Here is a 54,050-nt window from a genome sequence, read left to right on the forward strand (position 1 = left end):
GCGCCGCCGGAATATGCCCGGCGACCTGGAGGGCTTCGTTCAGGTCACGGGCCTCGATCAGGTAGAAACCGGCCAGTTGCTCCTTGGTTTCAGCGAATGGGCCATCGGTGATCGACAGCTTGCCGGCGCGCATGCGCACCGTGGTTGCGCTCTGCACCGACGCCAGCGCCTCGGCGGCGAGCATGCGGCCACTGCCCTGCACCGCTTCGGCGTAAGCCATGCATTCGGTGTCCGCCGGGCTGTCGGGCAAGCTGTGCAGCAACTGTTCGTCGCTGTAGACCAGGCATAGGTATTTCATGGGGGCTCTCCATGATCGGGCTGATCAACTATGGCCGCTGTTGGGCGCTTTGCCGAAAAACCCGACGATCAGGGTTGCAGGTCGAACTGGGTGCTGCCGCTTTGCATGTCGAACGGTGCCGACCAGTGCTCATGCCGCACCCGCCACTGTCCGTCGATACGCTGGTAACCGGCACTGACCCGCATCCAGCAGGCCTTGGTCTGCCCCTGCTCATCAGTACCGCCGCAATGGGCCAGCCAGTGGGCGAAGGCGATGTCGTCGGCGGCCACGATCTGCAATTGCTCGAAATCGAAAATCCCCGGCCCGGGGCAGAACTCCATGCACGCCTGCCAATGATCGCGGTAGGCCTGCTTGCCCTTGAATTGCAGGGCGCCCACCGCGTCGAAGGCGGTGATGTCATCGGCGTAGTAACTGACGATGCGCTCGATATCCTTGGCCATCACCGCCTGGCGCCAGGCGTCGATCAGGCTGCGGATCTGGGTTTCACTGGGGTGCATGCTCATGGGGGTACTCCTTGCCATTGAGTGAAGACACCCTTAGTCGTCTGCGCGCCCCGCCAATCGACATGCCCAAGAAAAAAAATGCGCACGCACCGCAAATCGCTAAAATCGACGCCCCTCCAAAAACAACATGGACAGTGCCTTGACTACCCGACTGGTGCCTTACGAACAGCTCGACGCCACCCAGCGCGAGCTACTCGACGGACTTGAAGTACACCCGGAACAAAAGGCTTTTTCCGGCGACATCTACACCGCCCTGCATACCCTGCTCAAGGCGCCGGAGCCGGGCATCAAGGGCTTCGCCCTGCTCGCCGATGAACGGCCGGTGGCCTTTCTGCTGCTCAAGCACGGGCCATTCCTGCCGCACTGGGCCAGTGCTGGCACCGCCACCCTGCATGCCCTGCAAGTCGACCATCGGGTCCAGGGCCGGGGTTACGGCCAGGCCTGTCTGCAAGCGTTGCCCGAGGCGGCGCGCCTGGCCTGGCCGGAACTCAAGGGCTTGATGCTGTCGGTGGATGCCGATAACCAGGCCGCGCTCAAGCTCTACCTGAAACAGGGCTGGGTCGACAGCGGCGAGGCCTACAAGGGCCGCATCGGCTACGAACGCAGGATGACCCTGAACTTCTAAGGCCGCAGGCCTACAGCTCAAGCACCATTTCGTGCCAGGCCATGCCGCCGTGGTCCGACGCCGAGGCTTTGCAGTAGACAAAGCCGAAGCGCTGGTACAACGGCACATGCCGCTCCTTGCACATCAGGTGGATGCTGGCCTTGCCCAGTTCGCGCATGTTGCCGATAAACGCCTGCAGCAGTTGCCGCGCCACGCCCTGGCCCTGGTAGTCCGGGTGCACCACCACTGACATGATCACCACATGGGGCCCGGCCGGGTCGTGGCCGATCAGTTCCTTGAACGCCTCATCGGCCATTTCCACCTCAAAGGCCGCACCGGAGTTGATAAAGCCGGCGATCACCCCGTCCACTTCAGCAACGATAAAGCCGGTGGGCCAGGTGGCGATACGGGTTGCGATCTTTTCCCGGGTGGCGGCTTCGTCGCCCTCATAGGCCAGGGTTTCGATGGCGAAACAACGGTCCAGGTCGGCGGGCAGGACCTGGCGAATTTCAAGACTGGAAGCATTCATGGCGGGCAACGGGGACCTCGGGCGGGTGAAGGGGCAGGCGCGGATTCTACCAACGCCGGGGCGTTGCCAACTGCCTGCCGGACAAAAACGTATCAGTTGCATATGGATCCTTCGCCAGGCCGTAAAACCTCCATATACACCCTGGCCAAGGCACGGCGACGGGGCTATTTATCTGTGCCCGGCGTGCTCTCGGCCTTTAACTGGCTGGGCGCCCGCCTCCTCTATCGGAGCCCTGTCCATGAGCAACACCCAAATCGGCCTGCTTCTGTTGTTTGGCATCAGCACCTTCGGTTTCATCACGCTGTACATCGACTTCCTGCATGAACGACGGGATAAAAAACAGCGCTGAGCGCCCCTGGCCGCTGCCCGTTGCAGCACTCGTCAGGGCGCCTTCGAAAACGCCTCAGTCGGCCTTGAGCGGCAGCCAGATTTCCAGCACACCGTCACCGGTGGCCGGGTTGAAGTCGGCGCTGTAACGCTCGAACTCCGGCGCATCCGCCGCCTCGCGCCCGGACTGCGGCAGCCAGGTTTTCCAGATGTAGTGAAAGGTCTGGGGCAAGGACTGCAACGGCCCCTGATGCTCGAATACCGCATAGTGCTGCGGCTGCACTTCAACCCAGCGATATCGCTCGGGCAAGTCGTCGAGCTTGCTGATCTCGACACCTGCCACGTAGTCGAAAGCACCCTGGCCATCGGCGTTGCAGCAAATGCCGTAGGTCACGTCATCCACCTGGCCCGGCACCTGGCCGATATGGGGCGCAAATTGCTCCCAGAGCTGGGGAATAGTTGCGGCGCTGGCCTGGTCGTAACGTCCGCCCAAACCGGCAAGCAGCAGAAACCGCCCTCTTTCGAAGCGCGGTTGCGAGGCAATGCCCTGTTTTTGCTCATCCATGAAAAGCCACTCCTGCCGGTAAGAAACGGGTTCGGCTGCAAGTATAGAGGCCAAACCCGAATTGCTTCGTCAGAGTGCTGGAAGTTCTGCCAGGGCGCCGCCGCCGATAAACTCCTGGTAACCGGATAGGATCACGTAGACCGCGAAATAGCAGAAGATCGCCGCAGATGCCAGATAGGAGTAACGCAGAAGTTTGTCGCCGAGCAACTTGCCTCCCTGGGTCGCCGCCAGGCACAAGCTCATGGTCCAGACCAGCCCGGCGCAGAAGAACCCGGCCAGGAACAACCCGGAACTGGCGATGCCGCCGCCCCCGGATCGGGCAATCAGGGTGCCGCCCACCGCGGCGAACCAGAGGATCGCGCTGGGGGATGACATGGCCAGGAAGATTCCGCGAAAGAACTCCTTGCGCGGCGAGCCGTTGTTCCCCTCACTCGCCTGCGCCAGCACCGAACTGTGGTGGATCGCCGAATAGATCATTTTCGCCGCGAAGTACACCAGCAGCGCCGAGCCCCCGACCCACAATACCCAGCGCACGCTCTCGTACTGCAACAGCACGGTCATCCCGGCCAGGGCCAGTACGGCATAGATCAGGTCGCCGACACAGGTCCCCAGGCCCAGGCAGAAACCTTGAAAATAGCCGCGCTGCATGGCCAGGGTAATCATCGCGATATTGGCCACGCCGATGTCCAGGCACAGCGAAAGGCTCAGCAGAAAGCCGCTGGTAAACTCCATCATTCATCCCGTTCAAGGCAGTTGCACACAGGGCCCCATCATGGGGCGCCACTTGCTAAGGCAAAAAGCGTGCACGTTATAGCGGCAAACCACCGCGCCTCACAAATGCCCCGACCGCCGCCGTAAAAATAATCTCCGCCCTCTGGACAAACAGCCAGCCACGCCCTTATCGTCAGCGCCGCAGGCCACCGCAGTGGCCAACGTCGCTCGGACGGTTCCGGGCGCTTACGTATTTCGAGGCAACAATGGCCGACCAAGGTTCGCCGCGCCGCTTTGCGCGCATAGATCGACTCCCCCCCTATGTTTTCAATATCACTGCCGAGCTGAAGATGGCTGCGCGTCGGCGCGGCGAAGACATCATCGACTTGAGCATGGGTAACCCCGATGGCCCCACGCCGCCGCATATCGTGGAAAAACTGGTCACCGTCGCCCAGCGCGAAGACACCCACGGCTACTCCACGTCCCGCGGCATTCCACGCCTGCGCCGGGCGATTTCCCGCTGGTACAAGGATCGCTACGAGGTCGATATCGACCCCGAAGAAGAAGCCATCGTCACCATCGGTTCCAAGGAAGGCCTGGCGCACCTGATGCTGGCGACCCTGGACCAGGGCGACACGGTCCTGGTGCCCAACCCGAGCTACCCGATCCATATCTACGGCGCGGTGATTGCCGGGGCCCAGGTGCGTTCGGTGCCGCTGATTCCGGGGGTGGACTTTTTCGCCGAGCTGGAGCGGGCGATTCGCGGCTCCATCCCCAAGCCGAAAATGATGATCCTGGGCTTTCCGTCCAACCCCACCGCGCAGTGCGTGGAGCTCGACTTTTTCGAGCGGGTGATCGCCCTCGCCAAGCAGTACGACGTACTGGTGGTGCATGACCTGGCCTACGCCGACATTGTCTACGACGGCTGGAAAGCCCCGTCGATCATGCAGGTGCCGGGGGCCAAGGACATCGCGGTGGAGTTTTTCACCCTGTCCAAGAGCTACAACATGGCCGGCTGGCGTATCGGTTTCATGGTCGGCAACCCGGAGCTGGTCAACGCCCTGGCGCGGATCAAGAGCTACCACGACTACGGCACCTTCACCCCGTTGCAGGTGGCGGCGATTGCCGCGTTGGAAGGCGATCAACAGTGCGTCAAGGACATTGCCGAGCAGTATCGGCAGCGGCGCAATGTACTGGTCAAGGGCCTGCACGAACTGGGCTGGATGGTCGAAAACCCGAAAGCCTCGATGTATGTCTGGGCCAAGATCCCTGAGGCCTATGCCCACCTGGGCTCCCTGGAATTCGCCAAGAAACTGCTGGCCGAGGCCAAGGTCTGTGTCTCGCCGGGAGTAGGTTTCGGCGAATACGGCGATGACCATGTGCGCTTTGCCCTGATCGAGAACCAGGACCGTATCCGCCAGGCGGTACGGGGTATTCGCGGCATGTTCCGCGCCGATGGCCTGGTCGGTAAAAGTACCTGAGGCCTGAACCCCAGCCACAAAAAAACCGCAGCGATGCGGTTTTTTTATGCCGGTGCAGCCACCACCCGGGGCAGTGGCCACCAGTGTGGTTTAGACCACCAGCGACAGCAGCAGGATAAAGATCAGGCCCACGACCGAGAGGATGGTTTCCATCGCGGTCCAGGTCTTGAAGGTTTCGGCCACGGTCATGTTGAAGTACTGCTTGACCAACCAGAACCCGGCGTCATTGACGTGGGACAGGATCAACGAACCGGCACCGGTGGCCAGCACCAGCAGCTCACGGTTGACGCCCGGGATCATCCCCACCACCGGCACCACGATGCCCGCGCCAGTAATGGTGGCCACGGTCGCCGAACCGGTCGCAATGCGGATCACCGCGGCCACCAGCCAGGCCAGGAGGATCGGCGAAATCTGAGCGTTGACCGCCATATGCCCGATCACATCACCCACGCCGCTGGTCACCAGCATCTGCTTGAAGCCGCCACCGGCACCGATGATCAAAATGATCGCGGCGGTGGGTGCAAGGCTCGCATCCAGCAACTTGAGAATGCGCTTGGAATCGATGCCCTGGCGCGCACCAAAGGTGTACAGCGACAGGAGCAAGGCCAGCAGCAGCGCCGAGATCGGGTGACCGATCATGTCCATCCAGGTACGGAAGAAGTTGCCATCCGGCAGGGCGACGTCGGCGAAGGTTTTCAGCAGCATCAGGAACACCGGCAACAGCACGGTCACCAGGGTGATGGCGAAGCTCGGCAGCTCGGCCGAATCCGGCTCGCGGGCCAGTTGGTCGACCAGTTCCTGGTTGGCGTGGCCCGGAATGTACTTGGCAATAAAGGTGCCGTAGATCGGACCGGCAATGATCGCCGTCGGCAACGCCACGATCAGGCCGTAGAGAATGGTTTTACCGATGTCGGCACCAAACACCCCGATCGCCAGCAACGGGCCAGGGTGCGGCGGCACCAGGCCGTGCACCGCGGACAGGCCGGCCAGCAGCGGGATGCCGATCTTGATGATCGATACACCGGTGCGCCGGGCCACGATAAACACCAGGGGAATCAGCAGCACAAAACCGATTTCAAAGAACAGCGGGATGCCCACCAGGAACGCGGCGAACATCATGGCCCACTGCACCTTGTCCTTGCCGAACGCCCGGATCAGGGTCTGGGCGATCTGATCCGCCCCGCCCGATTCGGCCATCATTTTGCCGAGCATGGTGCCCAGGGCAAGGATGATGCCGACAAACCCGAGCACGCCACCGAAGCCGTCCTGAAACGCCTTGATGATGGTGCCGATGGGCATGCCGGAGGTCAGGCCGAGAAAGGCCGAGGCGATGATCAGGGCAATGAACGGGTGCAGCTTGAACTGGGTAATCAGGACGATAAGCCCGATCACCGTGACCACTGCATCGAGCAGCAGGAACGTCTCGTGGGACATGCCAAACATTAGGGGTGTCTCCTGATTGTTGTTGTTATTAAAGCGGGTAATTCGCCAGCCATCAGGACAGCGCTATCTATTGAGATCGAATTCATACCGCAAGTTTCAAACCGTGTTCCAGCCACCAGTGGTGGGCTTGATCGGCCAGCTCGTCGACGCTGTGGTTCGACGCATCCAGGGCCAGGGTCAGGGCCTCGCCTACCGGCGATTCGAGGGTGGCGAACTGGCTGTCGATCAGGGTCGAGGGCATGAAGTGGCCAGGGCGATGGGATACCCGGTCAGCCGCCACTTCGGGCGTCAGCTCGAGGAATACAAACCCCAGGCCCGGCGTGGCGCTGCGCAGGCGATCGCGGTATTTGCGTTTGAGCGCCGAACAGGTCAGCACCGGTATCTGACCGGCGGCCAGGGCGCGGCGCAACTCATCGCACAGGCTGTCGAGCCAGCCGGCACGGTCGTCGTCGTCCAGGGGAATGCCGGCGCTCATCTTGGCGATGTTGGCGGCCGGGTGGAACGTATCGCCTTCAATGGCCGTGGCGCCGCTGTGCCGGCACAAGGCCTCACTGACACTGGACTTGCCGCAGCCGGCAACGCCCATGATGACCAGGGCGGTGATGGGTTGACTCATGTAACACCTCAACACGCAGACAGCGCTACCTTCGCTCTTGGAAACTCTAGTGCAAAAATAGTTTCTGCCGACGCCTTCTTGTCATTTTTGTGGGTTGCCGCGTATATAGGCCCCGAAACCAAAGAGCGCAGGTCAGGCAACCCGCGCTCACACATTTGCAGCTGTTTCGAGACAGCGCTACCTTAGTGACTTGAATTTTGTTTGGCAAGCCGTCTGATGACCACTCACAAGAACGATAAAAATACCCGTACCACGGGACGCCCGACCCTCAATGAAGTGGCGCGCCTGGCCGGGGTCAGCCCGATCACCGCGTCGCGCGCCCTGCGTGGCATCAGCAGCGTGGCCGCTGAGCTGGTGGAAAAAGTCCAGCAGGCCGCCCTGGAACTCAACTATGTGGTCAACTCCGCCGCCCGCGCCCTGGCCTCGGCCCAGGGCCATTCGGTGGTGGTGCTGGTGCCCTCGTTGTCCAACCTGCTGTTTATCGAAACCCTGGAAGCCATCCATCAGGTGCTGCGTCCCAAGGGCTTCGAAGTGCTGATCGGCAACTACCACTATTCCCGCGACGAAGAAGAAAATCTGCTGCGCAACTACCTGGCCTATCAGCCTCGGGGCCTGTTGCTGACCGGCTTCGACCGCACCGAGAGTGCTCGCCGGATGATCGAGGCGAACAATATTCCGTGCGTGTACATGATGGAACTGGACCCCGGCGCCGGCCTGAACTGCGTCGGCTTCTCGCAATTGAACGCAGGCGAAACCGCTGCCGAACACCTGCTGTCCCGTGGTCGCAAGCGCCTGGCCTATATCGGCGCCCAGCTGGATCAACGCACCCTGCTGCGCGGCGAAGGCTTTCGTCGGGCCCTGCAAAAAGCCGGCTTGTATGACCCGGACCTCGAACTGCTGACCCCGCGCCCGTCCTCCGTGGGCCTGGGCGGCGAGCTGTTTATGCAGATGATGCACAGCCACCCCCAGGTGGACGCGATCTTCTTCGGCAACGACGACCTGGCCCAGGGCGCGCTGCTCGAAGCCCTGCGTCACGGGATCAAGGTGCCGCAACAGGTGGCGATCCTGGGGTTCAACGACCTGCCCTCCTCGGAGCACATGGTGCCGCGCCTGAGCAGCATCAGCACCCCGCGCGAAGCCATCGGCCGCCGCGCCGCGGAGCAGATGCTGACCCTGATGGCCGGCAATACCGTGGCCAAGCCGGTGGTGGACATGGGGTTCGAGTTGCGGGTGCGGGAAAGTACCTAAGCGCTGTCATCCCTCAGTGTGGCGAGTGGTCGAGCGCCGGATCCTCACCACTCATCAATTGCACAAACGCCAGAGCCGCCTTTTGCAGCGGCTGGTTTTTCAGCCATACCGCGTGCACCGGCAGCAGCAAGCCGTTCTCGATGTTCTTGAACCTCAGGCGCTTGAGCCGGCCGGACGCCAGCAGGGGTTCGATCACCGACAGCGCAAAATTGCCCCAGCCCAGGCCGGACTCGACCATATCCAGGGCCATGGCCAGGCTGTCGGTGCGCCAGAACGACTCGCCCACCAGTGCCCGACCATCGCTGATCGGCAAGTCCCGGCTGGCCACCACCACCTGCCGTGACTTGATCAGTTCTTCCAGGTACAGCGGCTCGTCCGGGCCGGCGAAGGGTGAATGCCGGGCCGAGACGCAGGCCGTCATGTGCTCGCTGCCGACGAACTGGAAAAACTGCCGCGCACTCACTCCCAGCTCGGCGAACGCCACCCCGACGCTGACCCTCCCGCTGTGCAAAAGCTGCAGCACGTCATCCTGGGGCGCGGTCAGCACTTCGACATCCAGCAACGGGTAGCGCTCGGCAATCAGCTTGATCGCCGCCAGCACCCGGCGCTTGTCCAGGTCATCCACCACAGCGATGGACAGACGGCTTTCCAACCCCAGGGACAGCTCGATGGCATGCACCTGCAATTGCCTGAGCTGGTCGGCGATCAACCGCGCATGGGGTGCCAGCGTCAAGGCTTGGGGCGTCGGCACCGGCTCGCGGTGGCTGCGATCGAACAAGGCATAACCGAGCTCGGCCTCAAGGTTGGCGATGCCCATGCTCACGGCCGAAGGCACCTTGCCCAGGGACCGGGCAGCGGCGGAAAACGAGCCGCGCTCAAGCACGGCGAGAAACAACTGGATGCTGTCACTGGAGAAATTCATCGACGCAACCTATCAGAAAAACTGAAAGCTACTGACTTTTTCTGTCAGGCATATTGAAGCTATCTTTTGCGCCCTTCGCCAGCCACCCGTAGCCAACAGGCTGGCCTGATGCATTTGAAACAGAGGAAAAACCATGCAAGGCGTGAAACGCAAACTGGTGTATGTGGCGTTGTTCGAAGTGTTCGGCATGACCTTCTCGGCCCTCGGCCTAGCCCTGCTGTCCGGCACCTCGCCCCACAGCACAGGGCCCCTGGCGGTGGTCATCACCAGCATCGCCGTGACCTGGAACTTCATCTACACCAGCCTGTTCGAGCGCTGGGAAAGTCGCCAGCCATCCCGTACGCGTACGGTCAAACGGCGCATTGCCCACGCCGTGGGGTTCCAATTGACGTTGATCGTGTTCCTGATCCCGTTGATCGCCTGGTGGATGAACATCAGCCTGGCGCAAGCATTCCTGCTCGACCTGGCGTTGATCCTGTTTATCCCGTGCTACGCCTTTGCCTTCAACTGGCTGTTCGATCGGGTGTTTGGCCTGCCCACCTCGGCCCTGCCGGACCCGACACCCCAGCAGGCCAGCTGAAGCGCAACCGTTAGCAACAGACAACAGCGCTCCGACGCTGGTAAATTCCGGGAGCCACGCACTGCCAAGGACGCGTTATGGGTTCCCGCAAGATTCTCGGTAAAGCCTCATCGATCAATGTCAGGAAAGTCCTGTGGACCTGCTCTGAGCTGGATCTTTCATACGAACGTGAAGACTGGGGCAGCGGCTTTCAATCGACCCAAAGCCCGCAGTTTCTTCAGCTCAATCCCAACGCCCAGGTGCCGGTGCTGATCGATGACGCCGGCGCGTTGTGGGAATCCAACACCATTTGCCGCTACCTGGCGCACCACAGCGACCTGCTGCCCGGGGAGCCACGCGCCCGGGCCATGGTCGAGCAATGGATGGACTGGCAAGCCACCGAGCTCAATCCGGCCTGGAGCTACGCCTTCGTCGCCCTGGTGCGGCAGAACCCGGAATACCAGGATCCGCAGCGGATCACTGCCGGCATTCAAGGCTGGAACAGCAAGATGGCGATTCTTGAACAACAACTGGCGGCCACCGGGGCTTATGTCACGGGCGCGCACTTCAGCCTGGCCGATATCGTGCTCGGGCTGTCGGTCAATCGCTGGCTGATGACGCCCATGACCCGCCCCGACTACCCCGCGGTCATGGCGTATTACGAACGTCTCGGGCAACGCCCGGGTTTCCGGCTCCATGGCTGCAACGGCATCCCGTAAAGCGGCGCAGCCCCCTCGCAAAACCACAAAAAGAGACTTTCATGAACGGACTCAACGTACTGCTGACAGGTGCCTGCGGCAGGATTGGCAAAACCTTTTTCCAGGCCTCCCGCGAGCGCTACCGCTTCACCCTCACCGATCGCATCGAAGCGGATTTCGAGGTCGCGGCACCCCACCGCTTCCTGCGCCTGGACCTGACCGATCCCCAGGCCATCGGGTCGCTGCTGGAGGGCATCGACGTGATCGTGCACCTGGCCGGCATCCCCCACGCCACGGCGTCCTTCGACGAGTTGCTGCCCAACAATATCCTGGCCACCACCTACCTCTTCGAAGCGGCGGTGGCCGCCGGCTGCAAGCGCGTGGTGTTCGCCAGCAGTGCACAAACCATCGAAGGCTACCCGGTGGACCGCCAGATCACTCCGGGCATGCCGGTGATGCCGGCCAACCTGTATGGCGTCAGCAAATGCTACGGCGAAGCGCTGTGTGCCTTTTATTCAGCCAAGCGCGGTTTGTCGTGCATTGCCCTGCGCATCGGCGCTTTCGAGTTCCCCGAACACCACGAGCTGACCACCACCCGTGACTTGAGCGCCTGGTTGAGCCCGCGGGACGCGGTGCAGCTGCTGCAACGTTCGGTAGAAACTCCGGGGGTTCAGCACTTGATCGGTCATGGCATCTCCAACAACCGCTTCAAGCGCCTGGACCTCAGCGAGACCACCCGGGTCCTCGGTTATCAGCCGCAGGATGATGCCTTTGCCGAAGACTTCGGAATCGGCATCAGCTACTGACCACCTGCACGCGGCGGCCATTGCCCCTGGCAGCTGCCGCAAAGCGGCAAGGCTTGTCCGCCCTGGCCCTGGCCAGGACCGCGAAAGTCACACAAGCCCTTGATATATAAGGACTGGGTTTATCGGTATGTAAATTGCTTGTTACCCAGCATAGCCATTACCACCAGGTGCCCAATCATGTTGGTCAACGCACAGAAAGATATCGCGGTGCAGCCCACCCAGCGATCCGATATGGACCCGACCACGGCTGCCGCCAGCGCTCTTTACAGCGGCATGATGCAAAACGTGCAGAACGCCGCGACGTTCCAGGCCTCCCAGGCCACGCAACAGGCCAGCAACACCGTGACCGACAATGTCGACGCGGCGTTCGCCAAGACCCGCGTACTGCTGCAGGCCACCCCGCCGACCACCACCACGCCTGAAGCCACCACCGCGACCCAAAGCGCCGCGATGACCGACTTCAAGGACTACATGAGCAAAAGCCCCGAGCAGCGGATGCGCGACAGCATCCTCAAGGAACTGGGCATCACCGAAGACGACATAAAGAGCATGCCACCGGAGCAGCAACTGGCCATCGGCAAGGAAATTGCCCAGCGCATCGAAGACAAGATGAAGCTGGCGCAGACCGAGAAAGCCGAGAGCGTGACCACGCCGCAAGTCGCGGACAAGTTTCTCGCTGCGCTGTAATAGTCGCTGCATTGAAAAAGGGTTCCCTCGGGAACCCTTTTTTTGTATGCCGCCGCTGGCTATTGCAGCTGCAAGGTCGAGTTGAACTGGCTGATGGCATCCACCACATGCCGCGAACCCTGCTGGATTTCCAGGATCACCGAACCGGCCTCGTTCGCCAGCTCCACCCCGAGCCCGGTGCGGCTGAGGCTTGATTGCATGCTGGTCACCGCGCTGAGGGACAGATCGTGGTTCTTGCGCACCACCTCGACAATTTCCAGGGTCGCCTGGCTGGTCCGCGCCGCCAGGCTGCGCACCTCATCCGCCACTACGGCAAAGCCCCGCCCGTGCTCGCCGGCCCGGGCCGCCTCGATCGCCGCGTTGAGCGCCAGCAGGTTGGTCTGGTCGGCAATGCCGCGGATGGTCTGGACAATGGTGCCGATGATGTCGGACTGCTTGCTCACCGCGTCAATGCTGCGCGCAGCTTCGTTGAGGTCCCGGGAGATCTCCTCGATGATCTGCACCGTCTGCTGCACGACCTTCGAGCCCTTTTGCGCGCAGGCATCGTTCTGTACCGAGGTGCTATGGGCGGAGTCGGCAGCCGTCTGCAAGGTGTTCATCTGCTGGGTAATGTCGCTGGCGAACTTGACCACCTTGTACAGGCGGCCCTTGGCATCGAACAGCGGGTTGTAGGACGCCTCCAGGAATACGGTCTGGCCGTATTTGTTTTCCCGCTCGAAGCGGTGGGAGTGGTACTCGCCGCGATTGAGTGAAGCCCAGAACAACTTGTAGGCCTGGGACTCGGCTTCGGCGCGATGGCAGAACATGCTGTGGTGCTGCCCGACGATCTCGTTCAGCGAATAGCCCATGGTCTTCAGGAAGTTCTCGTTGGCGGTGAGGATCTTGCCGTCCGGGGAAAACTCGATAACCGCCATGGACCGGCCGATGGCGTTGAGCAGGCTCTGGTTTTCATGTTCGGTGTGGATTCGTTGCGAGATGTCCGCCGCCACCTTGATCACGCTCTGCACCTGCCGGTCGGGGCCCAGCACCGGCATGTAACTGGCTTCGAGCCAGATCTCGTGGCCGCGCTTGTCGAGGCGCAGAAAGGTTCCGCTGATGGGCTCACCGCGCGCCAGATCGCGCCAGAGCTTGGCGTACTCCTCGCTGCGGTAGAACTCTTCTTCGCAAAAGATCCGATGGTGCTTGCCGCGAATTTCGTCAGCGGTATAGCCCATGGTCTGGCAAAAGTGTTCGTTGGCGTCGAGGACGATGCCATCCGGGGAGAACTCGATCATCGCCATGGAACGGCTGATCGCCGCCAACTTGGCTTTGGCCTCGGTCAGCGCACAGGTAAATCGTTCAATTTCAAGCAGGTCAGACTTGTGATGTAAATTAAACATGTTGTATCACCTTTAACGCTGTCTTTTGATTGACGGAAGTTCCAAGTCTTTCAATTGATCCACCACATTGTTTCCTTGAACATGGCAAGCGTCTCGCTCCACGGGAGAGAGTGTGTCAGGTGATAAATGATGTTTAATCGGAGTGTCCATAGAGCAACGCTCTTATCAAGCCATCCTTTTCTTGATGGCCCGTTTCCGGGCCCAACCCAACATTGCAAATAACTCCATTTAATAAAAACTCCGTCAGATCCCGGTGCCTTAGTTGCGCACTCTTGAGGCTGTTCACGTATTCAGGCGCTTTGTTTCATAACGGTTACATGCCGGCTGATGCCTAAAACAAGCGGTTGATATGGCGATCGACATAAACCATTAGCGCTGAGCATAGACAGGCATGGCAACCGCGCAAGGCCATTAGTCAGCCAGTATTGGCAACTTTCTCCAGGTTCTAAAACCCTTCGCAAACTAACTAAAGGCCAGCCATTAGTGGCGGATCAACCGTCGAGCATGTCCAGCAATGCCTGTACCGCTAACGAAGGTGGCCGCCCCGGCGCCGGCACCAGGGCAAAGCGGCGATCGATCGGTACACTCAAGGGCAACACCCGAAGACCCTGGCGGTTGTCGGGCAAGGTGCTCTGGGGCACCAGGCTGACCCCGACCTGCTCGCGAACCAGGGTGAAGGCGCTGTTCCACTCACGGACCTCGACGCGCACATCCGCCAGCGCAAGCCCGGCGTCCAGCGCCAGGCTCCGGGCGTTCACCGAACAGCCGCCCGTGGCCAGTACAAAGGGTTGTGCCACCAGTTCCGCCAGCGCCAGGCCCTGTTCATTCGAACGCCGGGCCAAAGCATGACCGACCGGCAGCACCGCCACCCAGCTGTCGAGCCCCAGCAATCGCGCCTGGCCTCCAGCAGGCGGATTGAGCACCACGCCCACATCCGTCAGGCCGGCAGCGAGCAGCGCCTCGACCTCATCATCACTGACCTCCAGCGCCAGCACCTGGATGCCCGGGTACAGCTGGTTGAAACGACGCAGCAACGGCGGCAGAAAGGTCGCCAGCACCATGGGAAAGCTGGCCAGACGGATGCTACCGCGCTGAATCGGCCGCGCCTGCTCCGCGGTTTCACGGATGGCCTGCAATGCCGCGAGCATCAGCCGCGCCTGCTCCAGCACCTGGAAGCCGATCGCGGTGGGCAGGGTCTGGCGGTTTTCCCGGGTGAACAGCTGCACCCCGAGCGTATCTTCCACCAGCGCCAGGGCCTGGCTGGCGCCCGATTGAGTCATGCCCACCTGCTCCGCGGCGCGGGTGATATTGCCGCTGTCGGCGATCGCCACCAACAGCCGCCAATGCATCAGGTTCATCATGCCAGTAGCTGACCTTATGGGAGTTTTCTGAAAGATTAATTTTACCCAGAGCACCCAGGACTATGACACTGATTCAAACGCCCCCTCCCCCTGAGTGCACTCGATGAAGCTCTATTACGCTCCGCAAGCCTGCTCCCTCGCCGCCCATATCGTGCTGCGTGAACTGCAGCTGCCGTTTCGCGCCATCCGTGTCGACAACCACAGCAAGCTCACTGCCGATGGCGCGGACTTTCTCGCCATCAACCCCAAGGGCTACGTGGCCGCCCTGCAACTGGACAACGGACAGGTGCTGACCGAAGGGCCGGCGATCTTGCAGTACTTGGCCGACCTCAAGCCCGACGCAGGCCTGGCCCCGGCCAATGGCAGCTGGGAGCGGGTGCGCCTGCAGGAGGACCTGAACTTCATTTCCAGCGAGGTCCACGGTGGCCTGGGCTGGCTGTTCAGCACTCAGCTTGGCGAAGAAGCCAAAACGCTGTTGCGCCACACGTTGTTCAAACGCCTTGACCTGCTGAATCAGCGACTGGAGCAGCAGGACTACTTGCTGGGAAGCCATTTCAGCGTAGCCGATGCCTATTTGTTTACCGTGCTGCGCTGGACCCTGGGCTTTGCCATCGATCTGGGGCAATGGCCAGCACTGGCGCGTTTTCAGGCACGGATCGAGGTGCGCGCCTCAGTCAAGGCCGCGCTGGCGGTGGAACTGGCGTAACAGCGTGCGCAGAAGGTTTTAGCGAAGGGGGGGGGAAACTGGCAGGGCGATAACAGGCAGTGGATAAAAGAGTATGAAGCCCGCCAGGCGGGCTTCATCAAGTGCAATCAATGACCGAAAACATTCACTTCGGTTTTCTTGGTTTTCTTGTCCGCGCGCTTTTCATCCGCTGTTTTAGCCGGTTTTTTCTTCACGCTTTTCTTTGAGTTCATACCTTTGGACATGATGCACACTCCACTGATGCGGGATAGACCTTGAGGTATACCACCTATAGTGCGAGCGAAGTCCTTTATAATTGCGCGCCCTCCTGCAACCCGACCCGAAAAGCCCATGCCCAGCGTTCAAATCAGCCAGTTAAGCGACGACCTGCGGCCGTTGCTGAACAAGTTTTACCGTGACCATGACTCGCCCATGCGCGCCAGCGATGGAGAGCTCTGGGTCGCACGAGACGAAACCATAGTCGGCGGGCTGAGTGTAAAAAAGGTGTCGAAGGGTTATTGGTTGACGGGGCTGTTTGTCGACCCGGATTACCGCGGGCAAGGCATCGCCAGGCAACTGGTGGCCCAGGCCAGGGCACCACTCGACGGGCCGCTTTGGCTGTTCTGTCATCCGGACCTGCAAGGCCTGTATGAAGCCATGGGTTTTGCCTGCACTTCGGTCCTGCCCCAGGCCATGGCCGAGCGCCTGGTTCGCTACCGGCGCAACAAGGCGATGATCGCCATGGGCATAGAACCGTTGGTTAGCAGCACTGAAGATTTGGTCACATAAGGCCGGAGGGACTGCGTGTTAGCCTCGGGGCAAACCGCCCGCTCTCAGGACCCGACATGAAACCCACGCTTCTGGCCTTATCCCTCACTGCCCTGCTGCTCCCCGCCGTCAGCCATGGCGCCGAAAACGCCCCGGTCACCTCGCAACACTATGCCCAGGTCCTGGCCGGCAGTTGGCGCGCGCCGGCCAATTCGGCGCGGGATGTCTATCGGCATCCGCAACAGACCTTGCAGTTCTTCGGCCTGCGCCCGCAACAGACCCTGATCGAAATCACTCCCGGCGGCGGCTGGTACAGCGAGATCCTGGCCCCTTTGCTCAAGCAAAAGGGGCACTACATTGCGGCCCTGCAAGCGCCGGCCAGTGGTGAATACTTCAAGAAGGCGGCGGACAGCCTGCGGCAGAAATTCGCCGCCGACCCCGAGCACTATGCCCAGGCACGCTTCGTCGAATTCGACCCCAAGGCCCCGGTACTGGGCCAACCCGGCTCGGCCGATGCAGTGCTGACCTTTCGCAACGTGCACAACTGGGTCATGGCCGATACCGCACCCAGCATGTTCCAGGCGTTCTTCAAGGTATTGAAACCGGGCGGCGTGCTGGGGGTGGTCGATCATCGGGCTAAAGACGGGGCTTCCCTGGAAGACATCAAGCACAGCGGCTACCTGACCACGGCCTATGTGGTGCAACTGGCCACTGATGCCGGTTTTGTCCTGGATGGCCAGAGCGAGATCAATGCCAACCCCAAGGACACCAAGGATTACCCGGAGGGGGTTTGGACCCTGCCCCCGTCATTCAAGCTGGGTGAACAGGACAAGGCTCGCTACCTGGCGATCGGCGAATCGGATCGCATGACCCTGCGCTTTATCAAACCAGCCAAGTAAGCGACACCGCCGGGGCCGGGAGATCCGGCACCGGCGGCAAGAGGGAGGATTGGTCAGCCAAGGGGCATCCCCTCTTTCAGCTCACTCGTCCGAACCGAGCTCAAGATCGGGGAACATCACCTCGGTGAAGCCGAACTTGCTGAAGTCATCGATCCGCGACGGGTACAACCGCCCGATCAGATGGTCGCACTCATGCTGCACCACCCGTGCATGAAAGCCCGAGGCAATGCGCACCACAGGTTCGCCCTTGGGGTCGAAACCTTCATAACGAATGTGCTGATAACGCTGCACCGCGCCGCGCAAACCGGGTACCGACAGGCACCCTTCCCAGCCCTCTTCCAAGGTCGGACCCAGCGGGGTGATCAACGGGTTGATCAGGATGGTCTGCGGGACCGCCTCGGCGTCCGGGTAGCGCTCGCTGTGCTCGAAACCAAAGATCACCAGTTGCAGGTCGACCCCGATCTGCGGCGCCGCGAGGCCAACCCCGCCAACACTTTCCATGGTCTGGAACATGTCGTCGATCAGTTGCCAGAGCTCGGCGCTGTCGAACATCTCGGGCGGTACCGGTGGGGCGATGCGCAGCAGGCGCTCATCGCCCATTTTCAGAATTTCACGAATCATGGTCAGGCTTCATCAGTGTCCGGCTTGAGCGAGTGGTCCCGGCCCAGTCCCGAAACATGTTGTTTTTGGGAGTCGTGCTCGTCGGGAACCTTTTCTCCAGGGTCTTTACCTTCGGCCGACATGTGTTCGATCACCGCGTTCATTTCCGCGCCCAGCAACAGCACTGCCGAGGAAATATAGAAATACAAAAGAAGGACGATAATCGCGCCGATACTGCCATACATGGCGTTGTAGTTGGCGAAGGTCTTTACGTAGAAGGCAAAGCCCAGCGACGCGACGATCCACACCACCACCGCCAGCACCGAGCCCGGGGTGATGAAGCGAAATTCCTGCTTCACATCCGGCATCACGTAATAGATCAGGGCCACGGCGACCATCATCAGGATCACAATCACCGGCCAGCGCAGGATGGTCCATACGGTGACGATAAAGTCCTCCAGCCCGACTTGCCCAGCAATCCAGGCCATCACCTGCGGCCCCAGCACCATCAGCGCCGCCGCAGCCAGGAGCATGCCGGCAATCCCGATGGTGTAGAAAATCGACAGCGGGAAGCGCTTCCAGATCGGCCGCCCCTCAACCACGTCGTAGGCGGCGTTCATTGCGCTCATCATCAGCCGCACACCCGCCGAGGCGGTCCACAGGGCGATGACGATACCCACCGAGAGCAATCCGCCCTTGGATTGCTGCAGCTGGTCGATCACCGGGTTGACCTGCTCCAGGGCCTGGGGCGGCAGCACCAGTTCCGACTGCAGGCGCAGCCAGCTGAAGAAGTCCGGAAGATGCAGGAAGCCGATCAGCGCGATCAAAAAAAGAATGAAAGGGAACAGTGAAAACAGCATCTGGTAGGCCAGTGCCGAAGCGTAGGTCGACATTTCGTCGTCGACGAACTCTTTCACCGTGCGCACCAGCACACGCTGCAGGGACAGGCCTTTCAAATGGGGGAAAATCATAGCGTCTCCTTTCGCCGCAAAAGGTCGGGGTCGGTGGCGACTCAGAGGCCGTTTTCTACATCAAATTAGCCCAGTTGGCGACTTTGAACCATTTCGATTCATTGGCCCACGCGGCGGCCGACAAAAAAACGGCCATCCTTGGATGGCCGTCTTACTGCATCGAGCCGCCCGAACTGTCAGGCCTTGTCGATGGTTTTCTTGACTGCATCCTTGGCTTTACCCACTGCTTGCTGGGCTTCGCCTTTCTTCTCTTGCACTTTGCCTTCCGTCTGCAGCTTGGTGTTATCGGTCGCTTTGCCGACACCTTGCTTGATGTTGCCGACGGCTTCGTTAGCCAAACCTTTTGCCTTATCCGCTGTGCTGCCCATGGTATTTCTCCGAAGAACAATAGTGGGTTTTGGTCATTACGTAAGGATTGACCCGCCAGCGTTGCGCAGAGTTTCAATTATTTTTTAGCGCCATCGACAGGCGTATTTTTCGCCGCTCGGGCAGGTAGCGCTTTATGTTTGCCGGCCAACCCACGAGAATGCGCAACGTATTCAGGCTGTGCGCTGAAGATCCAATCCCGTAGGAATGTTATGAAACTCGATAAAAAGCTGGCCATTGCGCGCAGAAACCAGGAACTGGGCGGTGCAGTACTGGGCGTCAACAACTGCCACTTCGCGGAGCTGAACCGCAACAAGAACATCTGGTGGTTCGATATCCCGGTCAGCCGCCTGGCCATCGGTCAGTACGAATGGGTGCACCTGCTGCTGCACAACCCAGGCACCGACCAACTGCTGCACCTGAAGGTGCCGACGGTGTTCCTGCGGGAAAAACTCGAAGGCCTGGTGATCCGCAACGAGGGCAAGCGCAAAGCGGCCCTGAGCCTTGAGCTGAGCGCGGACAAGGATTCGTTGCTCAAGGACGTGCGCCCGGCAGGCACCGGCGTGGACTTCGCCCAGTTCCAGCTGTAAACCTGGGCAGCGCCCACAAAAAAGCCCCGCCTCTGCGGGGCTTTTTCATGCAGCCTTCGGCTTACTTTTTCAGGCCGAGCTTCTTCAATTCCTCATCACGCAACTCGCGACGCAGGATCTTGCCCACGTTGGTGGTCGGCAACGCATCGCGGAACTCCACGGCTTTGGGCACCTTATAACCGGTGACGTTGGCGCGCATGTGGGTCATCACCTGCTCTTTGGTCAGGGTCACGCCCGGCTTGGCGACGATGAAAATCTTGATGATTTCCCCGGATTTTTCATCCGGAATACCGATCGCCGCACACTGCAACACGCCTGGCAACGCTGCCAGCACGTCTTCCAGTTCGTTGGGGTAGACGTTGAAACCGGAGACCAGAATCATGTCTTTCTTGCGGTCGACGATACGGATATAGCCGTCTGGCTGGATCAGCGCGATGTCACCGGTTTTCAGCCAGCCTTCGCTGCTCATGACTTCGTCGGTGGCGTCCTGGCGCTGCCAGTAGCCTTTCATCACCTGCGGGCCCTTGACGCACAGCTCGCCGATTTCCCCTAGGGGCAACTCTTCGCCCGCATCGTTGATTACGCAGCACAGGGTCGAAGGCACCGGAATGCCGATGGTACCGACCTGGATATTCTGGCTCGGGTTGACCGTGGCCACCGGGCTGGTTTCGGTCATGCCGTAGCCTTCGCAGATCGGGCAGCCGGTTACCGCTTTCCAACGCTCGCCCGCCGCCAACTGCAAGGCCATGCCGCCGGACAGGGTGACTTTCAAGGCCGAGAAGTCCAGCTTGCGGAACGCTTCGTTGTTGCACAGCGCCACGAACAGGGTGTTGAGGCCGACAAAACCACTGAACTTCCACTTCGACAGCTCCTTGACCATCGCCGGCAGGTCGCGCGGGTTGCTGATCAGGATGTTGTGGCCGCCGATCAGCATCATCGCCATGCAATGAAAGGTGAAGGCATAGATGTGGTACAGCGGCAGCGGAGTGATCAGGATCTCGCAACCTTCATTCAGGTCCGACCCCATCAGCGCCTTGCACTGCAGCATGTTGGCCACCAGGTTGCGGTGGGTCAGCATCGCGCCCTTGGCCACGCCGGTGGTACCGCCGGTGTATTGCAGCACGGCAACGTCGCTGCTGGCCGGGTTGGCTTCCTTCACCGGCTGGCCATGGCCCTTGCTCAGCACGTCATTGAACTTGACGGCCTTGGGCAGGTGATAGGCCGGGACCATCTTCTTCACGTATTTGATGACGCTGTTGATCAGCAGACGCTTGAGCGGCGGCAGCAGGTCCGCCACTTCGGTGACGATCACATGCTTGACGCCGGTCTTGGGCACGACCGCTTCGGCCAGATGCGCCATGTTGGCCAGGCAGACCAGGGCCTTGGCCCCCGAGTCATTGAACTGGTGTTCCATTTCCCGCGTGGTGTACAGCGGGTTGGTGTTGACCACAATCAGCCCAGCGCGGATGGCGCCGAATACCGCGACCGGGTATTGCAGGACATTGGGCAACTGCACGGCAATTCGATCGCCGGGCTGCAAGTCGGTATGCTGCTGCAGGTACGCGGCGAAGGCCCCAGACAATTCGTACAGCTCACCGTAGGTGAGTGTCTTGCCGAGGTTGCTAAAGGCCGGTTTGTTAGCGAAACGTTGGCAGGACTGCTGCAACACCGCTTGAATATTCGGGTACTCGTCTGGATTGATCTCGGCAGCAATTCCAGCTGGGTACTTATCCTTCCAAAAGTCTTCGATCATGGAAGCCCACTCCTCAGCAACGCGAATTCATCACCGCATTTGATGCGATTATTATTTGTCTGGGTTTTTTACAGGTGTCTTTTGTTGGTGAGTCTGGCTTTTACCTAGGCCGAGAAGTCACAAAGCGCGCCGAGAGTAGCAGCTTTGCCAAAGGCCGACTAGAGCCAAGCAAGGCATCACCAGTCACATTAGTGACCAATAAAAACCGAACGGTCATTTTTAGAGCAAAGATTCTATAAGTCGAGAATCCGCTCTGGCCCGCGGCTTTGCGCCTGGCACAACGGACTGCGGGCAAGCCAGCCTCTACCGCAGTGCAGGTAGAAGCGGGCTTGCCCGCAGAGAATGGCGAACGGATGTATCAGGCGATATCGCGCAACTCACGCCGCAGGATCTTGCCTACCGGGGTCATCGGCAGCGAATCGCGCAGCACGATGTGCTTGGGCACCTTGTAGCCGGTGAAGTTTTCCTTGCAGTAAGCCTTGAGCTCTTCAAGGCTGACCCCCTCCTCGCGCGCCACCACGAACAGTTTCACCGCTTCCCCCGAGCGCTCGTCGGGCACCCCGATCACCGCGCAATTGGCGACTTTCGGGTGGGCCATGACCACGTCTTCGATTTCATTGGGGTACACGTTGAAGCCGGAGACGATGATCATGTCCTTCTTGCGATCGACAATGCGTACGAAGCCGTCGGGGTCGATCACCCCGATGTCGCCGGACTTGAACCAGCCCTCGGCGTCCAGCACTTCAGCGGTGGCTTCAGGCTTTTGCCAATAACCCTTCATGACCTGCGGGCCCTTGATGCATAGCTCGCCGCGCTCGCCCAGGGGCTGTTCGACGCCTTCATCGTTGATCACCTTCAAGGTGGTGCCCGGCACGGGCATCCCCACGGTGCCCAGGCGCGACTTGTCGCCGTAGGGGTTGGTGCAGGCCACCGGCGAGGTTTCAGTCAGCCCGTAGCCTTCGGTGATACGGCAGCCGGTCAGGGTCTGCCAGCGCTCGGCCGTGGCCTTGACCAGGGCAGTGCCACCGGAATTGGTGAGTTTGAGGCTGGAGAAATCCAGGGTCTTGAAGTCCGGGTGCTCCATCAGCGCGACAAACAGGGTGTTGAGCCCCAGCAGCGCGGAAAACCGCCAGTTTTTCAGCTCCTTGATAAAGCCGCCGATGTCCCGCGGGTTGGTGATCAGTACGTTGTGGTTGCCGGTCACCATCATGCACATGCAGTTCGCGGTGAAGGCATAGATGTGGTACAGCGGCAGCGGCGCGATCATCACTTCCTGGCCCTCGCGCAGCAGGGGGTGGCCATCGGGCCCGAGCTGGCCGAGGCAGGCGCGGGCCTGCTGCATGTTGGCCACCAGGTTGCCGTGGCTGAGCATCGCGCCCTTGGCCAGGCCGGTGGTGCCGCCGGTGTACTGCAGCACCGCAATATCGTCGAGGCTGACGTGCAGCGGCCGAATCGGCTGGCCACGTCCCAGGCGCAGCGCACTCTTGAAGGAAATGGCCTGGGGCAGGTGATAGGCCGGGACCATCTTTTTCACCTTGTCGACCACGGTATTGATCAACCAGCCCTTGGCGCTGGGCATCAGGTCGCCCATCCGGGCTTCGATCAAGTACTGGATCTCGGTATCGGCCAGCACTTCCTGGACCTTCTGCCCGAACATGTTCAGGTACACCAGGGCCCGGGCGCCGGAATCCTTGAACTGGTGGCGCATCTCGCGCGTGGTGTACAGCGGATTGGTGTTGACCACGATCAGCCCGGCGCGCAAGGCACCGAACACCGCGATCGGGTAATGCAGGACGTTGGGCATCTGCACCGCGATCCGATCGCCGGGAGCCAGGTCGGTATTGGCTTGCAGGTAGCCGGCGAAGGCTGCGCTATAGCGCTCCAGCTCGGCGTAAGTCAGGGTGATCCCCATGTTGCTGAAGGCCGGGCGGTCGGCGAACTTCTTGCAGGAACGTTCGAACACCTCGATCACCGACTTGTAGGCACCCAGATCGATATCCAGGGGAACGCCGGTGGGGCGTTTATCATTCCAGAAATCAGCTTGCATTATTCTTGTCCTCTTTACTCGAGCTGACCGGGCCGCATCTCTGACGCTATCAAAGGCGGAGCTCATCGGACGTTAGCAGCAATGGCGATTCAGGCAAATATGCGCAAAGGCGTCATAGATCCCGTGAATCTTGCGTCCAAGGCGGCCACTGATCAGCCGGCAGCGCGCCGATGAGCTATACAATGCAGCGTCTTCGTGCAAAGGAACCGCCATGACCCACGATACCTTCTGGCTGACCGCAAGCGACCACAGCCGCCTCTTCGTCAACCTGTGGCTGCCCGAAAGGCCGCTCAAGGCCTTGATCCTGCTGGCCCACGGCATGGCCGAACACAGCGCGCGCTACGAGCGACTGGCAACCGCCCTGTGCGCCGAGGGTTATGGCGTGTACGCCCCCGATCTGCGGGGCCATGGCAAGACCGCCGAGCAAGGCGTGCTGGGCCATTACGCGGATCAGGACGGCTGGAACAAAGTGGTCGGCGACCTGGCCAGCCTCCAGCAGCATATCGGCCAGTTGCACCCCGATCTGCCCATCATCCTGCTTGGCCACAGCATGGGCAGCTACATCGCCCAGGCCTATCTGCTGCACCACAGCGCCAGCCTGCACGGGGCGATTCTCAGCGGCTCGAATTTCCAACCGGTGGCGCTGTACCGCGCCGCTCGCCTGATTGCCCGCTTCGAACGCTGGCGCCAGGGCGGCCAAGGTCGCAGCGCGCTGATCGACTGGCTGTCGTTCGGCTCGTTCAATAAAGCCTTCAAACCCAATCGCACCGCGTTCGACTGGCTCAGCCGCGACCCCGCCGAGGTCGATAAATACGTCGCCGACCCGCTGTGCGGCTATCGCTGCAGCAACCAGCTCTGGATCGACCTCCTGGGCGGGTTGCAGCAAATCAGTAAAGCGTCCAATCTCGCCCAGATCGATCCGGGCCTGCCGTTGCTGGTGATGGGCGGCGAATGTGATCCGGTGAGCAATGGCACGCGTCTGACGGATCTGGCCGACGCATTGCGCGCCGCCGGCAACCAGTGCCTGCAACTGACCCTTTACCCCGAGGCTCGTCACGAACTGTTCAATGAAACCAATCGTGACGAGGTGACCGCCGATCTGCTGGCCTGGCTCGACCAGGCCCTGCAAAACCGCAGGCCGGCCAAGACCGAATGACCTTGAAGCCACACGCTAACCCACTTTTTTCCACAGGACTTGATACAGATGACCCAGGTGACCAACACCCCTTACGAAGCCCTCGAAGTCGGCCAGACCGCCAGCTACAGCAAAACCGTGGAAGAGCGTGATATCCAGCTGTTCGCCGCCATGTCCGGCGACCACAACCCGGTGCACCTGGACGCCGAATTCGCTGCCGCCACCATGTTCAAGGAGCGTATCGCCCACGGCATGTTCAGTGGCGCCCTGATCAGCGCCGCCGTGGCCTGCGAGCTGCCTGGGCCGGGCACCATCTATATCGGCCAGCAGATGAGCTTCCAGAAGCCGGTGAAGATTGGCGACACCCTGACCGTGCGCCTGGAAATCCTCGAAAAACTGCCGAAATTCCGCGTGCGCATCGCCACCCGTGTGTTCAACCAGCGCGATGAGCTGGTGGTCGATGGCGAAGCCGAAATCCTCGCCCCGCGCAAACAGCAAACCGTGACCCTGCCCACCCTGCCGGCCATCAGCATCGGCTGAGAACCCGTTGACGATCGGCTGCGCTTGGCTCATGCCGCGCCAGCCGGTTCCGAGGCCGGTTGCAGCGCGCCCCTTCGGGGCCGTGCGCAACTGCGCGATAACAGCTGAAGCAAGCTCCCTGCCCCGCGGTCCTATCGGCCTTCCTGCACCTGCACGCTGGCGGTCATGCCCGCGCTCAGATTGAGGCCTTCGGGAACCTTGTCGAGCTGGATCCGGACCGGGATCCGCTGTGCCAGGCGCACCCAGTTGAAGGTCGGCTGCACCTCGGCCAGCAATTGCCCATCGGGCGTGGTGTTACTGTCGGTGATGCCGCGGCTGATGCTCTGCACATGGCCTTCCAGGGCATCCCCGGCACTCATCAGCCAGACTTTGACCGGGTCCCCGACCTTGATCCGCGGCAGTTTGGTCTCCTCGAAATACGCTTGCACGTAGAAGGTCGAGTCGTCGATCAAGGCCATCACCGGCTGCCCGGCATTGACATAGTTGCCCTCCGCCAGCCGCAGGTTGGTGATGTGCCCGTCGCGCGGCGCATGCACCTGGCTGCGGGCCAGGTTGAGCTCGGCGACCTTGGCTTCAGCCTGGGCCTGGCGCAACTCGCCCCGGGCGATGCCGGCGTTGATCTGCGCGTTTTCCCGCAGCTCGGCGCTGATCGCCTGCGGACCGAGGCTGGCGCGACGGCTGGCTTCGTGTTCACGCAGGCTCAGTTGCTGCTGACGGGTCTGAACCACCGCCTGGGCCTTTTCCAGCGCCGCTTCAAAACGCTCGCGGTCGATGCTCAGCAACAGCTCGCCGGCCTTGACCTGCTGGTTGTCTTGGACCTTGAGCTCGCGCACCCAGCCCGAGACATCGGGGGCGATCACCACCACGTCGGCGCGAATTCGCGCATCCCGGGTCCAGGGGGTCAGCATGTAGTACTGCCACAGGTGAAAGCCGGCGAACAACGCCACAGCCACCAGGGTCAGGGTAAAGGCGACACGTACGGAAGTACGCATGGGCAACTCCTTATAAGGGTCCGAGGACGACGGTGATCAGGGTCAATACACAGACGTACAGGGCACAGTCGAACAGTGCTTCGTGCCAGATCCAGCGTCCCAGCGGCGTGATGCGCAACAGCATGCGCAATGCCCCAGTCAGCAGCAGTGCCAACACGACATAAATCAGAAACGGACTGAGCAGAATCCCGCCCAGCGACCACTCACGCAGCCCCATGGTGTTCCTCCTGCTGCCGGCACCAGGTGCGCCAGCTGTTTTGCAATTGCACCACCGCGCCCTGGGCCAGCTTCAAGGCATCGCTGGGCGGTTGTTGTTGCAGGGCCTGCAACAAGGCCGTACTGGGTTCGACCAGGGCCTCGCTGCGACTGCCGGCCGGCCCTTGCTGCAAGACCTTTTCCAGGTGTTCGAGGTAGGCGCGCTGCTGCGCACCCAGGGGCACCTGGGCCACCGCCAGGCTGAGGCGCAGGTGCAGCAACTCGTCACCGATATCCAGCGCCAGCAAACCATCGTCCCAGCGGCTGCGGGCCTGTTGTGGCAACTCCGGGTAATGCCGCGCCAGTTGCAGCAGGCGGTCGGCCATGCGGCCGCCGAACCAGCTTTCCGCGCCCCGCAGGTTGCGCCGGGTCAAGCGCACCAGATCATGCAGGGTCGCCGCCAGCAGGCGCCGCCCATGCCATACCGGGTTGCGCAAAATCAGCAGGTGGAACGCCAGCACTGCCGCGCCGACGCCGATCACCATGGCCTGGGCACTGTTGAAGAAGGTCGCGACATCGAACTGCATGCGGTTCAAGGGGGAAATCAGCACCACAAAATGCAGGCAGAAGGAGGTCGCCGTGGCGCCGATCTGTGGCTTGGCCATGCCCAGTGCCCCCAGGAACAAAGGCACGCCCATGGCCATGCACAGCATGGGGAAACCGCTCCATTGCGGCAGGAGAATTTCCCCGACCACAAAGGCCACGGGGATCGCCAGGAAGATCCCGCGCATGAAGCTCATGCCGATCTGTGCGCCGTTTTCGCGGCTGGCGAACAGGCTACAGACCACACATGTCAGCAACATCGCACCGGAGGCGGCCGGCCAGGCAGTGGCCAACCAGAACGTGGCCACGGTCAGGAACGCCAGGGCACTGCGCGCACCGAACACCAGGGCCAGGGACAGGTCGCGGTGCGGCGTCAGCGAGGCCGGTTGCTCCACGGGCGCCCGCCCCTGCTCCACCGCTTGCAGGGCGACACCGGCGGCCAGGGCGGTGTCCAGCAACAGCGCGAACCGGGCCAGGCAGTAACTTTGCGCCGAACTGACCTGCGGATCGTGGGAGGCATCCAACAGTTGCGGGCGCAGCGCCTGCAGCGTGGCTGCGTCCGCCGCGGTCAAGGCTGCCTGGACCTGATCCATCCAGGGTTGCAATTGACCGGCCTCGGGCGCGTCGAGCTGCTGCCACTGGCGGCGCACCGACCGCGAAATGCGCAGCAGCATCAGCAATTTCTGGCTCAGGCCACTGATGGCGCGGGCCCGCTGGCGCCCCAGGCGACCTTCGAACCAGGCGTGCTCACGCTGCGAATCCACGGCGACGATACGCCCGAGAATCTCCAGCAGCCCCTTGCGCGCCAGGGCATCCCCGGCCAGGGTCGCGCGGGCCGCGTGCAACCCGCTGTGCCAGGCGGCACGGGCCTGATCGGCCAGTTGCCGTTCGACGCGCATCGGCCACAGCAGCGCACTGCTGGCAGTGGCGCAGATAATCCCCAGGGATATTTCCGTGCACCGCGCCACGGCCTGGTCGAATACCCCCAACGGGTGGCTGAGGGCCGGCAAGGCGATGATCGCCACGGTGTAGCCGGCCAGCACAAAGGAGTAGGACCAGGCGCTGCGCAGCAGGGTCGAACTGGCAGTACACAACCCCAGCCACAGGGCCAGGGCCAGCAGAAAGAGCCAGGGCGTCTGGGCGAACAGCCCCATGAACAGCACCGACATGATCGTCCCCACCAGGGTTCCCAGCAGCCGGGCGAGACCTTTCTGCAGGACCATGCCGGACATCGGCTGGGCCACGATGATAGAGGTCATCAGGGCCCAGGCCGGCTGCTCCAGCCCCCAACGCAACGCCAGCCACAGTGCCATGCCGCCACCGAGCACGGTTTTGATCGCGAACTGCAACGCGGGAAGGTCGGGAGCAAGCAACGCCTGCAGAGTGGTACGCACGCAAGGAACCTCGGGATGGATCGATTAACCATAGACGGGATAAGCCGGAAGTCGGCCGGAAGCAATTATTAGCTAGCTAACTAATAAGGGTCCAGCATTAAATTTCAGGCATAAAAAAACGCCAGACTGGCTGGCGTTTTTGACAGGTTTCGACGCTTACGAGCGAGCGCGAGCCTGGTTGCGCAGAGCTTTTACCTGGTCGTGGTTGCGTTGTACGCCGTGGTACTGGCGTTCTACCAGGTCACGAATACCCACCAGGTTGTGCTTGTTGATTTTTTCCAGGGCTTCTTTGTAAGCCTTGAGGGCATGGTCTTCACCGCGCTCGGCTTCATTGAGCACAGCTTCTTCGTCCTTGCCGGTCACCAGAGCCTTGAGGTCGACCCAACGGCGATGCAGGTCGCCACTGACACTGGTCGAGGTTTCCGGATCGCCGCCCAGGGCGCGCACTGCACTTTGCAGTTCAGCGGCAGCGGTGGCGCAATCGGTGGAGCGTTTGGCGAACAACGCTTTGAGCTCGGGATGCTTGATGTCTTCGGCGCAGGTCTTGAACCCTTCTTGACCGTCCTTGCTGGTCTCGATCAGGTCGTTGAGCACCGAAATGGATTCTTTGTTCAAGTCAGTCATTTTCAATTCCTTCCAGGTTGGGGGAGAGTTGCAATAGATATTGCACCCGCCGTGCCAGACTTGGATCTTGAATTTATTTGTTATTTTTCAATTAGTTAACTTTTTAGCAAAAATCTGTATCCGCGTTATTTGCATGATCTGTCATTTGGCCTGCATGCAGAATGCCTGTATTTTCCAGGGTGTTTGAATCACCCACAGATCCCATCGCCATGAATCCTGAAAAACTCGAGCTGCTGATCACCCGTGAAATGCCCTATGGCAAATACAAGGGCCGCATCCTGGCAGACCTGCCCGGCCAGTACCTGAACTGGTTCGCCCGCGAGGGTTTCCCCCACGGTGAACTCGGTGGCCTGCTGGCCCTGATGCAGGAAATCGATCACAACGGCCTCTCCGATCTGCTGGACCCGCTACGCGCCAAACACGGCAAACCCAAGCCCCGCCACTGACAGAGCGCCCGATGCCGCAGATTGCCGAACTCTTTCGCGATGAACGCCATTGGCAGGCGATCGCCGAACGCTACGAGGTCGAACCCGGACCGATCAATCTGGAAAATGGCTATTTCGGGCGCATGACCCGGCGCGTGCTCGACGATTACCAAGCCAATATCGCCTTCATCAATCGCAGCAATTCGGTGTATGTGCGCCAGCAGTTCGAGCGCACCCAGGCCCAGCAGATCCGCCGCCAACTGGCGCAATTGCTGGGGGTGGACGAACACGCCGTGGCCTTCACCCGTTGCGCCACCGACGCCCTGCAATCGTTGATCCGCAACTACAACCAGCTGCAACCCGGGGATCAACTGCTGCTGTGCGATTTGGAGTACGACACGGTCAAAAGCGCCATGCGCTGGCTGGCCCGTCAGCGGGGCGCAGAAGTGATCGAAATCGAGCACTCGCTGCCAGCCAGCTTCGACGGCCTGCTGGACAGCTACCGCCAGGCCTTCGAGCGCTACCCACGGCTGAAGTTGATGGCACTGACCCACGTCACCCATCGCACGGGACTGGTGATGCCGGTCCAGGCGATTGCGGCGCTGGCCCGGGAGCATGGAATCGACGTGATCCTCGACGGCGCCCACGCCTTGGGGCAGATCGACTTCAACCTTGCTGAACTGGGCATCGCCTTTGCCGGTTTCAACCTGCACAAATGGATCGGCGCGCCGCTGAGCCTGGGCTTCCTTTATATCGACCCCTCGCGCCTGGATGCCATCGATCCGGACATGGACGAGTTTCACTATCCGCCCAGCGATGTGCGTTCGCGCACGCCGTACAGCACGCCGAACATCCCGGCGCTGATGACCCTGCCCGCGGCATTCGATGAACATCGGGCCATGGGCGGTGCAGCGCTCAAGGGTGCGCGCCTGAATTACCTGCGCGACCTGTGGGTACGCGAGGCCCGAGCGCTGCCGGGCATCGAGATCCTGACGCCGGACGATCCGCGGCTTTACTGCGCCATCACCTCCCTGCGCTTCAAGCACACCCAGGACCAGCAACCGCTGGTCGATCGCCTGCTCCGCGATTACAACCTGTTCACCACCCTGCGCCAGGGCGCTGCCTTTGACTCCTGCATCCGCATCACCCCGGGCTTTACCACGCCGCTGGCGCATATCCAGTTGCTGAGCAAAGCCCTGGGCGAGTTGGCGCAACCCTAGCTGCTGGCGCTGACCGGCCCGGACGCCGGAGATCCCAGGGTAGTGCGAGTGGTGTTCAGGAGGCACAGCATCCGAACTCGCCTCCCCCGCCCCAGAAACCGCACCCGCCCCCTCGCACTTTTCTCCGGGCAAAAAAAACGGTGCACCGACCAAGCGCACCGTAAAGCCGTAGAACACCAACGAATCTTTAAAACCAATCAGTCCAGCAGGGCCAGGGCCTCAGCCGTGCACTCCTGAATCCGCGCCCAGTCGCCGTTCTTGATCCACTCGGGATCAAGCATCCAGCTACCGCCGACGCACATCACGTTTTTCAACGCCATGTAGCTCTTGATATTGGCCGGGCTGACGCCACCGGTCGGGCAGAACTTCACTTCACCGAACGGGCCGCCCAAGGCCTTGATCGCCGCCACGCCGCCGCTGACTTCCGCCGGGAACAGCTTGAAGCGGCGATAGCCCAGGCCGTAGCCCTCCATGATGCCCGAGGCATTGCTGATGCCCGGCAGCAGCGGGATATCGCTGTCGACACTGGCTTCCAACAGGTCGCGGGTAATGCCCGGGGTGACGATGAACTGCGAACCCGCGGCTTCGGCCGCCGCCAGCATGCTGCGATCGAGCACGGTACCGGCACCGGTCACCAGCTCCGGACGCTGCTCGCGCAGGATCTGGATCGCCTTGAGGCCGAACTGGGAACGCAGGGTCACTTCCAGTGCGGTCAAGCCGCCAGCGGCCAAGGCGTCGGCCAAAGGCAGGACGTCCTGTTCGCGAGCGATGGTGATCACCGGCAGAATTCGCGCCTGGGCGCAAAGACTGTCGATCAGGGCAACTTTGTCCGCCATGGAAACGGTTGGACGTGGGTTTTTCATAGCGGCTGATCCTTGGCTCATGGGCACCAGTAAATCTCTAACGGAGGTTGCAGGAAGGCGCGAATCGGCATTTCGGCGACCAGGTCGCCGGCCAGTGCGGCACTCAGGGTGGTCAATTTGGATTGACCGGAAATCGACAACACGATGGACCGCGCCGATGCCAGCAACGCGCGACTCATGGTCAGGCGTTGGTGAGGTACGGTCGGCGCCAGCATCGGCCAGCAGCGACGGCTGCCGTCGGCTTGCAGCGCTTCGGTCAGGTTCGGACTGTTGGGAAACAGTGACGCGGTGTGCCCGTCATCGCCCATGCCGAGAATCAGCACGTCGATGGCCGGCAAGTCGGCCAGCACGCGCTCGGCTTGTTCGGCCGCCAGCTCCAGGCTCGGCGCGGGGCTGTACAGGCTGACGAACCTGGCCTCGGCCGCGGCGCCCTGCAACAGGTAGCGCTTGAGCAGCCCGGCATTGCTGTCGGCGTGCTCAACCGGTACCCAGCGCTCGTCCGCCAGGGTCACCACCACCTTCGACCAATCCAGCGCCTGCTTGGCCAGGTGCTGGAAAAACGCCACCGGGCTGCGGCCACCGGACACCACCAGGGTCGCCACACCGCGTGCGGCAATCGCTGTGCGCAACTGTTCGGCCACATTCAGCGCCAGGCCTTCGGCCAGCAGCGTCGGGCTTTGAAACTCGTGGGCGCGCACGCCCTCGGGCAGTTTGAATTCAGATATCGCCATACCACGACCTCCCATCCCGCGTGATCAGTGCAATGGAGCTCATCGGCCCCCATGAACCCGCCGCATACGGCTTGGGCGCATCGCCGGACTTCTTCCAGCCGGCAATCAGCTGGTCGCACCACTTCCACGCGGCTTCGATTTCATCTTTACGGACAAACAGGTTCTGATTGCCGCGCATCACTTCCAGCAACAACCGCTCGTAGGCATCGGGAATCCGCGCGCTGCGATAGGTGTCGGAAAAATTCAGCTGCAACGGGCCGCTGCGCAGTTGCATGCCTTTGTCCAGGCCCTGCTCCTTGGTCATCACGCGCAAGGAGATGCCTTCGTCCGGTTGCAGGCGGATAATCAGCTTGTTACTGATCTGCAGGCGCTGCTCGGGAGCGAAGATGTAATGCGACGGCTCTTTGAAATGGATCACGATCTGCGACAGCTTGTCCGGCATGCGCTTGCCGGTGCGCAGGTAGAACGGCACCCCGGCCCAACGCCAATTGCGGATATCGGCCCGCAGGGCGACGAAGGTTTCGGTGTCGCTCTGGGTGTTGGAATTCTCTTCTTCCAGATAGCCGGGCACCGGCTTGCCAGCGCTGTAGCCGGCGATGTACTGGCCGCGCACCACCTGGGTGGTCAGGCCTTCCGGGCTGATCGGCGCCAGGGCCTTGAGCACTTTGACCTTCTCGTCGCGGATGCTGTCGGCCGAAAGGTCGGCCGGCGGGTCCATGGCGATCAGGCACAGCAGCTGCAGCAGGTGATTCTGGATCATGTCCCGCAGTTGGCCGGCCTTGTCGAAGTAACCCCAGCGGCCTTCGATGCCGACCTTTTCGGCCACGGTGATTTCCACGTGGGAGATGTAGTTCTGGTTCCACTGGGTTTCGAACAGGCTGTTGGCGAAACGCAGGGCGATCAGGTTCTGCACCGTCTCTTTGCCCAGGTAGTGGTCGATCCGATAGATGCGCGTCTCCGGGAAGAACTGCGCCACCGCATCGTTGACCTTGCGCGAGGATTCCAGGTCAGAGCCGATGGGTTTTTCCAGGACCACGCGGGTGTTTTCCGCCAGGCCGGCCTGGGACAGGTTCTCGCAGATCGCGCCGTAGACCGCGGCCGGAGTGGCGAAGTAGGCGATCAGGCGCTGTTCGCGACCGGCCCGCTCGGCCAGGGCCAGGTAATCATCGGCCTTGAGGAAGTCCACATGCAGGTAGCTCAGACGCGCCAGGAAGCGCTCCAGCACCACGGCATCGATGTCCTTGTCGCCCAGGTAGCGGCGCAGCTCGGCCTCAATGAACGCCAGGTGCTGCTGCTCGCTGCCCGGCTCGCGGGCCAGGGCCAGGATGCGCGTGTCGTCATGCAGCAAACCGGCGCCATCGAGCTGGTAAAGGGCAGGAAACAATTTGCGAAGCGCCAGATCACCCAGCGCGCCAAACAAGGCAAAGGTGCACGGTTCAACCGTTATCGAAGGCATGATGTTTGTTCTTTTATCAAGTTAAGCTACAAATACCTTTTTTCAAGGCATCACTCAAGGGAAAATGTAGTAATAACCACAACATTTTCGCAAAATACAGAATCCGAGTGGTGGTCGGCACAGGCCATCAGTAGGATAGGCCACCGCCGAAGCCCGGTTAAGCCCGGCTTCCTTGCATTGCCGACCTAGGAAACCTTAATGGACCGCATGCGCAATCTTCTGGAACACATCCAGAACCGCCTTGAAGAATTGAACAAGGCCGAACGTAAAGTCGCTGAAGTGATCCTGCTCAACCCACAGCAGGCGACGCGCTTCAGCATCGCCGCCCTGGCCCAGGCCGCCTCGGTCAGCGAGCCCACGGTCAATCGTTTCTGCCGCTCGTTCGGCGTCAGCGGTTACCCGGAACTCAAACTGCAACTGGCCCAGAGCCTGGCCAGCGGGGCGGCCTATGTCAGCCGCGCGGTCGAAGCCGATGATAACCCCGAAGCCTATACGCAAAAGATCTTTGGCAGCGCCATTGCGTCCCTCGATAGCGCCTGCCAGGCCCTGGACCCGAACCTGATCAGCCGCGCCGTCGACCTGTTGATCCAGGCGCGGCAGATCCACTTCTTCGGCCTCGGCGCCTCGGCCCCGGTGGCGCTGGATGCGCAGCACAAGTTCTTCCGCTTCAACCTCGCGGTGACCGCCCACGCCGACGTGCTGATGCAGCGCATGATTGCCTCGGTGGCCCATACCGGCGAGCTGTTCGTGATTATTTCCTACACCGGGCGTACCCGTGAACTGGTGGAAGTGGCACGCATCGCCCGGGAAAACGGCGCCTCGGTCCTGGGCCTGACCGCCGCCGGCTCGCCCCTGGCCAAGGCCAGCACCCTGAGCCTGAATATTCCGCTGCCGGAAGACACCGACATTTACATGCCGATGACCTCGCGCATCATCCAGCTGACCGTGCTCGACGTCCTCGCCACCGGCATGACCTTGCGCCGCGGCGTCGACTTCCAGCCGCACCTGCGCAAAATCAAGGAAAGCCTCAACGCCAGCCGCTATCCGGTGGGTGACGAGTTCAATTGAGGGCTACGTTGGCCCTCATCGCAACGCCAATTCATCTGATACGCCAAGGCGCCCATGCCGCCGAAGGTCAGGCGACGGCTCGGGCTTGCAGGCTCAGGTGGGCGCGTTCGCCGGGGGCCAGGCAGACACTGCCGGTGCCGCCGCTGGCGGCTTCGACGCAGACGAACCCTGACACTTCATTCCAGCTCACCCCCAGTAACGGCCGCGTGCCCGGGTGCCAGACCACGGTGTCGGCGCTGTCGCCGGTGTCGATGCACAGTTCGCGCTGCCAGGCGCTGTCCTTGAGCTGCAATTCGCCCTCGTGCTGGAACACCCGCTGGCATCCACCCTGCACCCGCAACTCGCCCTTCTGTTGGCAAGCCTGGCGATTCAACTGGTCATAACCTTCCACGCCATCCAGCCCAGACAGCGCTACCTCGCCAACATCACCAATACGCCAATAGGCGTGCAACGCCTGGCTCAATTGGCAGGGTTCACTGTCTTGATGCTCGGTGCCCAGGCGCAGTTCCAGGGTTTCCCCGAGGTGCGCGTGCAGGTCCACTTGCCAATCGCACAGCTGCAATTGCCAATGCAGGCGCACGCCATCGTCGTCACTGCTGCTGTCCAGCAGCTTCCAGTCGATCAAGCGCGCCCAGCCATGGGACGGCCAGGCGTTCTCGCTCGGATGCCGGCCGTACCAGGGCCAGCACACCGGCACCCCGCCCCGAATCGCCCCCACCTGCGGCCACTTGGCGGCGCACCACAGCCAGGGCTTTTGCCCGGTCGGCTGAAAATGCAGCAACTGCGCGCCCTGGCGACTGAACACCGCCTGGCACAGGGGGTGGTCGATTACCAGCACATCACGCAGCTGGTAGCGCTCCCAGGCAAAGGTCGGACGCTCGCGCAGGGATTTGAAAAAGCGTTGCAGCGGATGCTCATGCATGTGCCACGGTCCTGAAAATCATTGCTGTCTCGATACTCATGAGGGCTGCGCAAAACGCTGTAACTGTCGCGAGCTACAGTTCCCACAAAAAAAAGCGGACAGCCTTGGCCATCCGCGAAATGCGCACAAAGAGAAGGAGCTTATCGCAAGCGCGTCAGAACACCGACTGAATTTTCAGACCCGCCACCAACGCGTTATCCACTTCATCCACGCCACCCGGGTGAGTGATGTATTGCAGGTTGGGACGCACGGTCAGCCAGTTGGTGACATGGAAGCCGTAGTTGATTTCATAGTTGTATTCAGTGTTGCGCAGCGGCGCATACAGCGCGTCGTTGTAGTCACTGATACCGTTGTCGGCGTTGACCAGCTCGGCGTTTTTCTTCACGTCGTCGTTGACATGGATCCGGGCGAAACCGATGCCGACGTCATCCTTGGGACGCGCGTCGAACGGGCCCTTGTACACGAACATCAGCGACTGGTAGTTGTCGACGACGTTGGTGTCCTTGTCGTGGAAGGTGGCATTGGCCGCGATATTCAGGCCGCGTGAAGCATCGCCATTGTGGGTGGTGAGTTGCTGCTGCCCAACGAACCAGTAGCCATGCTTGCTGTTGTGCACGCGGTAGCCGTCGCCGCTGTTCGCTGCATCCTGGCCATTGCTGTCTTCGCGCACGTCATTGGCATCGGCCGTGCTCTTGTAGTATCCGACCCGGTACTCGCCCGGCAGGCTGTTGAGCTTCGGCGACCAGACCACTTCGACCGGCAGCACGGTGCCCTTGGTCCCGCTGCCGCTGAGCTTGAAGCCGTTGCCGTGCTCCAGCTGCGACGGGTTCTGGTTGTAGGCGCCGATCTGCGCGTACAACTCGGGCGTGATGTTGTACTTGATCCGCAACGCCGCCTGGCTGACCGGCCAGTTGTACCAGATGCCCGTGGCCCAGTTGCCCACCTGGGAGCCGCAGAACGCCAGGTTCTGGAACTCGCAGGGGAAGGTGTTGAAGTCTTCGCCTTCGCCGAAGTAGCCGGCCTTGACGTCGAGTTTGCCATCCAGGAACTGATGCTGGACCCACAACTGGGTCAACCGGACCATATGGCCGCGACCGTAGACTTCCTGGGAGGAACTCAGGGTGCCGGCACGCGGATCGCCGATACGGTCATTGGAAATGTTCTGGCCGTTACGGTTGGTGAGCTGGACCTTGGCTTGGGTGTTATCCCAGCCCAACAGCTTTTGCAGGTCCAGGGCCACGCCCAGGCCGAACTGATCGCTGTAACGCGCAGTCTTGTCGTTGTTGTAGCCACCGTGCAGGTTACCGCCGACTTCACCGACGTAGTCCGCCTTGATGTCGATACCCTGCTCGATGAGCTTGGTCCGCTCGCCACCCCAGTCGCCCGTCATCCACTTGGAATCGGCGCCGAACGCCTCATCCGCCATCGCATTGCCGGACAGGACCAGTGCCGCCACCGCTGACATCTGGCAGAGCAGCCGGGTATTGGTGTGTTTCTTTTTCATCCCTACATCCTCGTCTTTATTGTTATTAACTGTTTTTATCTAACGCGGTTTACAGCGATTGCGACGAATGACAGGCCATCCGTCACGGATTCAGCGGCCCTTGAACTGCGCCACGTTGCCCGCCGGGGCCTGCGCCGCCGGCACACCGGCCACGCCCAGGCGCTCGCCGCTCTTGGCATCGAACAGCAACACCTTGCTCGGATCGAACTGCAGGGTCAGGGTCTCTCCCACCTGCGGCGCCACATCCGGCGCCAGGCGGCAGCAGACCTTGGTCCCATTGAGGCTGACGAACACCAGGGTGTCGGGGCCGGTAGGCTCGGTGACCTGGACCTCGGCGCGGATGCTCGGCAGGCCGTTGGCCTCGGCACCGGCCAGGACGATCTGCTCCGGGCGCATGCCAAGAATCACTTCACGGTCTTCAAGCCCGGCATCCTGCATGCCCAGGGGCAGCTCGCAGCGCGCCTGGCCGCTGTCGAGCAGGGCCAGCAGGCGGCCGTCCTTGCGTTGCAGGCGCAGGGGGATGAAGTTCATCGGCGGCGAACCGATAAAGCTCGCCACAAACAGGTTGGCCGGGTCGTTGTAGATCTGCTTCGGGGTGCCGAACTGCTGGATGATCCCGTCCTTCATCACCGCCACTTTGTCGCCCAGGGTCATGGCTTCGATCTGGTCGTGGGTGACGTAGACCGTGGTGGTCTTCAGGCGCTGGTGCATCAGCTTCATTTCGGTACGCATCTCGACCCGCAGCTTGGCGTCGAGGTTGGACAGCGGTTCGTCGAACAGGTAGATCTTCGGCCGCCGCGCCAGCGCCCGGCCCATGGCCACGCGCTGCTGCTGGCCGCCCGACAGCTGGCCGGGCTTGCGGCTGAGCAGGTGTTCGATCTGCAACAGCTTGGCGACACGGGCCACCTCTTCGTCGATCTCGGCACGGGGCATCTTGCGGATCTTCAAACCGAAGGCGATGTTGTCGCGCACGCTCATGGTCGGGTACAGCGCATAGGACTGGAACACCATGGCGATGTCCCGATCCTTGGGGCTCATGCCGCTGATGTCGGCGTCATCCACCAGGATCGCCCCGCCGCTGATGTTCTCCAGGCCTGCGATGCAGTTCATCAAGGTCGATTTACCGCAGCCCGAAGGCCCGACCAGGATCAGGAACTCGCCGTCATCGATCTTCAGTTCGATGTTTTTCAGGGTGTCCGGCAAGCCCGCGCCGTAGGTCTTGTTGACGTTGCGTAATTCGAGAGTTGCCATCTGTTACCCCTTGACCGCGCCGGACGTCAGCCCACGCAGGAAATACTTGCCAGCGAATATGTAAACCAACAGGGTCGGCAGCCCGGCGATCATCGCCGCTGCCATATCAACGTTGTATTCCTTGGCCCCGGTGCTGGTGTTGACCAGGTTGTTCAAGGCCACGGTGATCGGCTGCGCATCGCCACTGGCAAACACCACGCCGAACAGGAAGTCGTTCCAGATCTGGGTGAACTGCCAGATCAGGCAGACCATGACGATCGGGATCGACATCGGCAGCAGGATCTTGCCGAAGATGGTGAAGAACCCGGCGCCATCCAGGCGTGCCGCCTTGACCAGCGCATCGGGAATGCTCACGTAGTAATTGCGGAAGAACAGCGTGGTGAACGCCAGGCCGTAGACCACGTGCACCAGCACCAGGCCGGTGGTGGTGTTGGCCAGGCCGAACTTGCCGAGGGTGAACGAGGCCGGCAACAGCACGGTCTGGAACGGCAGGAAGCAGCCGAACAGCAGCAGGCCGAAGAACAGCTGCGAACCACGGAAGCGCCACATCGACAGCACATAGCCGTTCATTGCGCCGATAAAGGTCGAGATCAATACCGCCGGCACGGTGATTTTCACCGAGTTCCAGAAGTAGCCGCCGACGCTGTCCCAGGCCTTGATCCAGCCAATGCCGTCAATCACGGCGGGCCAGCTCAGGAGGTTGCCGGTGCGGATGTCTTCCGGGGTCTTGAAGCTGGTCAGCAGCATCACCACCAGCGGGATCAGGTACACCGCGGCCGCCAGCAGCAAGGTGGCGTAGATGGCAATGCGGCTGAAGTTCAGGGTCGGTTTCCCGAGCGCGTTAGTCATGGCGTTTGCCCCGCAGTTCGGAATACAGGTACGGCACCAGGATGGTCAGCACCGCGCCCAGCATCAGCATGGCGCTGGCCGAACCGATGCCCATCTGGCCACGGCTGAAGGTGAAGGAGTACATGAACATCGCCGGCAAGTCCGAGGAGTAGCCCGGTCCGCCCGCCGTCATCGCCGCCACCAGGTCGAAGCTCTTGATCGCGATATGGGCGAGGATCATGAAGGCGCTGAAAAACACCGGGCGCAGGCTCGGCAGCACGATCTTCAGGTAGATGGTCGGCAGGCTCGCGCCGTCGACCTGGGCGGCACGGATGATCGACTGATCGACACCGCGCAGGCCGGCCAGAAACATGGCCATGACAAAACCCGAGGCTTGCCACACGGCGGCGATCACCAGGCAGTACACCACCCGGTCCTGATCCACCAGCCAGTCCAGGCGAAAGCCTTCCCAGCCCCAGTCACGCAGCATCTTGTCCAGGCCCAGGCCCGGGTTCAGCAGCCACTTCCAGGCGGTACCGGTGACGATCATCGACAGCGCCATCGGGTACAGGTACACGGTGCGGATAAAACCTTCCTTGCGGATCCGCTGGTCCAGCAGCACCGCCAGGAACACCCCGAGCACCAGACTGATGCCGATGAACATGCCGCCGAACAGCGCCAGGTTTTTGCTCGCGACCCACCAGCGGTCGTTGTCCAGCAGGCGAGTGTATTGCTGCAAGCCGACCCATTTGTAGGTCGGCATGAAGCTGGAATTGGTGAAGGACAGAATGAACGTCCAGATGATGTAACCGTAAAAACCAACCAACACGATCAGCATGCTCGGCGCCAGCACCAACTTGGGCAGCCAGCGTTGCAGCGCATCGAACGGTGAGGCTTTGCTGAAAACCGCCACAGAGCTCATCGGGATAATCCAGGTGTGAAGTAGGGATCAGAAGGTAGTGCCCTGTGGGAGCAAGCGCCCACAGGGATAGACCCTTCAAGTAACGGCCACGGGCGTACCCGTGGCATCGGGGATTACTGGGCGGCTTTGACGGCCGATGCCAGCTGCGCACTGGCCTTGGCCGGGTCCGCATCCTTGTCGTTCATGAAGTTGGTGACCACGTCGAAGATCGCGCCCTGCACGGCCAGGGAAGTGGCCATGTTGTGCGCCATGCTCGGTTGCAGGCCGCCGGTCTTGTCGTCAGCCAGGAAGTCCTTGGCCGCCGCTTGGGCGCAGGAGTCGAAGCCCAGGCCGCTCATGTCGTTGAGCATGTCGGTGCGCACCGGGATCGAGCCCTTGTTGATGCTGAAGACCTTCTGGAAGTCCTTGCCCAGTGCAACCTTGGCCAGGTCCTGCTGAGCGGCGATATCGCCCTTGCGATCAGCCTTGAGCTTGAACACCGCCAGGGAGTCGATGTTGTAGGTGAAGGCTTTTTCAGTGCCCGGGAACGGCACGCACTGGTAGTCCTTGCCGGCGATTTTCTTCGCCGCAGTCCACTCGCTCTTGGCCCAGTCGCCCATCATCTGCATGCCGGCCTTGCCATTGATCACGTCGGCGGCAGCGATGTTCCAGTCACGCCCGGCGCGGTTGGGGTCCATGTAGCCGGTGAGTTTTTTCAGCTCGGTGAAGGCCTTGGTCATCTCCGGGCCGGACAGGGTTTTCTGGTCCAGGTCGACCAGGGCCTTCTGATAGCCCTCGGCGCCCATCACCGACAGCACCACGTCTTCGAACACGGTGCTGTCCTGCCACGGCTGGCCGCCGTGGGCCAGGGCGATAAAGCCGGCGGCCTTGAGTTTGTCACCTGCGGCATAGAATTCAGCAAGGGTGGTCGGGGCCTTTTCGATCCCGGCTTTCTTGAATACTTCCGGGTTGATCCACAGCCAGTTGACCCGATGGATGTTCACCGGTACGGCGACGTAGTCGCCTTCGAACTTGACGGTGTCGGAGACTTTTTTCGACAGCAGGCCGTCCCAGTTTTCCGACTTGGCGACGTCTTTCAAGGTGTCGGTGCTGAGCAGGCCAGTGCTGCCCCACTCCTGGATATCCGGCCCCTTGATCTGTGCCACACCCGGCGGATTACCGGCGACGGCGCGGCTTTTCAATACGGTCATGGCAGTCGAACCGCCGCCACCGGCAACCGCACCGTCCTTCCAGGTAAAGCCGTCTTTCTCGACTTGGGCCTTGAGAACATCGACCGCGGCTTTTTCACCACCCGACGTCCACCAGTGCACGACTTCCACTGAACCTTTGGAATCGGCGGCAAGTGCGTTCAAGGGAAACAACGAGGCGAGAGAAATGACAGTGGCGAGGCGAGAAATCGCATTCATCTGAAGTACCTTTCTTGTTGTTATGCATGCAAGTCTGGTGCTTGCGCTGCACGGGATTTTAAACAGCGCATCGAACCTCGCAGGTAACGAAGGGACGCGCGAATGTCACTGCATGGTTACATAACCTGCGGGCCAGACACCTGCGCCAGGGCAGACGCGAGGCTTGGGGCCAACGCCAGGCGCGGAATCAGCACCGCCTGCCAGGCGTGATAGAGGTCGGGTTTGCCGGCCCAGATCTCGGCGCTGGGGCTGTTGTCCAGCCCGAGCTCGTGGTGCCAACTGCCCTGCACGCGATCGATGAAATGGGTTTCGCAAAACTCCCAGAAACAGCGGTACCAGGTTTCGTAGCGAGCCTCGCCGGTGCGCTGGAGCAAGGCACTGGCGGCGGCGCTGGCCTCGGCGTGGGTCCAGTGCAGGCGCTGGCGCACCACGGGCCGATGGTTCCAGTCCAGGGTGTAGACGATGCCGGGCGCCCCGTCGACCGCCCAGCCGTGGCGGCAGTTGCTCTCGAACAGCCTTTGCGCGTCCAGCACCAGCCAGCCCGGGGTCAACATGCCGGCGCGCACCCGCGACGCCTCCAGGTGCAACAGCAAGCGCGCCCACTCGAAACCATGCCCGGGGGTGGTGCCGTAGGGACGAAAGCCGTCTGCCGGATGTGCCGAGTTGTAGTCAGGCAAGGCCTGCCACTGGCGGTCGAAATGCTCGATCACCATAAAGTCGTTGCCCGCCGCGTGCTGGTGGATCACCCGCTCGACAATCCGCAGGGCGCGGTTCAGCCAGCGCGGGTCCTGGGTGACATCGGCCAGGGCGAGGAAGGCTTCGGTGGCGTGCATATTGCTGTTGGCGCCACGGTAGCTTTCCTCTTCGCTCCAGTCGCGATTGAACGACTCGCGCAGGGCGCCCTCCTCCTCGCTCCAGAAATGGCTGTCGATGACCTCGATCGCCTGCTCCAGCAGGGCCTGGGCACCGGGGCGGCCGGCGACCACTGCGGAACTGGCGGCCAGGGCGACAAAGGCATGCAGGTAGGCTGCCTTGTCGGTGTTGCCATCCCCTGCTGCCTGCACCGCGAACCAGCCACCGTGCTCGGCATCGCGCAATGGCCCGGCCAGGGCGGCGACGCCGTGGTCGACCAGCGCCGCGTAACCGGGCAAACCCTGGATATGGGCCATGGCAAAACTGTGGGTCATGCGCGCGGTGTTCATGGTTTCGGCCCGGGCGTCGGCCGGCAGGCGGCCTTGGGCGTCCAGATTGCCGAAGCCGTCGGCGAGCCGTGCCGCCTTGGCGAAATCCAGCAGGCGCAGGCCTTCGGCAGCGAGCCAGGCATGATGGGCGGGAGCGTTCAGCCAACTGCTGAACGACAGCGAAAGAGAGTCCATGGGCGACCTGTTGTTGTTTTTATCGAAGGCCTGAGTCTAATCAAGCCTCGATCCACCGCAGGTAACGAAGCACACGGCAAATGTCACCAACCGGTGACATGGCCACCATGCTGTGCAGAAGGTGCTTAAGCGGCCAGGGGAGATTGCTGGACAACGAGGCTCTTTGTGGCGAGGGAGCTTGCTCCCGCTCGACGGCGCAGCCGGCGCAAAATCGCTGACTGCGGTGAATCTGGCGGAACCCGCCAACCCGGCTCAAGGTTGAAAACCTTCAGTGCACCGGCTGGCCCTGCGGGAGCAAGCTCCCTCGCCACAGAGGGCGGGTGCGCTAAAGCACTCACCCTGTCTGGGCGATCCAACCCCGCCTTCGACAGGCGCTCAATCAAACGAACGCGGCAGATACAGTGTCACCCGCAGCCCGCCTTCGCGCAGATTCTGCAGGCTGACTTCGCCGCCGTGGCTATGGGCGATATTGCGCGCGATCCCCAGCCCCAGGCCGTAGCCCTGCTGCTGGCCGGCCAGGCGAAAATGCGGCTCGAACACTTGCTCCAGGCGCTGTTCCGGCACCCCGGGGCCCTCGTCATCCACGTGCAGCATGAAGGCGTTTTCATCGTCGTCGATGTGCAGGTGGGCGTTCTGCCCGTACTTCAGCGCGTTGTCGATCAGGTTGCCCATGCAGCGCTTGAGCGCCAGAGGCTTGCCCGGATAACCGGCCAGCGCCCGCCCCTGCTGGGTGACCCGGCCGTTGCCATTGGGCGCGAGGTAGGGTTCCACCAGGCAATCGAGGACCTGATTGAGGTCCACCGATTCGATGTTCTCGTGGATGTCGGTGTCTTTCACACATTGCAGTGCGCCCTTGACCAGCAACTCCAACTCGTCGAGGTCGCGGCCGAATTTGTTTTGCAGTTGTTCGTCTTCCAGCAGTTCGACCCGCAGCCGCAAGCGGGTGATGGGCGTGCGCAAATCGTGGGAAATGGCGCTGAACAGTTGGCTGCGTTCGGTCAGGTAGCGGCTGATGCGCTCGCGCATGGCATTGAAGGCGCGGCCGACTTCCACCACTTCACTGCCACCGCCTTCGGCCACCGGCTCCACGTCCGCCCCCAGGGACATGTCCCGCGCGGCCCGCGCCAGACGCTTGAGCGGACGGCTCTGCCAGTGCACCAGCAGGCCGATAAACAACAGCAAGAAGCCGCTGGTGAGCACGATAAACCACACCTGCTGAGCCGGCAGGCCCTGCTCTTCAAGGCTGGTATAGGGCTCGGGCAGCAAGGAGGCGATGTATAGCCATTCGCCGGGAGCCATCTGGATCTGGGTGACCAGCACCGGCGGGTTGACCGGTTCCAGGGTCAGCGCGTAGTGGGCCCAGGAGCGCGGCAGTTCGTCGAGCTTCAGGCCGCCGTTGAAGATCCGCAAATCTTCAGGGCTGACGAAGGTCACCGAGATATCGGCCTCGCTGCCCAGTGACTGGCGCAGCACCTCGTCCACCGCCTTGAGCACCGCCTGCTTGCGCGGTGTCGGCGGCAGCACTTCCATGCCCAGGGGCTTGTCGTTGAGGGTCACTACAAACCGCGTGCCGCCCATGCTGCGCAACTGGTCGAGCACCAGGGGTCGATAGGCCACCGGCAACGAACGCAGGTAACTGACGCTGGCGGTCATCGAATGGGCCAGGCTGCGGGCACTGGTGACCAGGCCCTCAAGCTGGGTGGCGCGCAACTGCGAGACCCAGATCACGCTGGACAGGGCCTGAGCGAACAGCACCGCCAACAGCGTCAGGAGCAGCATCCGCCCCAACAGCGAACGCGGCACCGGAACCCGGGCCGCGAGACGCCGCAGGCCGTCAGTGAGCATTGCCGGCCACCACGTTGGCGGCCAGCTGATAGCCACTGCCACGCACGGTACGGATCAACCGCGGCGGCTTTTCGGTGTCACGCAGGCGTTGGCGCAGGCGGCTGACCGCCATGTCGACGATCCGATCCAGGGGCATCAGATCGCGGCCACGGGTGGCGTTGCCGATGGTGTCGCGATCGAGGATTTCCTGGGGATGGTCGAGGAACAGTTTGAGCAGGGCAAAGTCGGCGCCGGACAGGATCACTTCCTCGCCGTCGGTATGGAACAGCCGGTGGCTGACCATATCCAGCCGCCAGTCGTCGAAGCACAGCACCTCGCCGCCGGCGCGCTCCTGGCCGAATTGCGCACGCCGCAACAGGGCCTTGATTCGCGCCTGCAGTTCGCGGGGGCTGAAGGGTTTGCCCAGGTAATCGTCGGCCCCCAGTTCCAGGCCGATGACCCGGTCGGCTTCGTCGGAGCTGGCAGTGAGCATGATGATCGGCACCTGGCCCACCCGTGGGTGCTGACGAATCCAGCGGCACAGGCTGAAGCCGTCTTCGTCGGGCAGCATCACATCGAGAATCACCAGGTCGCTCGGGGCCTCGTTCAGGGCCTGGCGAAAGCCGGCGCCATCGGCCGTGCTGCGCACCTGGAATCCGGCGCGGCTGAGGTAAGTCTCCAGCAGTTCGCGTATTTCCTGATCGTCGTCAACCAACAAAATCGACTTACTGACTGAGCTCACTTGGTCGTCCTTGTTGTTAGGAATGGAGCGCGATTATGGCCTAAACGGCCCGCCACAGGAGACCCTCGACGCCCTCAGATCGCCGCCTGTTCCAACGCCACCCCGGCTCCGGTCAGGCCTGAATACGGCGCCGTCACCAGCCACACCGGGATGCCCTTGAAGTAATCGCTCATGCAACCCTTGTCGGCAAAGCAGCGAGCAAAACCGCTCTGGATGAAAAAGTCGGCAAAACGCGGAATCACTCCGCCGACGATATACACCCCACCGCGAGCGCCAGTGGTCAGCACGTTGTTACCGGCCACCCGACCCAGCCAGCAGCAGAATTGCTCCAGGACTTCGACGGCTATCGGGTCGCCGGCCAGCCCGGCAGCGGTGATCGCCTCCGGGGTGTCGAGCACGGCCGGATGCCCGTCCACCGCGCAGATCGCCCGGTACACCCGCGGCAAACCACCGCCGCTGAGGGCGGTCTCGGCGCTGACATGGCCAATCTCGTTGAAAATGTGCTGCCAGAGCTGGGTCTCCCGAGGGCTGCTCAACGGCAGGTCGACATGGCCGCCCTCGCCGGGCAAGGCCATCCAGCGCTGGTCACCGAGGTCGAGCAGGGTGCCGACCCCAAGCCCGGTACCCGGGCCAATCACCACGGCCGGGCGCAACGGCTCGGGCGTGCCCGGGCAGACCTGACGAAACTCGTCGGGTTGCAGCCGGGTCATGCCCAGGGCCATGGCCGAAAAGTCGTTGACCAGCAGCAATTGGTCGACCTGCAAGGTCTGGCAGAACGCCTGACGGCTCAGGCGCCAATGGTTGTTGGTAAAGCGGAACTCGTCGCCGCCCACCGGCCCGGCCACCGACAGGCACACCGAGCCGATCGAACCCGGGGCCAGGCCCAGGTCCTTCAGGTAGGCGCTGATGGCTTGTTCCGGGCTGGTGTAGTCCGCCGTCGCATGCACCTGGATCGAGTCCAGTTGCTGGTCTTTCCACAACGCGAACCGCGCGTTGGTCCCACCGATATCACCGACCAGGGCCAGTTTCACTTAAGCGTCTCCAGGGCAGAGGTAAAGGCGCTGGCGCCCTGCTCTGCCGAGCTGAAGGCCATGCGCATGAAGCCGAACAATTCACGACCGCTGCCGACATTGTTGCCCAGCAGGCCCTTGGCCGGCTCGCGGGCCGCGAATTCATCGGCGTCTACCTTAAGCTCCAGAGTACCCTTGACGCCATCCACGCGAATGATGTCGCCATCCAGCACCCGCGCCAGCGCACCGCCGACCTGGGCCTCGGGGCTGACATGAATCGCCGCCGGGATCTTGCCCGAAGCGCCGGACATGCGTCCGTCTGTGACCAACGCCACCTTGAAGCCACGGTCCTGCAACACGCCAAGGAACGGGGTCATCTTGTGCAATTCCGGCATGCCGTTGGAGCGCGGGCCCTGGAAGCGCATGACGGCGACAAAATCTTTTTCCAACAGGCCGGCCTTGAACGCATCGGCCAGATCCTGCTGGTCCTGGAACACCACCGCTGGAGCTTCGACGATCTGATGCTCAAGGGCCACGGCCGAGACTTTCATCACCCCACGGCCGAGGTTGCCCTCCATCACCCGCAGACCGCCTTCCGGCGAGAATGCGCGAGCCACCGGGCGCAGGATGTTTTCGTCGAGGCTTTCGATCGGGCCGTCGCGCCACACCAGCTTGCCGTTGTCCAGGAACGGTTCCTGGGTGTAGCGGCTCAGGCCACGGCCAGCCACGGTGTTCACGTCTTCGTGGAGCAGGCCGGCTTCCAGCAGTTCGCGAATCAGGAACGACATGCCGCCCGCCGCCTGGAAGTGGTTGATATCGGCCTTGCCGTTTGGATAGACGTGGGACAGGGTCGGCACCACCTCGGAGAGGTCGGCCATGTCCTGCCAGGTCAGCTGAATTCCGGCGGCCTGGGCGATGGCCGGCATGTGCAGGGTGTGGTTGGTCGAGCCGCCAGTGGCGTGCAGGGCGACGATGGAGTTGACCAGGGAGCGTTCGTCGACGATTTCACCAATCGGGGTGAACTGACCGCTCTGCTTGGTCAGGCGCGTCACTTGTTGCGCAGCCTCATGGGTCAGGGCATCGCGCAACGGCGTGTTGGGGTTGACGAAGGACGAGCCCGGCAAGTGCAGGCCCATGACTTCCATCAGCAACTGGTTGGTGTTGGCGGTGCCGTAGAAGGTACAAGTGCCGGGGCTGTGGTAGGACTTCATTTCCGACTCCAGCAGCTCTTCGCGGCTGGCCTTGCCTTCGGCGTAGCGCTGGCGCACGTCGGCTTTCTGCTTGTTGGAAATACCCGAGACCATCGGCCCGCCCGGGACGAAGATCATCGGCAGGTGGCCAAAGCGCAACGCGCCCATCATCAGCCCCGGGACAATCTTGTCGCAGATACCGAGCATCAGCGCCGCGTCGAACATGTTGTGCGACAGCGCCACGGCGGTGGACAACGCGATCACTTCGCGGCTCGGCAGACTCAGTTCCATGCCCGGCTCGCCCTGGGTCACGCCGTCGCACATGGCCGGGGTGCCGCCGGCAAACTGGCCGACCGAGCCGATTTCGCGCAGGGCTTTTTTAATCTGTTCCGGAAAGTGCTCGTACGGCTGATGCGCCGAGAGCATGTCGTTATATGACGAAACAATTGCCACGTTGGCCGCGTTCATCATCCGCAGGCTGTTTTTATCGTCGGTGCCGCAACCGGCCACGCCGTGGGCAAAGTTCGCACACTGCAACCTGCCCCGTTGCGGGCCGTCGCTGGCGGCGTCGCGAATCAGAGCGAGGTAGGCCTCGCGAGTGCCGCGACTGCGGGCGATAAGCCGTTCGGTGACCTCAAGAACGCGGGGATGCATGTGTAGAACTCCAGGCTAACGGATGTGGCGACCTGTTTGTCTATGCTGATCAAAACGCCGTCAGGCCAGGAAGGCGCAGCGGTTTCTTGACCATTTGGACCAGTTGATTCAGGTCACTCGTTGTAGATAAGACAAAATATTGCCACTAAAAAGGCTTGTTTTCTATTTTTTTGCGAATAATCTTGTAATTCCAACAACAAAACCACGGCAGGCACTTTTCCAATGACTCTACGAATCGCAATCAATGGTTTTGGCCGTATCGGCCGTAATGTCCTGCGCGCACTTTATACCCAAGGCTACCGTCAGGACCTGCAGATCGTCGCCATCAACGACCTGGGCGACAGCTCGATCAATGCCCACCTGCTCAAATACGACACCGTGCACGGCACTTTTGATGCAGACGTGCAGCACGATCAGGAAAGCCTGACCGTCAACGGCGACCGGATTGCCGTCAGCGCCATCCGCAATCCGGCCGAACTGCCCTGGGCCGCCGAGAAGATCGACGTGGTGTTTGAATGCACCGGCCTGTTCACCGACCGAGCCAAGGCGGCCGCGCATATCAGCGCCGGCGCCCGCAAAGTGATCATCTCGGCTCCGGCCAAAGGCGCCGATGCCACCGTGGTCTATGGCGTCAACCACGACCTGCTGCGCCAATCGCACCAGATCATCTCCAACGCCTCCTGCACCACCAACTGCCTGGCGCCCGTGGCCCAGGTGCTGCACCGCGAGCTGGGCATCGAAAGCGGCCTGATGACCACCATTCACGCCTACACCAACGACCAGAACCTGACCGACGTCTACCACACCGACCCGTACCGCGCGCGCTCGGCGACCCAGAACATGATTCCGAGCAAGACCGGCGCCGCTGAAGCGGTGGGCCTGGTGCTGCCGGAACTGGCAGGCAAATTGACCGGCATGGCCGTACGGGTACCGGTGATCAACGTATCGCTGGTGGACCTGACCCTGTACCTCAAGCGCGAAACCACCGCCGATGAGGTCAACGCCCTGCTCAAGGAAGCCAGCCAGCACTCGAAGATCCTCGGCTACAACACCCTGCCCCTGGTCTCCAGCGACTTCAACCACAACCCGCTGTCGTCGATCTTCGATGCCAATCACACCAAGGTCAGCGGCGGTCGACTGCTCAAGGTGCTGGCCTGGTACGACAACGAATGGGGTTTCTCCAACCGCATGCTGGATAACTGCCTGGCCCTATGCAACGCCGAATAAGCGCATTGCGGGAATAACGGACATAGCGTGGAACAGCAACCGATGATCGGTATCAGCTTCACCGAAAAGACCATGGCGGCGCGCAAGCGCATCGCCCTGGTCGCCCATGACCACTGCAAAGTATTCCTGCTGGACTGGGCCGAACGGCACAAGAACACGCTCGCCGAGCATGACCTGGTGGCCACCGGCACCACCGGCCTGCTGCTGACCAAACGCCTCGGCCTGCCGGTGCAAAGCATGATCAGCGGGCCCTTGGGCGGCGACCAGCAGCTCGGCGCACAAATCGCCGAACAGCGGGTCGACCTGCTGGTGTTCTTCTGGGACCCCTTCGAACCCCAACCCCACGACCCGGACATCAAGGCCCTGCTGCGAGTCGCGGCCGTGTGGAATATTCCGGTGGCCTGCAACGAGTGCAGCGCCGACTACCTGCTCAGCAGCCCGTTGATGAGCCAGGCGCATACCCATCGGATTCCCGATTATCAGGCTTACCTGGCTGGGCGTGGGTAAGTTACTCGGGGATTAATGCGGCTTGAAGATGTGGGTATGGATAGGCAAACAGAAGGTTGCGATGTTCGAGTTACAAGATGAGGTACAAACGTCAACAACTGAAGTGATGGTGTTGATCGTATTGAAATAAAGATGGGCGATTTCGAAATCGCCCAGCCTTCCTTTTAAGGGGACAAATAGTTATTCCTGCTATATTTAACCCCCATGGTATTGTTTGAACATATCGAGCGGAATTTCGCTTTGCTTTAGTACTGAAATATTCAGCACGCAAGTTAACCTAATACCAGCTCAGAATTACAATTAGCAGTTCGAATAGTCGTGAAATTCATAAATGCAGAAGACCTTCGCTATGTTCCGCAGGGGCATATCGATGCTATATCTTGTTTGCTGGATAACGGAAATTTTAATCCGTCGATGTCGGCGCGAATGCCACACACACCCAAACCAATTGCTGTTGGGTCAATGCCTTTGGATGATAGCGCTAGGTGATCTCTAACGCTCTTAAGAAACACAGGGCCGAATTCTGTCATGCGCACTAGACTGCCATTGTTTTCATTCATATCAAAAGAGAAAGAGCAGACATTCTGGCTAGCTTGAATGCTATATAGACTAACTCTATAGCCTTGGCTGACAAGCTCGACTTTCAACGTATCAGCAAAAACATCTGCACAGGACTTCCCGTCGACAGGAGAAGCGTACAGTGTGCTTCTTATTTTGTAGCAGCCGACCCAACCTTCCGAGTATATGACCTGGGTGACTCGAATTGACACTTCGTGCTTGTCACCTCTGCGGTCGTTTGCAAATGTCGATACGGAGAAGAACGCAAGTAGACAAGCTGACATTTTTTACTCTTCTACTCCTACAGTAGGATACTACAGTCCTTTGTTGGGCACCTTCGCACTACAGAGGTTCCACCGCATCCGAAACACAACCGGGCAATTGCCCCACACTTTACGGACAACTTACTTTATATTTAACGTACCCACCTCAACCCTTATTTCATCCCTTAAATTTTCACTCACACCCAGGCGCTCGTCATTAACCACCTTTAGATAATCTCCTACGTTATCCCGGGAGACAGGATCACAACGAAGTATATTATTTACATCAAGCGTAGGATCTACTTGACTATCTGGACCCCTTATATATTTCTTTATATTTGGAAAGCCTTTAGAAAGTAGATCCAAAGAGGGGTAACCATCATCTCTGACCCATTGATCTGAGCGATCAAATTTCCCAGAACACATCATACCGGTGTGGATTGCCAATACACAGGCTTGGGGAAGCGCGATAAAAACACAATAATAACGCTCATGATTTCCTACTACCTCACCTGTATCATCAGTCACTTCCCCCTTGTCTAGCGCACCTACCCAGGCCAGATTGCAAGAGGGTGAAAAGTGGCCAGAGAGGTCATCTTTAACAAATGGAATAGCCATTGGACCCAATTCGATGTAATCAGTAACGCTCTTATCGCTTGAGAACCTTACCTTAGTGTAGGTTTTTTCGGTTTGCCGATCGTTTATATCTTCGCCAAAAAAATCAATTTTTCCACATGTATCTCCTGTCTTTTTCTTGAAATCTTCGGTGAGCAACAACACACCCTCATACCTATTTAAACTAGAGGACCACTCACCAAAACCCTCAGAACCTGCAACAAAAAAAAGCAATAAAAAATAATATCTCTTCACGACCTTTACCTGACAGCAAAGTAACGCCACTTTATATAAATCATCTTTTCTCATAACTCATGGAGCGTTGAGCGTTCATCAGACCGAAATCTACTCTAGTTGCAGAAGTGTTGGCCGCCTATCCAAACGAAGGAAGTGATGTACCTTCGTATTTTCCGGCAACCTAATACCGGCGGCCACCGCCCCCCCCATCAACGCAAACTCATTACACAGTTCTTTTCCGCTTTTACATCGTCCACTGCTTACTTGCCAATCTTGACCGCGATAGCGCTGTACTTGCCGGCCCAAGGCGGCAGATACCATTCGCTGGCGTTATAGGCAGTCAAGCCTCCCAGGTGCCTTAAAATCCCTCTATTCTGCAAGACGGCACCCAGATTTTCTTCATTTAGTTCGCCTTGATCGTTTTAGCCAGGGGCAACCTCACTTAAATCGATAGATAGATAAAGTGCCTCACACGCGATAAAATCCACAGCTCACGGATTAATGCTAGAGAGACAAATAGTTATTCCAATTGCATTTGACTCCCCTGTCATTTTCCTTCCGCAAATAACCTGCACCTGCCGGATACAGCACCTGACTCATTAGAAGTTTAGGCGGCATATAGCTAATCACCCGGCCATCCTCGGCCTGTAAGGCCGGATCAATATTTAATTTACGTAACAATACACCAGAGCTTGCAACACAGGCTTCAAGCAAAAGCAAACTCCCTTCATAATTTCGCCATGATGAAATACGCCCCACCCTTCTTACCAACTCACCCTCAACATTATATTCCGCCATGCTGACCACAAGCTCCTCCCCATCACCCTCCTCACTAAAATAACCACTCCTAATAAAAATCACATAATAACTTCCACCCAGCAAATATACAAAAACCGGTTTCAAATCGTATTTACTACTGTCTCTTAAATTGGTTCCATCATTCTTTTCAAATTCATATATTTCAGGCTGAAGGCATTCACTAGACAGCGGCAATGACCTTGTGAGCCTGTAGAACTTATCCATCTCAATATAGCTAGATTCGGTCTGGGGACCTATCAGTGGATAGCTCTTGAAGTACCTGAAAACATTAACCGAAAAACCGTCATCCGCAACCGCTATTGCGGTACGCTGCAGACTAACTTTACACAATTCGGATTTCCCATATGCATTCTTAGCAGGTGCGTTGGCTGAATAAGCCTGTGCAGTGCCCCCAAGCACCATTACGACAAAACATATAGCGAGCAAAAATTTTATTTTCACTGCACCACCTCTTTTAAATTCGGGGAGAAATTACCAACATGAAGATGATGATGGTGATCCTCAAGGTGAGCTGTATGAGAAAGGAGCTTTTGCACTCCACCTTTACTGTATCTCCATGCAAACTGCACTTTCCAGCCAAACTTGAAAAGCGCTTTATTAAACATATTCTGCCTGTCCTCATCTAAAGAATTTACCCCTCCTATAGTATTAAGATGAGTTGACGCCCCCCAATCTCCATCGAAGCGCATGAATTTGAAATCCCCATTCTCCCCATTTATATGTGACTTGCTGATACCAGGCGTCCCATCCACGTTACTGAATCCAGTTGACGCAACATCCTCATACCCTACCTCCATCAAGGCACCAATCAACGCTGCCAGAGCTGTTTGATTTAAAAACCTCCTATCAGTTCCGAAAAAGCGAAATCCAAACTCCCTAGCTGAATTAGTCCCAAGCTGGGCGACATCCATCAAATATATGAAATCAGTTCCCGCTATTCCTTTCTTTATCCAGCGCACTGCCTTCTGACCGATAAAAACACCAAAGTCATGTTCCTTACTATCGGATGAAATATAAATATACCTTGCATCTTTCATTCTTTCGGCTTCGAGCCCAACAGGGACTAAGCGCTCAATAAGACCTGTGCTCTGGTAAATGCGATAAGTCACCATTGCGTCTGGAGTCGCAAGTCTTCCCACCAACCCAACCGGATGAAAGTGATAAACCTTCGCCCCCTCCGGCAACCCAACATCCGCGGCTACCTCCCCCCACCAACGCAATTTCATTACGCAGTTCTTTTCTGCTTTCACATTGTCCATGGCCCACTTGCCAAGCTTGACCGCGATCTCGGAGATCACGCCGTACTTGCCGGCCCAGGACGGGACGTGCCATTCGCTGGTGTGATAGGCGATCAAGCCTCCCAGGCGCTTTGCTAGCGCTCGATTCTGCAAGGCGGCGTCCAGGTGTTCTTCACTGAGTTCGCCCTGGTTGTTCAAGCCCATGAGTTGGCGGATGTGTTTGAAGAATGGGGTTTCTTCGGGTCGCTGGCCGCCTCTGAGGAAGTCGACGAAGGCGCTGGCGGTGCCGTCCCAC

General features: G+C 60.6%; 53 protein-coding genes and 2 pseudogenes (1 of these 55 running past the window's edge). 18 read left to right on the forward strand and 37 right to left on the reverse strand.

The window, feature by feature from the left end; genetic code table 11:
• Positions 1-298: the 5' portion of a YciI family protein gene (locus MF4836_RS14795; protein ID WP_078470898.1), read on the reverse strand. 47 nt of this gene lie to the left of the window's left edge; only the first 298 of its 345 coding nucleotides appear in the window; it begins with the start codon at positions 296-298; its stop codon lies off the left edge, out of view.
• A 68-nt stretch (positions 299-366) separates the two neighbouring features.
• Positions 367-801 carry a YybH family protein gene (locus MF4836_RS14800; protein WP_078470899.1) on the reverse strand — a complete coding sequence of 145 codons (435 nt, stop codon included), beginning with the start codon at positions 799-801 and terminating at the stop codon, positions 367-369.
• A 139-nt stretch (positions 802-940) separates the two neighbouring features.
• On the opposite strand from MF4836_RS14800, the gene MF4836_RS14805 reads away from it, so the two are divergent.
• On the forward strand, positions 941-1,426 hold the full coding sequence (locus MF4836_RS14805; protein ID WP_178102945.1) for a GNAT family N-acetyltransferase: 486 nt from the start codon (positions 941-943) through the stop codon (positions 1,424-1,426).
• A 10-nt stretch (positions 1,427-1,436) separates the two neighbouring features.
• Here MF4836_RS14805 and MF4836_RS14810 read toward each other — a convergent pair whose 3' ends face one another.
• The 3 genes from MF4836_RS14810 to MF4836_RS14820 all read right to left on the reverse strand — a co-directional run bounded on the left by MF4836_RS14810 (position 1,437) and on the right by MF4836_RS14820 (position 3,558).
• Complete coding sequence (locus MF4836_RS14810; RefSeq protein WP_078470901.1) at positions 1,437-1,934, reverse strand: GNAT family N-acetyltransferase; 498 nt, start codon at positions 1,932-1,934, stop codon at positions 1,437-1,439.
• Between the two features lie 403 nt (positions 1,935-2,337).
• Complete coding sequence (locus MF4836_RS14815) at positions 2,338-2,826, reverse strand: GyrI-like domain-containing protein (RefSeq protein ID WP_020295738.1); 489 nt, start codon at positions 2,824-2,826, stop codon at positions 2,338-2,340.
• Between the two features lie 69 nt (positions 2,827-2,895).
• The gene (locus MF4836_RS14820; protein WP_078470944.1) at positions 2,896-3,558 is read right to left on the reverse strand and encodes a LysE family translocator; all 663 of its coding nucleotides are present in this window, start codon (positions 3,556-3,558) and stop codon (positions 2,896-2,898) included.
• 245 nt (positions 3,559-3,803) lie between these two features.
• Here MF4836_RS14820 and alaC point away from each other — a divergent pair, with 245 nt between their 5' ends.
• Positions 3,804-5,018: an alanine transaminase gene (gene alaC, locus MF4836_RS14825; RefSeq protein WP_078470902.1), complete on the forward strand. Its 1,215-nt coding sequence runs from the start codon at positions 3,804-3,806 to the stop codon at positions 5,016-5,018.
• 90 nt (positions 5,019-5,108) lie between these two features.
• Here alaC and MF4836_RS14830 read toward each other — a convergent pair whose 3' ends face one another.
• Entirely contained in the window at positions 5,109-6,461 is a 1,353-nt protein-coding gene (locus MF4836_RS14830; RefSeq protein ID WP_020295741.1) for a GntP family permease, read from the reverse strand.
• 82 nt (positions 6,462-6,543) lie between these two features.
• Positions 6,544-7,077 (reverse strand): gluconokinase, encoded by a 534-nt coding sequence (locus MF4836_RS14835; protein WP_078470903.1) that lies wholly within the window; start codon positions 7,075-7,077, stop codon positions 6,544-6,546.
• Positions 7,078-7,293: 216 nt separating this feature from the next.
• Between MF4836_RS14835 and MF4836_RS14840 the strand changes: the two genes are divergently transcribed.
• Positions 7,294-8,325, forward strand: a complete 1,032-nt coding sequence (locus MF4836_RS14840) for a LacI family DNA-binding transcriptional regulator (protein ID WP_078470904.1) — start codon at positions 7,294-7,296, stop codon at positions 8,323-8,325.
• A gap of 13 nt (positions 8,326-8,338) precedes the next feature.
• Here the strand turns inward: MF4836_RS14840 and MF4836_RS14845 are convergent, their stop codons facing one another.
• Positions 8,339-9,247 (reverse strand): LysR family transcriptional regulator, encoded by a 909-nt coding sequence (locus MF4836_RS14845; protein WP_078470905.1) that lies wholly within the window; start codon positions 9,245-9,247, stop codon positions 8,339-8,341.
• Positions 9,248-9,380: 133 nt separating this feature from the next.
• Between MF4836_RS14845 and MF4836_RS14850 the strand changes: the two genes are divergently transcribed.
• The 4 genes from MF4836_RS14850 (at position 9,381) to MF4836_RS14865 (ending at position 11,997) form a co-directional block, all read left to right on the forward strand.
• Positions 9,381-9,827 carry a PACE efflux transporter gene (locus MF4836_RS14850; protein ID WP_020295745.1) on the forward strand — a complete coding sequence of 149 codons (447 nt, stop codon included), beginning with the start codon at positions 9,381-9,383 and terminating at the stop codon, positions 9,825-9,827.
• A 77-nt stretch (positions 9,828-9,904) separates the two neighbouring features.
• A complete protein-coding gene (locus MF4836_RS14855; protein WP_078470906.1) occupies positions 9,905-10,525 on the forward strand; it encodes a glutathione S-transferase in 621 nt (206 codons plus the stop codon).
• A 41-nt stretch (positions 10,526-10,566) separates the two neighbouring features.
• Complete coding sequence (locus tag MF4836_RS14860; protein WP_078470907.1) at positions 10,567-11,310, forward strand: NAD-dependent epimerase/dehydratase family protein; 744 nt, start codon at positions 10,567-10,569, stop codon at positions 11,308-11,310.
• 177 nt (positions 11,311-11,487) lie between these two features.
• The gene (locus MF4836_RS14865; protein ID WP_078470908.1) at positions 11,488-11,997 is read left to right on the forward strand and encodes a hypothetical protein; all 510 of its coding nucleotides are present in this window, start codon (positions 11,488-11,490) and stop codon (positions 11,995-11,997) included.
• 59 nt (positions 11,998-12,056) lie between these two features.
• Here MF4836_RS14865 and MF4836_RS36135 read toward each other — a convergent pair whose 3' ends face one another.
• The 3 genes and pseudogenes from MF4836_RS36135 to MF4836_RS14875 form a co-directional block, all read right to left on the reverse strand.
• Positions 12,057-12,596: a methyl-accepting chemotaxis protein gene (locus MF4836_RS36135; RefSeq protein ID WP_371106516.1), complete on the reverse strand. Its 540-nt coding sequence runs from the start codon at positions 12,594-12,596 to the stop codon at positions 12,057-12,059.
• A gap of 54 nt (positions 12,597-12,650) precedes the next feature.
• A pseudogene (locus MF4836_RS36140) lies at positions 12,651-13,376 on the reverse strand (PAS domain-containing protein); the annotation flags it as partial.
• 491 nt (positions 13,377-13,867) lie between these two features.
• Positions 13,868-14,737 (reverse strand): LysR family transcriptional regulator, encoded by an 870-nt coding sequence (locus tag MF4836_RS14875; protein ID WP_078470909.1) that lies wholly within the window; start codon positions 14,735-14,737, stop codon positions 13,868-13,870.
• Positions 14,738-14,840: 103 nt separating this feature from the next.
• Between MF4836_RS14875 and gstA the strand changes: the two genes are divergently transcribed.
• The 3 genes from gstA (at position 14,841) to MF4836_RS14890 (ending at position 17,089) form a co-directional block, all read left to right on the forward strand.
• A complete protein-coding gene (gene gstA, locus MF4836_RS14880) occupies positions 14,841-15,443 on the forward strand; it encodes a glutathione transferase GstA (protein ID WP_078470910.1) in 603 nt (200 codons plus the stop codon).
• Between the two features lie 330 nt (positions 15,444-15,773).
• Positions 15,774-16,211, forward strand: a complete 438-nt coding sequence (locus tag MF4836_RS14885; RefSeq protein ID WP_078470911.1) for a GNAT family N-acetyltransferase — start codon at positions 15,774-15,776, stop codon at positions 16,209-16,211.
• Positions 16,212-16,267: 56 nt separating this feature from the next.
• Entirely contained in the window at positions 16,268-17,089 is an 822-nt protein-coding gene (locus MF4836_RS14890) for a class I SAM-dependent methyltransferase (protein ID WP_078470912.1), read from the forward strand.
• A gap of 81 nt (positions 17,090-17,170) precedes the next feature.
• On the opposite strand, the gene def is transcribed toward MF4836_RS14890, so the two are convergent.
• The 3 genes from def to MF4836_RS14905 all read right to left on the reverse strand — a co-directional run bounded on the left by def (position 17,171) and on the right by MF4836_RS14905 (position 19,028).
• On the reverse strand, positions 17,171-17,710 hold the full coding sequence (def, locus tag MF4836_RS14895; RefSeq protein WP_078470913.1) for a peptide deformylase: 540 nt from the start codon (positions 17,708-17,710) through the stop codon (positions 17,171-17,173).
• Positions 17,711-17,712: 2 nt separating this feature from the next.
• Complete coding sequence (locus MF4836_RS14900) at positions 17,713-18,660, reverse strand: YihY/virulence factor BrkB family protein (protein ID WP_078470914.1); 948 nt, start codon at positions 18,658-18,660, stop codon at positions 17,713-17,715.
• Between the two features lie 176 nt (positions 18,661-18,836).
• Complete coding sequence (locus MF4836_RS14905) at positions 18,837-19,028, reverse strand: CsbD family protein (RefSeq protein ID WP_010208215.1); 192 nt, start codon at positions 19,026-19,028, stop codon at positions 18,837-18,839.
• A gap of 210 nt (positions 19,029-19,238) precedes the next feature.
• Between MF4836_RS14905 and MF4836_RS14910 the strand changes: the two genes are divergently transcribed.
• Positions 19,239-19,616 carry a hypothetical protein gene (locus MF4836_RS14910; protein WP_078470915.1) on the forward strand — a complete coding sequence of 126 codons (378 nt, stop codon included), beginning with the start codon at positions 19,239-19,241 and terminating at the stop codon, positions 19,614-19,616.
• Between the two features lie 61 nt (positions 19,617-19,677).
• Here the strand turns inward: MF4836_RS14910 and fadD1 are convergent, their stop codons facing one another.
• Positions 19,678-21,369: a long-chain-fatty-acid--CoA ligase FadD1 gene (gene fadD1 / locus MF4836_RS14915; protein WP_078470916.1), complete on the reverse strand. Its 1,692-nt coding sequence runs from the start codon at positions 21,367-21,369 to the stop codon at positions 19,678-19,680.
• A gap of 358 nt (positions 21,370-21,727) precedes the next feature.
• A complete protein-coding gene (gene fadD2, locus MF4836_RS14920; protein ID WP_078470917.1) occupies positions 21,728-23,416 on the reverse strand; it encodes a long-chain-fatty-acid--CoA ligase FadD2 in 1,689 nt (562 codons plus the stop codon).
• Positions 23,417-23,627: 211 nt separating this feature from the next.
• On the opposite strand from fadD2, the gene MF4836_RS14925 reads away from it, so the two are divergent.
• Together MF4836_RS14925 and MF4836_RS14930 are read left to right on the forward strand one after the other, a co-directional pair.
• The gene (locus tag MF4836_RS14925) at positions 23,628-24,572 is read left to right on the forward strand and encodes an alpha/beta hydrolase (RefSeq protein WP_078470918.1); all 945 of its coding nucleotides are present in this window, start codon (positions 23,628-23,630) and stop codon (positions 24,570-24,572) included.
• A 48-nt stretch (positions 24,573-24,620) separates the two neighbouring features.
• Positions 24,621-25,091, forward strand: coding sequence for a MaoC family dehydratase (locus MF4836_RS14930; RefSeq protein WP_020295762.1), 471 nt, complete (start codon positions 24,621-24,623; stop codon positions 25,089-25,091).
• Between the two features lie 131 nt (positions 25,092-25,222).
• On the opposite strand, the gene MF4836_RS14935 is transcribed toward MF4836_RS14930, so the two are convergent.
• The 4 genes from MF4836_RS14935 to MF4836_RS14950 form a co-directional block, all read right to left on the reverse strand.
• A complete protein-coding gene (locus MF4836_RS14935; RefSeq protein ID WP_078470919.1) occupies positions 25,223-26,083 on the reverse strand; it encodes an efflux RND transporter periplasmic adaptor subunit in 861 nt (286 codons plus the stop codon).
• A 10-nt stretch (positions 26,084-26,093) separates the two neighbouring features.
• Positions 26,094-26,300 carry a DUF1656 domain-containing protein gene (locus MF4836_RS14940; protein WP_020295764.1) on the reverse strand — a complete coding sequence of 69 codons (207 nt, stop codon included), beginning with the start codon at positions 26,298-26,300 and terminating at the stop codon, positions 26,094-26,096.
• The gene (locus tag MF4836_RS14945; protein WP_078470920.1) at positions 26,287-28,275 is read right to left on the reverse strand and encodes an FUSC family protein; all 1,989 of its coding nucleotides are present in this window, start codon (positions 28,273-28,275) and stop codon (positions 26,287-26,289) included. Before MF4836_RS14945 ends, MF4836_RS14940 begins: the two co-directional genes overlap by 14 nt.
• A gap of 156 nt (positions 28,276-28,431) precedes the next feature.
• Positions 28,432-28,899 carry a ferritin-like domain-containing protein gene (locus MF4836_RS14950; protein WP_020295766.1) on the reverse strand — a complete coding sequence of 156 codons (468 nt, stop codon included), beginning with the start codon at positions 28,897-28,899 and terminating at the stop codon, positions 28,432-28,434.
• A 209-nt stretch (positions 28,900-29,108) separates the two neighbouring features.
• Here MF4836_RS14950 and MF4836_RS14955 point away from each other — a divergent pair, with 209 nt between their 5' ends.
• The gene (locus tag MF4836_RS14955; protein WP_020295767.1) at positions 29,109-29,345 is read left to right on the forward strand and encodes a DUF3820 family protein; all 237 of its coding nucleotides are present in this window, start codon (positions 29,109-29,111) and stop codon (positions 29,343-29,345) included.
• An 11-nt stretch (positions 29,346-29,356) separates the two neighbouring features.
• Complete coding sequence (locus MF4836_RS14960; protein ID WP_078470921.1) at positions 29,357-30,544, forward strand: aminotransferase class V-fold PLP-dependent enzyme; 1,188 nt, start codon at positions 29,357-29,359, stop codon at positions 30,542-30,544.
• 197 nt (positions 30,545-30,741) lie between these two features.
• Here the strand turns inward: MF4836_RS14960 and MF4836_RS14965 are convergent, their stop codons facing one another.
• Genes MF4836_RS14965 through zwf form a run of 3 tightly spaced genes read right to left on the reverse strand, consistent with a single transcriptional unit; the run spans position 30,742 to position 33,594 of the window.
• The gene (locus tag MF4836_RS14965; RefSeq protein WP_078470922.1) at positions 30,742-31,407 is read right to left on the reverse strand and encodes a bifunctional 4-hydroxy-2-oxoglutarate aldolase/2-dehydro-3-deoxy-phosphogluconate aldolase; all 666 of its coding nucleotides are present in this window, start codon (positions 31,405-31,407) and stop codon (positions 30,742-30,744) included.
• 17 nt (positions 31,408-31,424) lie between these two features.
• The gene (gene pgl, locus MF4836_RS14970; protein ID WP_078470923.1) at positions 31,425-32,138 is read right to left on the reverse strand and encodes a 6-phosphogluconolactonase; all 714 of its coding nucleotides are present in this window, start codon (positions 32,136-32,138) and stop codon (positions 31,425-31,427) included.
• Positions 32,125-33,594 (reverse strand): glucose-6-phosphate dehydrogenase, encoded by a 1,470-nt coding sequence (gene zwf / locus MF4836_RS14975; RefSeq protein WP_078470924.1) that lies wholly within the window; start codon positions 33,592-33,594, stop codon positions 32,125-32,127. Before zwf ends, pgl begins: the two co-directional genes overlap by 14 nt.
• A gap of 207 nt (positions 33,595-33,801) precedes the next feature.
• On the opposite strand from zwf, the gene MF4836_RS14980 reads away from it, so the two are divergent.
• On the forward strand, positions 33,802-34,662 hold the full coding sequence (locus tag MF4836_RS14980; protein ID WP_177326756.1) for a MurR/RpiR family transcriptional regulator: 861 nt from the start codon (positions 33,802-33,804) through the stop codon (positions 34,660-34,662).
• Between the two features lie 67 nt (positions 34,663-34,729).
• Here MF4836_RS14980 and MF4836_RS14985 read toward each other — a convergent pair whose 3' ends face one another.
• The 11 genes from MF4836_RS14985 to edd form a co-directional block, all read right to left on the reverse strand.
• Entirely contained in the window at positions 34,730-35,584 is an 855-nt protein-coding gene (locus MF4836_RS14985) for a D-hexose-6-phosphate mutarotase (protein WP_078470925.1), read from the reverse strand.
• Between the two features lie 154 nt (positions 35,585-35,738).
• Positions 35,739-37,088 (reverse strand): carbohydrate porin, encoded by a 1,350-nt coding sequence (locus MF4836_RS14990; protein WP_078470926.1) that lies wholly within the window; start codon positions 37,086-37,088, stop codon positions 35,739-35,741.
• Between the two features lie 90 nt (positions 37,089-37,178).
• Positions 37,179-38,339 carry an ABC transporter ATP-binding protein gene (locus MF4836_RS14995; protein ID WP_020295775.1) on the reverse strand — a complete coding sequence of 387 codons (1,161 nt, stop codon included), beginning with the start codon at positions 38,337-38,339 and terminating at the stop codon, positions 37,179-37,181.
• A gap of 3 nt (positions 38,340-38,342) precedes the next feature.
• The gene (locus MF4836_RS15000) at positions 38,343-39,188 is read right to left on the reverse strand and encodes a carbohydrate ABC transporter permease (RefSeq protein ID WP_020295776.1); all 846 of its coding nucleotides are present in this window, start codon (positions 39,186-39,188) and stop codon (positions 38,343-38,345) included.
• Positions 39,181-40,089, reverse strand: a complete 909-nt coding sequence (locus MF4836_RS15005) for a carbohydrate ABC transporter permease (RefSeq protein WP_020295777.1) — start codon at positions 40,087-40,089, stop codon at positions 39,181-39,183. The genes MF4836_RS15000 and MF4836_RS15005 overlap by 8 nt, the downstream gene beginning before the upstream one ends.
• A gap of 113 nt (positions 40,090-40,202) precedes the next feature.
• Complete coding sequence (locus MF4836_RS15010; protein ID WP_078470927.1) at positions 40,203-41,495, reverse strand: ABC transporter substrate-binding protein; 1,293 nt, start codon at positions 41,493-41,495, stop codon at positions 40,203-40,205.
• A 116-nt stretch (positions 41,496-41,611) separates the two neighbouring features.
• Positions 41,612-42,871 carry a D-mannose isomerase gene (locus MF4836_RS15015; protein WP_078470928.1) on the reverse strand — a complete coding sequence of 420 codons (1,260 nt, stop codon included), beginning with the start codon at positions 42,869-42,871 and terminating at the stop codon, positions 41,612-41,614.
• A gap of 375 nt (positions 42,872-43,246) precedes the next feature.
• Complete coding sequence (locus tag MF4836_RS15020; protein WP_421548591.1) at positions 43,247-44,674, reverse strand: ATP-binding protein; 1,428 nt, start codon at positions 44,672-44,674, stop codon at positions 43,247-43,249.
• A gap of 31 nt (positions 44,675-44,705) precedes the next feature.
• Positions 44,706-45,437, reverse strand: a complete 732-nt coding sequence (locus MF4836_RS15025; RefSeq protein WP_078470930.1) for a response regulator — start codon at positions 45,435-45,437, stop codon at positions 44,706-44,708.
• A 74-nt stretch (positions 45,438-45,511) separates the two neighbouring features.
• Entirely contained in the window at positions 45,512-46,468 is a 957-nt protein-coding gene (locus MF4836_RS15030; RefSeq protein ID WP_078470931.1) for a glucokinase, read from the reverse strand.
• The gene (edd, locus tag MF4836_RS15035; RefSeq protein WP_078470932.1) at positions 46,465-48,291 is read right to left on the reverse strand and encodes a phosphogluconate dehydratase; all 1,827 of its coding nucleotides are present in this window, start codon (positions 48,289-48,291) and stop codon (positions 46,465-46,467) included. Before edd ends, MF4836_RS15030 begins: the two co-directional genes overlap by 4 nt.
• A 222-nt stretch (positions 48,292-48,513) precedes the next feature.
• On the opposite strand from edd, the gene gap reads away from it, so the two are divergent.
• Both gap and MF4836_RS15045 read left to right on the forward strand, forming a co-directional pair.
• The gene (gene gap, locus MF4836_RS15040; protein ID WP_020295784.1) at positions 48,514-49,518 is read left to right on the forward strand and encodes a type I glyceraldehyde-3-phosphate dehydrogenase; all 1,005 of its coding nucleotides are present in this window, start codon (positions 48,514-48,516) and stop codon (positions 49,516-49,518) included.
• A gap of 42 nt (positions 49,519-49,560) precedes the next feature.
• Complete coding sequence (locus MF4836_RS15045) at positions 49,561-50,025, forward strand: methylglyoxal synthase (protein ID WP_078470933.1); 465 nt, start codon at positions 49,561-49,563, stop codon at positions 50,023-50,025.
• Positions 50,026-50,987: 962 nt separating this feature from the next.
• Here the strand turns inward: MF4836_RS15045 and MF4836_RS35025 are convergent.
• The 3 genes and pseudogenes from MF4836_RS35025 to MF4836_RS35375 form a co-directional block, all read right to left on the reverse strand.
• Complete coding sequence (locus MF4836_RS35025; protein WP_153050238.1) at positions 50,988-51,770, reverse strand: hypothetical protein; 783 nt, start codon at positions 51,768-51,770, stop codon at positions 50,988-50,990.
• A gap of 432 nt (positions 51,771-52,202) precedes the next feature.
• The gene (locus tag MF4836_RS35030) at positions 52,203-52,958 is read right to left on the reverse strand and encodes a hypothetical protein (RefSeq protein WP_153050239.1); all 756 of its coding nucleotides are present in this window, start codon (positions 52,956-52,958) and stop codon (positions 52,203-52,205) included.
• Positions 52,955-54,050 (reverse strand): annotated as a pseudogene (locus tag MF4836_RS35375) (hypothetical protein); the annotation flags it as partial. The gene MF4836_RS35030 and the pseudogene MF4836_RS35375, both read right to left, overlap by 4 nt.

Origin of the sequence: Pseudomonas sp. MF4836 (genome assembly GCF_002018875.1) — a bacterium.
GTDB lineage: Bacteria > Pseudomonadota > Gammaproteobacteria > Pseudomonadales > Pseudomonadaceae > Aquipseudomonas.

Coding starts and splice junctions, on each gene's coding strand:
- MF4836_RS14865 (WP_078470908.1), top strand. CDS start 11,488: ATGTTGGTCAACGCACAGAAAGATATCGCGGTGCAGCCCACCCAGCGA.
- alaC (WP_078470902.1), top strand. CDS start 3,804: ATGGCCGACCAAGGTTCGCCGCGCCGCTTTGCGCGCATAGATCGACTC.
- def (WP_078470913.1), bottom strand. CDS start 17,710: ATGATTCGTGAAATTCTGAAAATGGGCGATGAGCGCCTGCTGCGCATC.
- MF4836_RS14940 (WP_020295764.1), bottom strand. CDS start 26,300: ATGGGGCTGCGTGAGTGGTCGCTGGGCGGGATTCTGCTCAGTCCGTTT.
- MF4836_RS14935 (WP_078470919.1), bottom strand. CDS start 26,083: ATGCGTACTTCCGTACGTGTCGCCTTTACCCTGACCCTGGTGGCTGTG.
- MF4836_RS14860 (WP_078470907.1), top strand. CDS start 10,567: ATGAACGGACTCAACGTACTGCTGACAGGTGCCTGCGGCAGGATTGGC.
- MF4836_RS14965 (WP_078470922.1), bottom strand. CDS start 31,407: ATGAAAAACCCACGTCCAACCGTTTCCATGGCGGACAAAGTTGCCCTG.
- gap (WP_020295784.1), top strand. CDS start 48,514: ATGACTCTACGAATCGCAATCAATGGTTTTGGCCGTATCGGCCGTAAT.
- MF4836_RS35025 (WP_153050238.1), bottom strand. CDS start 51,770: ATGAGAAAAGATGATTTATATAAAGTGGCGTTACTTTGCTGTCAGGTA.
- MF4836_RS14815 (WP_020295738.1), bottom strand. CDS start 2,826: ATGGATGAGCAAAAACAGGGCATTGCCTCGCAACCGCGCTTCGAAAGA.
- zwf (WP_078470924.1), bottom strand. CDS start 33,594: ATGCCTTCGATAACGGTTGAACCGTGCACCTTTGCCTTGTTTGGCGCG.
- fadD1 (WP_078470916.1), bottom strand. CDS start 21,369: ATGATCGAAGACTTTTGGAAGGATAAGTACCCAGCTGGAATTGCTGCC.
- gstA (WP_078470910.1), top strand. CDS start 14,841: ATGAAGCTCTATTACGCTCCGCAAGCCTGCTCCCTCGCCGCCCATATC.
- MF4836_RS15045 (WP_078470933.1), top strand. CDS start 49,561: ATGATCGGTATCAGCTTCACCGAAAAGACCATGGCGGCGCGCAAGCGC.
- MF4836_RS36135 (WP_371106516.1), bottom strand. CDS start 12,596: ATGAACACCTTGCAGACGGCTGCCGACTCCGCCCATAGCACCTCGGTA.
- pgl (WP_078470923.1), bottom strand. CDS start 32,138: ATGGCGATATCTGAATTCAAACTGCCCGAGGGCGTGCGCGCCCACGAG.
- fadD2 (WP_078470917.1), bottom strand. CDS start 23,416: ATGCAAGCTGATTTCTGGAATGATAAACGCCCCACCGGCGTTCCCCTG.
- MF4836_RS14960 (WP_078470921.1), top strand. CDS start 29,357: ATGCCGCAGATTGCCGAACTCTTTCGCGATGAACGCCATTGGCAGGCG.
- MF4836_RS14980 (WP_177326756.1), top strand. CDS start 33,802: ATGCGCAATCTTCTGGAACACATCCAGAACCGCCTTGAAGAATTGAAC.
- MF4836_RS14830 (WP_020295741.1), bottom strand. CDS start 6,461: ATGTTTGGCATGTCCCACGAGACGTTCCTGCTGCTCGATGCAGTGGTC.
- MF4836_RS14875 (WP_078470909.1), bottom strand. CDS start 14,737: ATGATGAACCTGATGCATTGGCGGCTGTTGGTGGCGATCGCCGACAGC.
- MF4836_RS14885 (WP_078470911.1), top strand. CDS start 15,774: ATGCCCAGCGTTCAAATCAGCCAGTTAAGCGACGACCTGCGGCCGTTG.
- MF4836_RS14900 (WP_078470914.1), bottom strand. CDS start 18,660: ATGATTTTCCCCCATTTGAAAGGCCTGTCCCTGCAGCGTGTGCTGGTG.
- MF4836_RS14890 (WP_078470912.1), top strand. CDS start 16,268: ATGAAACCCACGCTTCTGGCCTTATCCCTCACTGCCCTGCTGCTCCCC.
- MF4836_RS14855 (WP_078470906.1), top strand. CDS start 9,905: ATGGGTTCCCGCAAGATTCTCGGTAAAGCCTCATCGATCAATGTCAGG.
- MF4836_RS14990 (WP_078470926.1), bottom strand. CDS start 37,088: ATGAAAAAGAAACACACCAATACCCGGCTGCTCTGCCAGATGTCAGCG.
- MF4836_RS15005 (WP_020295777.1), bottom strand. CDS start 40,089: ATGAGCTCTGTGGCGGTTTTCAGCAAAGCCTCACCGTTCGATGCGCTG.
- MF4836_RS14925 (WP_078470918.1), top strand. CDS start 23,628: ATGACCCACGATACCTTCTGGCTGACCGCAAGCGACCACAGCCGCCTC.
- MF4836_RS14905 (WP_010208215.1), bottom strand. CDS start 19,028: ATGGGCAGCACAGCGGATAAGGCAAAAGGTTTGGCTAACGAAGCCGTC.
- MF4836_RS14985 (WP_078470925.1), bottom strand. CDS start 35,584: ATGCATGAGCATCCGCTGCAACGCTTTTTCAAATCCCTGCGCGAGCGT.
- MF4836_RS14810 (WP_078470901.1), bottom strand. CDS start 1,934: ATGAATGCTTCCAGTCTTGAAATTCGCCAGGTCCTGCCCGCCGACCTG.
- MF4836_RS14840 (WP_078470904.1), top strand. CDS start 7,294: ATGACCACTCACAAGAACGATAAAAATACCCGTACCACGGGACGCCCG.
- edd (WP_078470932.1), bottom strand. CDS start 48,291: ATGCATCCCCGCGTTCTTGAGGTCACCGAACGGCTTATCGCCCGCAGT.
- MF4836_RS14910 (WP_078470915.1), top strand. CDS start 19,239: ATGAAACTCGATAAAAAGCTGGCCATTGCGCGCAGAAACCAGGAACTG.
- MF4836_RS14845 (WP_078470905.1), bottom strand. CDS start 9,247: ATGAATTTCTCCAGTGACAGCATCCAGTTGTTTCTCGCCGTGCTTGAG.
- MF4836_RS14800 (WP_078470899.1), bottom strand. CDS start 801: ATGAGCATGCACCCCAGTGAAACCCAGATCCGCAGCCTGATCGACGCC.
- MF4836_RS15015 (WP_078470928.1), bottom strand. CDS start 42,871: ATGGACTCTCTTTCGCTGTCGTTCAGCAGTTGGCTGAACGCTCCCGCC.
- MF4836_RS14950 (WP_020295766.1), bottom strand. CDS start 28,899: ATGACTGACTTGAACAAAGAATCCATTTCGGTGCTCAACGACCTGATC.
- MF4836_RS14820 (WP_078470944.1), bottom strand. CDS start 3,558: ATGGAGTTTACCAGCGGCTTTCTGCTGAGCCTTTCGCTGTGCCTGGAC.
- MF4836_RS15010 (WP_078470927.1), bottom strand. CDS start 41,495: ATGAATGCGATTTCTCGCCTCGCCACTGTCATTTCTCTCGCCTCGTTG.
- MF4836_RS14955 (WP_020295767.1), top strand. CDS start 29,109: ATGAATCCTGAAAAACTCGAGCTGCTGATCACCCGTGAAATGCCCTAT.
- MF4836_RS14995 (WP_020295775.1), bottom strand. CDS start 38,339: ATGGCAACTCTCGAATTACGCAACGTCAACAAGACCTACGGCGCGGGC.
- MF4836_RS14850 (WP_020295745.1), top strand. CDS start 9,381: ATGCAAGGCGTGAAACGCAAACTGGTGTATGTGGCGTTGTTCGAAGTG.
- MF4836_RS14930 (WP_020295762.1), top strand. CDS start 24,621: ATGACCCAGGTGACCAACACCCCTTACGAAGCCCTCGAAGTCGGCCAG.
- MF4836_RS15000 (WP_020295776.1), bottom strand. CDS start 39,188: ATGACTAACGCGCTCGGGAAACCGACCCTGAACTTCAGCCGCATTGCC.
- MF4836_RS14835 (WP_078470903.1), bottom strand. CDS start 7,077: ATGAGTCAACCCATCACCGCCCTGGTCATCATGGGCGTTGCCGGCTGC.